45 protein-coding genes and 1 riboswitch (2 of these 46 running past the window's edge) are annotated in these 57671 nt (G+C 72.7%); of the genes, 18 read left to right on the top strand and 27 right to left on the bottom strand.

Annotated features, from left to right (window positions below):
* Positions 1-1244 carry the 5' portion of an acetolactate synthase large subunit gene (locus ACZ6TV_RS04170; protein WP_465295192.1) on the bottom strand. The gene continues 619 nt to the left of window position 1, outside the view, so only the first 1244 of its 1863 coding nucleotides appear in the window; its start codon is at positions 1242-1244; the stop codon falls past the left edge of the window.
* A gap of 225 nt (positions 1245-1469) precedes the next feature.
* Between ACZ6TV_RS04170 and ilvD the strand changes: the two genes are divergently transcribed.
* Positions 1470-3314, top strand: coding sequence for a dihydroxy-acid dehydratase (ilvD, locus tag ACZ6TV_RS04165; RefSeq protein WP_465295190.1), 1845 nt, complete (start codon positions 1470-1472; stop codon positions 3312-3314).
* A 77-nt stretch (positions 3315-3391) separates the two neighbouring features.
* Positions 3392-3480: riboswitch (ZMP/ZTP riboswitch) on the top strand.
* A 23-nt stretch (positions 3481-3503) separates the two neighbouring features.
* The gene (locus ACZ6TV_RS04160) at positions 3504-4766 is read left to right on the top strand and encodes a serine hydroxymethyltransferase (protein WP_465295188.1); all 1263 of its coding nucleotides are present in this window, start codon (positions 3504-3506) and stop codon (positions 4764-4766) included.
* 83 nt (positions 4767-4849) lie between these two features.
* On the opposite strand, the gene ACZ6TV_RS04155 is transcribed toward ACZ6TV_RS04160, so the two are convergent.
* On the bottom strand, positions 4850-10120 hold the full coding sequence (locus tag ACZ6TV_RS04155; RefSeq protein WP_465295186.1) for a hypothetical protein: 5271 nt from the start codon (positions 10118-10120) through the stop codon (positions 4850-4852).
* Positions 10121-10311: 191 nt separating this feature from the next.
* On the opposite strand from ACZ6TV_RS04155, the gene ACZ6TV_RS04150 reads away from it, so the two are divergent.
* Positions 10312-10674 (top strand): PH domain-containing protein, encoded by a 363-nt coding sequence (locus ACZ6TV_RS04150; protein ID WP_465295184.1) that lies wholly within the window; start codon positions 10312-10314, stop codon positions 10672-10674.
* 109 nt (positions 10675-10783) lie between these two features.
* On the opposite strand, the gene ACZ6TV_RS04145 is transcribed toward ACZ6TV_RS04150, so the two are convergent.
* Complete coding sequence (locus ACZ6TV_RS04145) at positions 10784-12007, bottom strand: hypothetical protein (protein WP_465295182.1); 1224 nt, start codon at positions 12005-12007, stop codon at positions 10784-10786.
* Positions 12004-12495 (bottom strand): SigE family RNA polymerase sigma factor, encoded by a 492-nt coding sequence (locus tag ACZ6TV_RS04140; protein WP_465295180.1) that lies wholly within the window; start codon positions 12493-12495, stop codon positions 12004-12006. Before ACZ6TV_RS04140 ends, ACZ6TV_RS04145 begins: the two co-directional genes overlap by 4 nt.
* A 78-nt stretch (positions 12496-12573) precedes the next feature.
* Here ACZ6TV_RS04140 and ACZ6TV_RS04135 point away from each other — a divergent pair, with 78 nt between their 5' ends.
* Together ACZ6TV_RS04135 and ACZ6TV_RS04130 are read left to right on the top strand one after the other, a co-directional pair.
* Positions 12574-13764: a PQQ-dependent sugar dehydrogenase gene (locus ACZ6TV_RS04135; RefSeq protein ID WP_465296099.1), complete on the top strand. Its 1191-nt coding sequence runs from the start codon at positions 12574-12576 to the stop codon at positions 13762-13764.
* A gap of 62 nt (positions 13765-13826) precedes the next feature.
* Positions 13827-15440 (top strand): metallophosphoesterase family protein, encoded by a 1614-nt coding sequence (locus ACZ6TV_RS04130; protein WP_465296097.1) that lies wholly within the window; start codon positions 13827-13829, stop codon positions 15438-15440.
* Here ACZ6TV_RS04130 and gatB read toward each other — a convergent pair.
* Positions 15421-16914 carry an Asp-tRNA(Asn)/Glu-tRNA(Gln) amidotransferase subunit GatB gene (gene gatB, locus ACZ6TV_RS04125; RefSeq protein ID WP_465295178.1) on the bottom strand — a complete coding sequence of 498 codons (1494 nt, stop codon included), beginning with the start codon at positions 16912-16914 and terminating at the stop codon, positions 15421-15423. The genes ACZ6TV_RS04130 and gatB overlap by 20 nt on opposite strands.
* A 77-nt stretch (positions 16915-16991) precedes the next feature.
* Here gatB and ACZ6TV_RS04120 point away from each other — a divergent pair, with 77 nt between their 5' ends.
* Positions 16992-17168 carry a DUF4236 domain-containing protein gene (locus ACZ6TV_RS04120; RefSeq protein WP_081971544.1) on the top strand — a complete coding sequence of 59 codons (177 nt, stop codon included), beginning with the start codon at positions 16992-16994 and terminating at the stop codon, positions 17166-17168.
* Positions 17169-17214: 46 nt separating this feature from the next.
* On the opposite strand, the gene gatA is transcribed toward ACZ6TV_RS04120, so the two are convergent.
* The 9 genes from gatA to ACZ6TV_RS04075 form a co-directional block, all read right to left on the bottom strand.
* Positions 17215-18690 carry an Asp-tRNA(Asn)/Glu-tRNA(Gln) amidotransferase subunit GatA gene (gatA, locus tag ACZ6TV_RS04115; RefSeq protein WP_465295175.1) on the bottom strand — a complete coding sequence of 492 codons (1476 nt, stop codon included), beginning with the start codon at positions 18688-18690 and terminating at the stop codon, positions 17215-17217.
* 3 nt (positions 18691-18693) lie between these two features.
* Positions 18694-18993, bottom strand: coding sequence for an Asp-tRNA(Asn)/Glu-tRNA(Gln) amidotransferase subunit GatC (gene gatC / locus ACZ6TV_RS04110; protein WP_203846342.1), 300 nt, complete (start codon positions 18991-18993; stop codon positions 18694-18696).
* Between the two features lie 82 nt (positions 18994-19075).
* Entirely contained in the window at positions 19076-21085 is a 2010-nt protein-coding gene (locus tag ACZ6TV_RS04105) for a putative bifunctional diguanylate cyclase/phosphodiesterase (RefSeq protein ID WP_465295172.1), read from the bottom strand.
* A 1223-nt stretch (positions 21086-22308) separates the two neighbouring features.
* Positions 22309-24492, bottom strand: coding sequence for an NAD-dependent DNA ligase LigA (ligA, locus tag ACZ6TV_RS04100; protein ID WP_465295170.1), 2184 nt, complete (start codon positions 24490-24492; stop codon positions 22309-22311).
* A 33-nt stretch (positions 24493-24525) separates the two neighbouring features.
* On the bottom strand, positions 24526-25476 hold the full coding sequence (locus ACZ6TV_RS04095; RefSeq protein WP_465295168.1) for a uroporphyrinogen decarboxylase/cobalamine-independent methonine synthase family protein: 951 nt from the start codon (positions 25474-25476) through the stop codon (positions 24526-24528).
* Positions 25473-26543: a tRNA 2-thiouridine(34) synthase MnmA gene (mnmA, locus tag ACZ6TV_RS04090; RefSeq protein ID WP_465295166.1), complete on the bottom strand. Its 1071-nt coding sequence runs from the start codon at positions 26541-26543 to the stop codon at positions 25473-25475. Before mnmA ends, ACZ6TV_RS04095 begins: the two co-directional genes overlap by 4 nt.
* 150 nt (positions 26544-26693) lie before the next feature.
* On the bottom strand, positions 26694-27863 hold the full coding sequence (locus ACZ6TV_RS04085) for a cysteine desulfurase family protein (protein ID WP_465295164.1): 1170 nt from the start codon (positions 27861-27863) through the stop codon (positions 26694-26696).
* Between the two features lie 29 nt (positions 27864-27892).
* Positions 27893-28525, bottom strand: a complete 633-nt coding sequence (locus ACZ6TV_RS04080) for a class F sortase (protein ID WP_465295162.1) — start codon at positions 28523-28525, stop codon at positions 27893-27895.
* On the bottom strand, positions 28525-29331 hold the full coding sequence (locus tag ACZ6TV_RS04075; RefSeq protein WP_465295160.1) for a DUF4397 domain-containing protein: 807 nt from the start codon (positions 29329-29331) through the stop codon (positions 28525-28527). The genes ACZ6TV_RS04080 and ACZ6TV_RS04075 overlap by 1 nt, the downstream gene beginning before the upstream one ends.
* A gap of 173 nt (positions 29332-29504) precedes the next feature.
* On the opposite strand from ACZ6TV_RS04075, the gene ACZ6TV_RS04070 reads away from it, so the two are divergent.
* Positions 29505-30125 (top strand): RNA polymerase sigma factor, encoded by a 621-nt coding sequence (locus ACZ6TV_RS04070; protein ID WP_465295158.1) that lies wholly within the window; start codon positions 29505-29507, stop codon positions 30123-30125.
* Positions 30079-30915, top strand: coding sequence for an anti-sigma factor (locus tag ACZ6TV_RS04065; protein WP_465295156.1), 837 nt, complete (start codon positions 30079-30081; stop codon positions 30913-30915). Before ACZ6TV_RS04070 ends, ACZ6TV_RS04065 begins: the two co-directional genes overlap by 47 nt.
* Positions 30916-30997: 82 nt before the next feature.
* Here ACZ6TV_RS04065 and ACZ6TV_RS04060 read toward each other — a convergent pair whose 3' ends face one another.
* From ACZ6TV_RS04060 to ACZ6TV_RS04050, 3 genes are all read right to left on the bottom strand, one after another.
* On the bottom strand, positions 30998-31948 hold the full coding sequence (locus ACZ6TV_RS04060; RefSeq protein WP_465295154.1) for an electron transfer flavoprotein subunit alpha/FixB family protein: 951 nt from the start codon (positions 31946-31948) through the stop codon (positions 30998-31000).
* Positions 31949-31962: 14 nt separating this feature from the next.
* On the bottom strand, positions 31963-32742 hold the full coding sequence (locus ACZ6TV_RS04055; protein WP_465295152.1) for an electron transfer flavoprotein subunit beta/FixA family protein: 780 nt from the start codon (positions 32740-32742) through the stop codon (positions 31963-31965).
* A gap of 373 nt (positions 32743-33115) precedes the next feature.
* Complete coding sequence (locus ACZ6TV_RS04050) at positions 33116-35641, bottom strand: ABC transporter permease (protein WP_465295150.1); 2526 nt, start codon at positions 35639-35641, stop codon at positions 33116-33118.
* A 50-nt stretch (positions 35642-35691) separates the two neighbouring features.
* On the opposite strand from ACZ6TV_RS04050, the gene ACZ6TV_RS04045 reads away from it, so the two are divergent.
* Genes ACZ6TV_RS04045 through ACZ6TV_RS04035 form a run of 3 tightly spaced genes read left to right on the top strand, consistent with a single transcriptional unit; the run spans position 35692 to position 36752 of the window.
* Positions 35692-36057 carry a YidH family protein gene (locus ACZ6TV_RS04045; RefSeq protein WP_465295148.1) on the top strand — a complete coding sequence of 122 codons (366 nt, stop codon included), beginning with the start codon at positions 35692-35694 and terminating at the stop codon, positions 36055-36057.
* Positions 36054-36368 (top strand): DUF202 domain-containing protein, encoded by a 315-nt coding sequence (locus tag ACZ6TV_RS04040; protein WP_465295146.1) that lies wholly within the window; start codon positions 36054-36056, stop codon positions 36366-36368. Before ACZ6TV_RS04045 ends, ACZ6TV_RS04040 begins: the two co-directional genes overlap by 4 nt.
* 27 nt (positions 36369-36395) lie before the next feature.
* A complete protein-coding gene (locus ACZ6TV_RS04035) occupies positions 36396-36752 on the top strand; it encodes a PLD nuclease N-terminal domain-containing protein (protein ID WP_465295144.1) in 357 nt (118 codons plus the stop codon).
* Here ACZ6TV_RS04035 and ACZ6TV_RS04030 read toward each other — a convergent pair.
* Complete coding sequence (locus ACZ6TV_RS04030; protein WP_465295142.1) at positions 36730-37686, bottom strand: diacylglycerol/lipid kinase family protein; 957 nt, start codon at positions 37684-37686, stop codon at positions 36730-36732. The genes ACZ6TV_RS04035 and ACZ6TV_RS04030 overlap by 23 nt on opposite strands.
* The gene (locus ACZ6TV_RS04025) at positions 37683-38498 is read right to left on the bottom strand and encodes a DUF1206 domain-containing protein (protein WP_465295140.1); all 816 of its coding nucleotides are present in this window, start codon (positions 38496-38498) and stop codon (positions 37683-37685) included. Before ACZ6TV_RS04025 ends, ACZ6TV_RS04030 begins: the two co-directional genes overlap by 4 nt.
* Positions 38499-38534: 36 nt before the next feature.
* On the opposite strand from ACZ6TV_RS04025, the gene ACZ6TV_RS04020 reads away from it, so the two are divergent.
* Genes ACZ6TV_RS04020 through ACZ6TV_RS04010 form a run of 3 tightly spaced genes read left to right on the top strand, consistent with a single transcriptional unit; the run spans position 38535 to position 42220 of the window.
* Positions 38535-39980, top strand: a complete 1446-nt coding sequence (locus ACZ6TV_RS04020) for a phosphatase PAP2 family protein (protein ID WP_465295138.1) — start codon at positions 38535-38537, stop codon at positions 39978-39980.
* Entirely contained in the window at positions 39977-41488 is a 1512-nt protein-coding gene (locus tag ACZ6TV_RS04015) for a phospholipase D family protein (protein WP_465295136.1), read from the top strand. Before ACZ6TV_RS04020 ends, ACZ6TV_RS04015 begins: the two co-directional genes overlap by 4 nt.
* 51 nt (positions 41489-41539) lie before the next feature.
* The gene (locus tag ACZ6TV_RS04010) at positions 41540-42220 is read left to right on the top strand and encodes a phosphonatase-like hydrolase (protein WP_465295134.1); all 681 of its coding nucleotides are present in this window, start codon (positions 41540-41542) and stop codon (positions 42218-42220) included.
* Positions 42221-43506: 1286 nt separating this feature from the next.
* On the opposite strand, the gene ACZ6TV_RS04005 is transcribed toward ACZ6TV_RS04010, so the two are convergent.
* Genes ACZ6TV_RS04005 through ACZ6TV_RS03990 form a run of 4 tightly spaced genes read right to left on the bottom strand, consistent with a single transcriptional unit; the run spans position 43507 to position 49811 of the window.
* Positions 43507-45129 (bottom strand): acetolactate synthase, encoded by a 1623-nt coding sequence (locus ACZ6TV_RS04005; protein ID WP_465295132.1) that lies wholly within the window; start codon positions 45127-45129, stop codon positions 43507-43509.
* Between the two features lie 39 nt (positions 45130-45168).
* Positions 45169-47343 (bottom strand): Hsp70 family protein, encoded by a 2175-nt coding sequence (locus tag ACZ6TV_RS04000; RefSeq protein ID WP_465295130.1) that lies wholly within the window; start codon positions 47341-47343, stop codon positions 45169-45171.
* Between the two features lie 33 nt (positions 47344-47376).
* Positions 47377-49323: an Hsp70 family protein gene (locus ACZ6TV_RS03995; protein WP_465295128.1), complete on the bottom strand. Its 1947-nt coding sequence runs from the start codon at positions 49321-49323 to the stop codon at positions 47377-47379.
* Between the two features lie 17 nt (positions 49324-49340).
* Complete coding sequence (locus tag ACZ6TV_RS03990; protein WP_465295126.1) at positions 49341-49811, bottom strand: DUF6232 family protein; 471 nt, start codon at positions 49809-49811, stop codon at positions 49341-49343.
* A 62-nt stretch (positions 49812-49873) separates the two neighbouring features.
* On the opposite strand from ACZ6TV_RS03990, the gene ACZ6TV_RS03985 reads away from it, so the two are divergent.
* On the top strand, positions 49874-50647 hold the full coding sequence (locus tag ACZ6TV_RS03985; protein WP_465295124.1) for an enoyl-CoA hydratase/isomerase family protein: 774 nt from the start codon (positions 49874-49876) through the stop codon (positions 50645-50647).
* On the opposite strand, the gene ACZ6TV_RS03980 is transcribed toward ACZ6TV_RS03985, so the two are convergent.
* From ACZ6TV_RS03980 to ACZ6TV_RS03970, 3 genes are read right to left on the bottom strand one after another with little or no spacing between them, the layout of a single operon-like run.
* Positions 50644-51609, bottom strand: a complete 966-nt coding sequence (locus ACZ6TV_RS03980; RefSeq protein ID WP_465295122.1) for a hypothetical protein — start codon at positions 51607-51609, stop codon at positions 50644-50646. The two genes, ACZ6TV_RS03985 and ACZ6TV_RS03980, sit on opposite strands and share 4 nt — an antisense overlap.
* Complete coding sequence (locus ACZ6TV_RS03975; RefSeq protein WP_465295120.1) at positions 51591-52610, bottom strand: transporter substrate-binding domain-containing protein; 1020 nt, start codon at positions 52608-52610, stop codon at positions 51591-51593. The genes ACZ6TV_RS03980 and ACZ6TV_RS03975 overlap by 19 nt, the downstream gene beginning before the upstream one ends.
* Before the next feature lie 18 nt (positions 52611-52628).
* A complete protein-coding gene (locus tag ACZ6TV_RS03970; protein ID WP_465295118.1) occupies positions 52629-53459 on the bottom strand; it encodes an ABC transporter ATP-binding protein in 831 nt (276 codons plus the stop codon).
* 31 nt (positions 53460-53490) lie between these two features.
* Here ACZ6TV_RS03970 and ACZ6TV_RS03965 point away from each other — a divergent pair, with 31 nt between their 5' ends.
* Both ACZ6TV_RS03965 and ACZ6TV_RS03960 read left to right on the top strand, forming a co-directional pair.
* Complete coding sequence (locus tag ACZ6TV_RS03965; RefSeq protein ID WP_465295116.1) at positions 53491-54516, top strand: ABC transporter ATP-binding protein; 1026 nt, start codon at positions 53491-53493, stop codon at positions 54514-54516.
* Positions 54517-54684: 168 nt separating this feature from the next.
* Positions 54685-55686, top strand: coding sequence for an ABC transporter permease subunit (locus ACZ6TV_RS03960; protein ID WP_465295114.1), 1002 nt, complete (start codon positions 54685-54687; stop codon positions 55684-55686).
* A gap of 120 nt (positions 55687-55806) precedes the next feature.
* Here ACZ6TV_RS03960 and ACZ6TV_RS03955 read toward each other — a convergent pair whose 3' ends face one another.
* Positions 55807-56979: an ROK family transcriptional regulator gene (locus ACZ6TV_RS03955; RefSeq protein WP_465295112.1), complete on the bottom strand. Its 1173-nt coding sequence runs from the start codon at positions 56977-56979 to the stop codon at positions 55807-55809.
* 184 nt (positions 56980-57163) lie between these two features.
* On the opposite strand from ACZ6TV_RS03955, the gene ACZ6TV_RS03950 reads away from it, so the two are divergent.
* A protein-coding gene (locus tag ACZ6TV_RS03950; protein WP_465295110.1) for a glycoside hydrolase family 3 protein crosses the window boundary here: on the top strand, positions 57164-57671 show its 5' portion. 944 nt of this gene lie beyond the right edge of the window; 508 of the gene's 1452 nt are visible here — the first part of the coding sequence; the start codon lies at positions 57164-57166; its stop codon lies beyond the right edge, outside the window.

The raw sequence follows: 57671 nt of genomic DNA, 5'->3' as shown, positions 1-57671 counted from the left end.
ATGACGTACTGGGGGGCCAGGGTCCCGTCGGACGGCTCCTCGTAGCCGAGCGGATACCGGCCGCGGATGTCGTCGAGCGTCGCCCACCAGTCGGTGAGCGCCGTCTTGTGCCCGGCGGTGTACTCCGCGGTGACGGCGCCGATCAGCTCCTCGATGACGTGCTTGGCGTCGCCGACGATCGGCACGTCCGCGACCCGGTTCTTGCCGATCTCGGCCGGGTCGATGTCCGCGTGGATGATCTGCGCGTGCGGCGCGAAGGTGCTCAGGTCGCCGGTGACCCGGTCGTCGAAGCGGGCGCCGAGGGTGATCAGCAGGTCGGCCTTCTGCAGCGAGTACACCGCGCCGACGCTGCCGTGCATGCCGGGCATGCCCAGGTGCTGCGGGTGCGAGTCGGGGAAGGCGCCACGGGCCATCAGCGTCGTGACGACCGGAGCGCCGGTCAGCTCGGCGAGCTTGCGCAGCGCCTCGGCCGCGTGGGCCTTGATGACCCCGCCGCCGACATACAGCACGGGCCGCTTCGCGGCGGCGATCAGCCGGGCCGCCTCACGGATCTGCTTGCCGTGCGGGTGCATCGTCGGGTGGTAGCCGGGCAGGTCCAGCGTCGGCGGCCACTTGAACGTCGTCTGCTTCTGCAGCACGTCCTTCGGGATGTCGACGAGGACCGGGCCGGGCCGGCCGGTCGAGGCGAGGTGGAACGCCTCGGCCAGGATGCGCGGCAGCTCCTCGCCGGTCTTCACCAGGTAGTTGTGCTTGGTGATCGGCAGGGTGATGCCGGCGATGTCGGCTTCCTGGAACGCGTCGGTGCCGATCGAGGCCGAGGCGACCTGGCCGGTGATCGCGACCATCGCGACGGAGTCCATGTACGCGTCGGCGATCGGCGTGACCAGGTTGGTCGCGCCCGGCCCGGAGGTCGCCATGCAGACGCCGACCTTGCCGGTGGCCTGCGCGTAGCCGGTCGCGGCGTGGCCGGCGCCCTGCTCGTGGCGGACCAGGATGTGCCGGACGGACTCGGAGTCGAACAGCGGGTCGTACGCGGGGAGGATCGCGCCGCCCGGGATGCCGAAGACGACGTCCGCGCCGAGGGCCTCGAGCGACCGCACCAGCACCTGAGCACCGGTCAGAAGTTCCGGCTTCTTCTCTACGGGCGCCTTCTCCGACCGGTCGGCGGCCGGCGGCGTCGCCGGGGCGGCGGGGGCGGCCGGGTGCGCTCGGTGGGCGAGGACTTCAGGCGTGGGTCTCGTCATCGCATTTCGCACTTTCGCTCGAAGGTGTCTTGGTCGCGGCTGGACTGGCTTGGACATGAAAAAACCCCTCCGTGCGATGCACGAGGGGCTAGCGCGCTGACGGCAGGCGTCGGCGCGCTAGATGATAAGTACTCGCTGCGACCTCGACGACATGTGCCCACTCTCGCGCATCTCACCGCCCGAGTCAACCGGTCCCACGATCTGGAACGTGTCAGACTCACAAGTATGCCCGAGCTGCGGTCCAAAACCTCCACTTCTGGTCGCAACATGGCCGGCGCACGCGCCCTGTGGCGCGCCACCGGCATGACCGACGCAGATTTCGGTAAGCCAATCGTCGCCATCGCCAACAGTTTCACGCAGTTCGTGCCGGGCCATGTCCACCTGCGCAACCTCGGGATCATCGTCGCGGACGCGGTCGCCGAGGCCGGTGGGGTCGCCAAGGAGTTCAACACCATCGCCGTCGACGACGGCATCGCCATGGGCCACGGCGGGATGCTGTATTCGCTGCCCAGCCGCGAGCTCATCGCCGACGCCGTCGAGTACATGGTGCAGGCGCACTGCGCCGACGCCCTCGTGTGCATCTCCAACTGCGACAAGATCACGCCCGGCATGCTGCTCGCCGCGCTACGCCTCAACATCCCCACCGTCTTCGTCTCCGGCGGCCCCATGGAAGCCGGCAAGACCGTCGCGATCGAGGGCGTCGTGCACGCCAAGCTCGACCTCATCGACGCGATGATCGCCTCCGCCAACGAGGCGGTCACCGACGAGCAGCTCGGCCAGATCGAGCGCTCCGCCTGCCCCACGTGCGGCTCGTGCTCCGGCATGTTCACCGCCAACTCGATGAACTGCCTCACCGAGGCGATCGGCCTCGCGCTGCCCGGCAACGGCTCGACCCTCGCCACGCACAGCGCCCGCAAGGCCCTCTTCGAGCGGGCCGGCACGCTGATCGTCGACCTGTGCAAGCAGTATTACGAGGGCGATGACGCGTCGGTACTGCCGCGGGCCATCGCGACCCGGGAGGCGTTCGAGAACGCGGTCGCCCTCGACGTGGCCATGGGCGGCTCGACCAACACGGTGCTGCACCTGCTGGCCGCCGCCCGCGAGGCCGAGGTCGACTTCAGCGTCGCCGACATCGACGGCATCTCCCGCCGGGTGCCGTGCCTGTCGAAGGTCGCGCCGAACAGCCCGAAATACCACATGGAGGACGTCCACCGCGCCGGTGGCATCCCCGCCATCCTCGGCGAGCTCAACCGCGCGGGCCTGCTTCGGGACGGGGTCCGCAGCGTCCACTCGCCCGACCTGTCCAGCTGGCTGGCCGAATGGGACATCCGTTCCGGGAACGCCTCCGAAACCGCGGTCGAGCTGTTCCACGCCGCGCCCGGCGGGGTCCGCACCGTCGAGCCGTTCTCCACGTCCAACCGCTGGGCGACCCTGGACACCGACGCCGCCGAGGGCTGCATCCGCTCCAAGGAGCACGCGTACAGCGCCGACGGCGGCCTGGCGATCCTCTTCGGCAACATCGCCCCGGACGGCTGCGTCGTGAAGACCGCCGGCGTCCCCGAGGAGAACCTGGTCTTCAACGGCACCGCGCGGGTCTTCGAGTCGCAGGAGTCGGCGGTCGACGGCATCCTCGCCAAGGAGGTCACCGCCGGTGACGTCGTGGTCATCCGGTACGAGGGGCCGAAGGGCGGGCCGGGCATGCAGGAGATGCTCTACCCGACGTCGTTCCTGAAGGGCCGCGGCCTGGGGCGCGCGTGCGCGCTGATCACCGACGGCCGGTTCTCCGGCGGCACGTCGGGCCTGTCCATCGGGCACATCTCGCCCGAGGCGGCCGGCGGCGGGCTCATCGCCCTCGTCGAGGACGGCGACCGGATCGAGATCGACATCCCCAACCGTTCGATCGTCCTCGCGGTCGACGACGACGTGCTGACCGCGCGCCGCGTCGCCCAGGAGAAGCGCGAGCGGCCGTACACGCCGCTGGACCGGCAGCGACCCGTCTCGGCGGCGCTGCGCGCGTACGCGTCGATGGCCACCGCGGCCAGCGACGGCGCCTACCGCAAGGTGCCGTAGGTCTCCGCACCCGTTCGTCGCTCCCGGGCCAGTTCCTCCGAATTGGCCCGGGAGTTTTTTCTGTCGTCGACTAGCATCGCTGGTACTGCGACTGGCGCACATCAAGGTGGAACCGACCACCGGGGAGCTTCCCGCATCGCTGGCACCGCGCGCCTGGGTGCCACGGTCACCCGTATGGGAGGAAGCCCCATGCATGTTCCCGCCCTGCCGTCGATCACCTCGGCCGACCCGGACCTCGCGGACCTGATCCAGCGCGAGGCGTCCCGCCAGCACGACACGCTGCGGATGATCGCCTCGGAGAACTACGTCTCCCAGGCCGTCCTCGAGGCGACCGGCACCGTCCTGACCAACAAGTACTCCGAGGGCTACCCGGGCAAGCGGTACTACGAGGGCCAGCGCTTCATCGACCCGATCGAGGAGCTGGCGATCGCCCGCGCCAAGTCGGTCTTCGGCGTCGAGCACGCCAACGTGCAGCCCTACTCCGGCTCCCCCGCGAACCTCGCCGTGTACATGGCGCTCGCCGCGCCCGGCGACACCGTCATGGGCATGGCGCTGCCGATGGGCGGCCACCTCACCCACGGCTGGTCCGTCTCGGCGACCGGCGCCTGGTTCAGGCCCGTGCAGTACACCGTGCGCCGCTCCGACGGCCTGATCGACTTCGACGAGGTGCGCGACATCGCGCTCCGCGAACGCCCGAAGCTGATCTTCTCCGGCGGAACCGCCCTCCCCCGCACCATCGACTTCGCGCGCTTCGCGGAGATCGCCCGCGAGGTGGACGCCGTTCTCGTGGCCGACATCGCGCACATCGCCGGGCTGATCGCGGGCGGCGCGCACCCCTCGCCCGTCGGGCACGCCCCGGTCATCACGACCACCACGCACAAGACGCTCCGCGGCCCGCGCGGCGCCATGCTGCTCACCTCCGCCGAGTACGCGCGCGCCGTCGACAAGGCCGTGTTCCCGGGCCTGCAGGGCGGCCCGCACAACCACACCACCGCGGGCATCGCGGTCGCGCTGCGCGAGGCGTCGTTGCCGTCGTTCAGCGTGTACGCCCACCAGATCGTCGCCAACGCCCGCGCACTGGCGACCGCGCTGCTGGAGCGCGGCTTCGACCTGGTGTCCGGCGGCACCGACAACCACCTCATCCTGATCGACCTCACCGGCAAGAACATCGGCGGCAAGCCCGCCGCCCGCGCCCTCGACCGGGCCGGCATCGAGACGAACTACAACACCGTGCCGTACGACACCCGCAAGCCCTTCGACCCGTCGGGCCTGCGGATCGGCACGCCCGCCCTCACCACCCGCGGCCTCACCGAGGCCCAGATGCCGCAGGTCGCCGACTGGATCTCCCGCGCCGTCGACGCCGCCGGCAAGGACGACGAGGCGGCCCTGGACGTGATCGCCGCCGAGGTACGGGAGCTGCTGTCCGCGTACCCGATGCCCGGCTGGCACTGACCCCGCACACCGACGAGGGACGGATCCGGGTGCCGGGTCCGTCCCTCGGGGGTGTTCTGGCTTTGCCTACTTGCGGCCTTTGCTTACTTGCGGCGGAGGAAGCGGCGGGGGCGCTGGTCCGGGTTCTTGGGCTCCTCGTCGAGGTTGAGCTCCAACGGCGCCACGTCGTCGTCGAACAGCATGTCCCGCGCCCGCTGCCGCTGCCCGGGCACCGCCGCACCCCGGTCCTGCTCACCGCGCCCGAATCCGGCACCTTGGTCGCCGCGGCCTCGCCCGGTGCCTTGGTCATCGCGGCCGAATCCGGTGCCTTGGTCGCCGCCCCCGAATCCGGCGGCCTGGTCGCCGCGGCCTCGCCCGGTCCGCCGCTCGCCGGTGTCGGCGGGCTCGCTGCCTGCCTGGTCGCCGCGGCTCCCCCAGCCGTCGCGCCCGTTGCTCCCGCGGTCACCGCTGATCCGGTCGCTGCCACTCCTGTCGCTGGCGCCTCGGTCGCTGCCGCTCCAGTCGTTGCCGGCCCGGTCGCCGCCGCTCCTGTCGCTGCCGCCCCCGTCGCTGCCGCCCCAGTCGCTGGAGCCCCGGTCGCTGCCGCTCCAGTCGTTGCTGCTCCGGTCGCTGCTGGCCCAGTCGCCACTGGTCCGGTCGCCAGTGCTCCAGTCGTTGCCGGTCCGGTCGCTGGTGCTCCGGTCGCCGATGGACAGGCCTCTGCCGGCCAGATCGTTGCCGGTTCGGTCGCTGCCTACCAAGTCGCTGGTCCGGTCGCCGGTCCGGTCGCCGGTCGCGCCGCTGGTGTCGTCGTCGGCCCAGCGGGCCGCGATGCTGTCGCTCGCCGACCAGTTGCCGACGGCAGCGGGCTCAGCGGGGCGCGTGCCGAAGGCGGGCCGGCGCTCCGAGGTGAACTCGCCGCTCGGGTCACGTTCGAACCCGGACGTCGGGTCCGTCGCCCACGACGGCCGACCGGACCCGGCCGGCTGCTCGGACGCCCCCTGCCGCCGCGAGGAGCCTCGATCCCGCCCGTTGGCCTCCGCCGCCCAGTCGTCCGCGGCGGCGGCCTGGCCGGCCGCGGCCGGCGCCGGGTCGGCGGCCTTGCCCTTCTTCGCCTTGCCCGACTTGGAACGTCCCCACAGAGAACGCTTCTTCTCGGGCGCGGGCTGCTGCTCCGCCGGCTCCTCCTGGACGCCGCCGGACGCCGGGGGCGCCGACTCCGAATCCCACCAGGCGGTCCCGTCGTCCGCGGGAGCCGCGCCCCAGGCACCTGTCTGGTCCCCCGCCTCACCGCCCTGCCCACCGCGCACACCCGAGGCAGGTGGCGGACCGTCGCCGGCGAACGGGTCCTGCCCACGCTCGCCCCGCATGCCGTCCGCCCGCGCCGTGTCCTCACCCGATCCGTCGAACCGCCCCTGATCCGCCCGCGCGGAGTCCGGCCACGACGACCCGGCCCGAGGGTTCCGCGTCAGCTCAGGCCGAGCCGGCGGCTCCGGCTCGAACCTCGACCGCGCCGAACCCACCCCCGACCCCGCGGACGGCGCTTCGGACCGCGATGAGTTGAAAGGGGCATCCGGCCGCGAGGGGGTGAAAGAGACATCCGGTCGCGAGGATGTAAAGGAGGCATCCGGTCGCGAGGACGTGAACGGTATCTCCGGTCGCGAGGGGGCGGCGGGAATGACGGGATCGCTGGAGCCCGGCGCGGCGGACACCGGCCAGGCACCGGACGGCCCGTCGGAACCCGAACCCGCGAACGCCGCACCACCGGCCCGGAGCCCCTCGTCCGAGCCCCGGAACGCCGGGCCACCGGCCCGGGAACCATCGGAAGCACCCGGGAACGCCGGGTCGCCGAACCGCGAACCGTCGGACGCGCTCGGGAACGCCGGGCCACCGAACTGGGAACCGTCGGCCGAGTCCCTGAACGCGGGACCGCCGGACCGGGAACCGTCGGAAGCACCCGGGAACGCCGGGTCGCCGAACCGCGAACCCTCGGCGGAAGTGGCCGCGAAGCCCGAGTCGCCGAACCGCGGGTCTTCGTCGAACGCGCCCTGGGAGTCCGAGTCGCCGGGGCGTGGGCTGCCGGGCAGAGGTGGGAATGTGGAGCTGTCGAACCGTGAGCTGTCCGAAGAGCCCGGGAAGGCCGAGCCGCCGGTCTGGGGAGCGCCCGAGGTGGGGCTGCCCGAGGTCGGGATCGACGACGTGGGGATCCCCGAGGTCGGCACGCCGGAGGTGGGGATGCTGGACGTCGGGATGCTGGAGACCGGGTTGTCCGCCGGGTTGTGGCCGGACGCACCCGACTGCTGGCGGTCGCGGCGGCGCATGGAGCGGGCCTCGGGGTCGCTTTCCCAGGAGCGGCGCAGCTCGAGAGGCTCGGCGATGAGCTCGGGCTTGTCGCCGTCGAACAGGCTCCCGGTCCACGCGGGGCGCTCTGCCGGGCGACGCTCGGGGCGGCCCCCCGGTCCGGTGCTGAACCGTCCCGTCCCCGCCTGGCCAGGCCCGGTGCGATCCGATGACCGGCCCTGATCCGCCGCGCCGCCGCCCAGGTCCGACGACCGCTCCCACGCCGCAGGCCGAGCACGGTCCGCCGCCCGGTCACGGTCGGCCGCCCGGTCACGGTCCGCCGCACGATCCCACGCCGCAGGTCGGTCACGGTCCGACGAGAGGTCACGGTCCGACGAGAGGTCACGGTCCGACGAGAGGTCACGGTCCGACGAGAGGTCACGGTCCGACGAGAGGTCGCCGAAGGTGGACGCGGGGTCCTGGTCCGCCGACGTCCTCGGCTCCGACGACCAGGAACGGTCCGACGACGTGTCGGACGCTGACGACCAGGAGCGGTCAGGCGAGGGGTCAGCAGCTGACGACCAGGAGCGGTCCGACGACGTGTCGGACGTTGACGACCAGGGGCGGTCCGGCGAGGCGCTGGAGTCCGAGGTCCAGGGGCGGTCCGCGAAGCCGAGGTCGGAGCGGCTGTCGAGCGTGCCGGACCTGCTGCTGGATGCCGCCGGGTCGAGCCGGTCGGGCGGCGTGGAGCGGTCGGACGAGGACGGCGAGCCGCCGAACGGCGTTGACGGGCGGCCCTGGGACGGCGGGGCGGGCGCGTCGAAGCGGGTCCGCGGCGAGGTGGGCTCGGGTGCCGGTGACTGGACGGTGCGCGGGGGCGGCGGTGGGATGAAGCCGTCCGGAGGGTTCATCGAGAAGTCGAACTGGTCGGGGTTGCTGGCCAGCTGGTCGAACTCCGACATGAGCGACGCGAACCGGTCGGGCGGCGACTCCTGCGCACCCTCATCGCCCGAAGCACCCGCAGCGCCCGAAGCACTCGCTGCACCCGCCATGGACCCGAACGCCGAAGCGGACCCCGACCGTGGCAGCGACGACGCGGGCGCCGGCCATTCGGGCGGCGACGACGCCGGCCGAGATGAAGACGAAGACGGCGCCGGCTCTGAAGACGGGGACTGCGACCAGGACGGCTCTGACGGAAGCGACGAAGACGCCCGCGACCACGAAGGCTCGGACGGCGACGGCTCAGCAGACCGGGACTGCGACCACGACGGCTCGGAAGCCGACGGCTCGGCAGACGAGGACTGCGACCACGACGGCTCTGACGGGGGTGGCGAGGCCGCGAACGGGTCCTCGGCCCTCTGGTCTTCAGGGTCGGCGCGGCGCCGGCCGGCCCGCCTGGGCGTGTCCTGCGACGACACCGGCAGATCGTCGTCGTCCGAGGAGGACCAGCTCCGGCTGGAGGGAACCGGCTCGCTGCCGAACGCCGCGTGGTCGTCGTCCGAGGAGCCGGGACGGTCGTCGCGGCCCGCGGACCACGGACGCCGCGGACCGGCACCGCCGGCCGCGTCCGCGGAGGAGGACGAAGAGGACCACCGGCTGCGCGAGGCACCGGACCCACCGGCGAGATCGTCGTCCGAGGACCACGGACGCCGGGAACCCGCGCCCTCGTCCTCGTCGTCGGACCAGCGGCCGCGGGAGGCGGAGGACCCCTCCGAGGACCAGGGACGCTCGCCGCCGGAGTCGGCGGACGGGTGGTCCTCGTCGGCGGCCCAGGCGGCCAGCTTGTTGGCCGACTCGCTGTCCCAGGAGCCGACCAGCTCGCGGGTGGTGCGGGACTCCCACGAGTCGTTGACCGGGGCGACCGGGTCGGGGTCGGGCGCCGGGTCGGTGGAGCGGGACGAGCGGCCGAAACGGTCATGCACGGAGCCGGCCTCCTCGAAGTCGCCGGCCCGGCGGTCGTCGTCGACCTGGGGTGCGGTGCCGGCGGAAGCGGTGGAGCGGCCGAAGCGGCCGCGGGTGAGGCGGCCGCGGAGTGAGGCGGGCTCGGGGTCGCCCGCGCCGGCGGCCGCGGCGAAGGCGGCGTCGGCGACGGTCGGGGCGGCGGTGACGGTGGGGTGGGCGCCGGTGCTCCAGCGGGCGAAGGAGCGGGCCAGCGGCGACGGCTCGGGCAGCTTGTTGCCGGAGGCGATCACCAGGAGGCGCTCCATGACGGAGAGCTCCACCCGATAGGGCTCGGCGGCGAGCCAGCGGCCCGCGGCGTCGACCATCTCGTGGGCGTGCACGAGGTGGAGGTGCTCGCCGGGGGCGACGGAGATGACGAGGTCCTCGCTGACGTCGCCGCGGGAGGGCGCGACGACGAGATAGCCGCGGACGGCGCCGCCGACCTTGCCGAGCTGCTCGCGCCAGGTGTGCACCTCGGCGGCGAGGCCGTCGACGTCCTCGGAGCCGGGGACGAAGAGGCGGCCGCCGCGCAGGACCTGGCCGGAGGCGTCCATGGAGAACTCGCCGTGCGGCCAGACGGTCGGCAGGAACAGGGCGACGCGACGCCCGGCGACGACGAGGTGGGTGCAGCCGCCCTCGCCGAGGGCGAAGAACCGGGCCGACGGCAGCGCCTCGAGCTCCTTGAGCCGGGGCAGGTGGTCGTCGGGCTTGCCCCACCAGCGGCGGCCGCTGACGGCCTCGTCGATGGCGGCGCGGGTCAGCCGGCGGGCGTCGAGCATCAGCGCGGACAGGAACGCGCCGATGAGCGGCACGTCGAAGGCGAGGTTGACGCCGATGAACTTGAGCAGGCCGAGGATGTCGGTCCAGCCGGTCGGCAGCCAGGCGCGGGTGGCGGCGCCCCAGGCGACCGCGCCGGCGATGGCGGCCATGATGGCGAAGAGTGGGAAACCACGCAGTGTGAGCACCAACACACCGATGAGCGACAGGACCGCCGCGACGCTCCAGATGGGGCTGAAGTCCGTGATGCCCCAGCCGGCGACGGCGAGCGCGAGCAGGCCGGCAACGACGAGCAGGGCGCCCGCGAGCACGCCGGTCGGGCGTACGCCGACCCGGCGGCTGCTCTTGACGCCCGCGTGCCACGAGTTGCCGGTCAAATCCGGGCCTCCAAGCAGCCGCGATCACCGGCACGCCGACTTGTCGCGATCTCGTCGAACACGGCACCGAGCGTAACCCCGGGCGCCGCGCCGGGCGAGAGGCGCCCGACCCGATCCTGCTCCCCCACCGCGCCAGTATGCCCCGACCCACCGACAAGAAGCAGTTCCACGAAAGGTGCGAGACTTGTCGGGTGACCACCCGCACCAAGCGTCCCGCCGTCCGGTTCCGCCGCAGCGCGTCGCTCGCCGTGGCGGCCGGCATCGCCACCATCGGCGCGATCCCGCTGCTGGCCGAGAGCCTCTGGTTCCTGTTCATCCTGCCGGTGCCGATCGCGCTCGCGGTGTGGGCGTGGCGGGCCGGCACCGACGTCGACGAGGACGGCTTCACGGTGCGCGCGCTGCTCGGCAGCCGCCGGGTGCCGTGGCAGGCCGTCGACGGGCTGGTCAGCCAGGACGGCTCCGTCCAGGCCCGGCTGGCCAACGGTCACTTCGTCAAGCTGGACGCGGTCCGCCCGGACGACCTCGAGCGCATCACGGCACTGACCGGTCAGTAGCCGTCCCGCAGCACGTCGATCAGCGGCACGCCCGGACGACCTCGAGCGCATCACGGCACTGACCGGTCAGTAGCCGTCCCGCAGCACGTCGATCAGCGGCACGCCCGGGCTACCAGTTCGACACGAGCTGCTCCCCGAACAGCTGCGGCACCTCCTCCAGCAGCCACGTCGTGCCGATCTCCGCGCCGGCGGCGTCCTTGACGACGACCGGCCCGCCGCGGGTCCGCACGACGGCGGTGCCGTCCTGCAGCGGCACCGTCTGCGTGCCGATCTCCGCTCGGACGGTCACCTCGGCTGCGCCGGGTCTCGTGGAGACGATCAGGACCAGGTCGCTGAGCCGGCCGCCGTCCGGGACCCTGACGGCGAACAGCTCCGGATCGTTGCTGACGGTCGTCGACATCAGTCTCCGGCCGTCGACCGGTACCGGTGCGAAGTCCGTGACGACTGTCGTCTTGCCGACGGCTTCGGACGCGAGCACGACCGCGACCGAATCGTCGGGGAGCTGGGCGGTGGAGAGCGTCCACGAGACCCCGCCGACCCTCCCCGCCCAACGCAGCAGGACCGACCCGTGCTGGATCCCGGCGGCCGCGATCAGGTCCGTCGAGTCGCCGCCGTCGCCGTCGTTGATCCCGACCGCCGGCGCGTCGGAGCGGACCACGCCGTCGCCGCAGGTGACCCGCCACCGCTCCGGCAGTTCGCGGGTCGTCCGGACGACCCAGCTGCCGTCCGGCACCTCGGCCCACCTGCGTTGGACGGTGTTCTCCAGGCTGACGGAGACGCCGGTGGACGCCTCGATCGTGCAGGCCGCCGGCGCGAGCCCGATGACCACCGGCACCGCGGTGCTGGTGACGCTGACCAGCGGCGCCAGCCGGCCGGCGGTCGCGGCGCCGACGAGCTGGTCGGCGGAGCCCTGGATCGGGACGTCGCCGTGGTACAGCGTCGCGGTGTCCTCGTCGTACCGCACGTACACGAGGAACCGGCGGCCCTCCACGTCGCCGAGGAACAGGATCTTGACCCCGCCGGGGACCGCCGCCCGCACGGCGCGCTCCAGGTCCCGGTCGCCGGCGAGGGATCCGCGGGTCGGCGAGTCGAGCAGCGCCAGGGTCCACTTCGGCAGCGGCGGGTAGGGCCGGGGCACGTCGGGGTCGGCCGTCTGCTGCAGGGCCGGGATCAGGCCCGCGGCGACCGCGACGGCGGCGAGCAGCGCGGCGGGCCGGGCCCAGCGCCGCCGCCGGCGCCGCAGCAGGCGCCCCATCGGGTCGGGGCGGGGCACGACCGGCTCGGCCGCGTCCCGGAAGGCGGCCCGCAGGGCCTGTTCGAGGTCGATGCTCACGATGCCCTCCTGGACAGCATTTCCGCGCCGAGGACGTCCCGCAGGCGGGCGAGCCCGCGCGACGCCTGGCTCTTCACCGATCCGGCCGAGATCCCCAGCAGCGCGGCCGTCTCGGTCTCCGTCAGGTCCTCCCAGTACCGCAGCACCAGCACCGCCCGCATCCGCGCGGGGAGCCGGTCGAGCGCCGCCAGCAGCGTCCGCCGCTGGAGGATCCGGTCGGTGGGGTCGGCGCCGGGCAGGTCTGGCGGGTCGCCGGTCAGCACCTCCGCGTTGCGCAGCCGCCGCCAGATGCTCGTCCGCTGGTTGATCATGGCGCGGCGCACGTACGCCAGGGGCTCGTCGACCCGGTCCCAGTGCCGCATGACCTTGAGCAGGCTGCTCTGCAGCAGGTCCTCGGCGGCGTGCCGGCTGCCGGTCAGCAGGTACGCGGTGCGCAACAGGTCGCCGTACCGGACCTCGACGAAGTCCTGGAACTCACCGGCTGCCATATGGCTCCTCTGCACAAGGTCGGTTCGGCCGTCACCGGGGCAGACGCCGACCCACTGACAAAGGTTGAAAGGAAGATGATGTCGGGCAACGCTAGTCTTGGCCGGGTGAACGCCCGGACGTACGCAAAGAGCCTGACGGCGGCCGCCGTGGCGATGGTGACCCTCGCGGGCTGCGCGTTCGGGCCGCCGCCGCCCGACGAGCTGGGCTCGCCGCCGAAGATGTCGCCGTATCCGAGCGCGTCCACCTCCGGCGGCAGCCAGGAGGAGGGCCAGGCCCAGGTCGCCACGAAGACCCTGGCCAAGGGCCTTGCCGTGCCGTGGGGCATCGCGTTCCTGCCGGACGGCACCGCGCTGGTCACCGAGCGTGACAGCAAGAAGATCCTGAAGGTCGGCAAGGAGGCCACCGCCGACGGCCTGGCCGTGTCGACCGCGCAGACGGTCGACGAGGTGGTGCCGGGCGGCGAGGGCGGCCTCATGGGCATCGCGGTGTCCCCGTCGTACGACACGGACCAGACCGTGTTCATCTACTACACCGCCAAGGACGACAACCGGGTCGCGAAGCTCGTGCTGGGCTCGCCGCCGACCCCGATCCTGACGGGCATCCCCAAGTCGTCGATCCACAACGGCGGTCAGATCCACTTCGGGCCCGACGGTTTCCTGTACGTGTCGACCGGCGACGCGTCGAAGCCGGAGAGCGCGCCCGACCTCAACAGCCTCGGCGGGAAGATCCTGCGGATCCAGGCCGACGGGAAACCGGCCCCCGGTAACCCGTACGGAACCGCCGTGTACAGCTCCGGACATCGCAACGTGCAAGGCTTCGCGTGGGACAAGAACAAGCGGATGTATGCCGTGGAGTTCGGTTCGGGCGAATGGGACGAGATCAACGTGATCGAGGCGGGCAAGAACTACGGCTGGCCGACGTACGAGGGCAAGGGCGGCGACCCGAAGTTCGTCGACCCCGTCCAGGTGTGGAAGACGTCCGAGGCGTCGTGCTCCGGTCTGGCCGCCGTCGAGACCTTCCTCATCACCTCGTGCCTCAAGGGCCAGCGGCTGTACGTGATGCAGCTCACTGATCAGGGCGGGCTGCTCGGTGCGCCGAACGCGCTGCTGAAGGACACCCACGGCCGGTTCCGCGCGGCGGTGGCGGCGCCGGACAACAGCATCTGGGTCTCCACCTCGAACAAGGACGGCCGGGGCACCCCGAAGGCCGACGACGACAAGCTGCTGCAGATCGTGATCAGCAACGTGGGCGGGGCCGGCAAGAGTTGACCTCACCGTTCCACCGGCGGGCCGCCGTGGCCGCCCGCCGGATCCAGCGCCGGGCGATCGTCATGGCCGCCGGTCGCCGCCACCCGTCCCGCGCCGCGAGCACGGGCTGGCGCCGCCCGTTCCGCGCGGAGAGCAAGGGCTGGCGGCGCACCCGGCGGGTGCTGCACGGCATCCTGCTCGGCGTCGTCGCGATCGTCGGCATGCTCATCGGCGTCCAGCTCGGCGGCCACACGACCCAGGACATCGGCCCGTTCCAGGCGCAGCTGTCGCTGACGCCGTCGCTGCACGGCGACACGTCGGTGGAGATCCCGCCGCTGGGCTCCCTGGAGCTGGACAGCCACGACGGCCCGGCCCACCTGCAGATCCGCCTCGAGTCCCTGGACGAGGCCCGGACCAGGGCGGTCGTCGCCGGCGGCGGCAACCTGGAGCAGGTCAGCCACGACGCCGTCGACCAGCTCAACCTCGGCGTGCGCCGGCTGGCGCTGCAGACCGCGGGCTCCGGGCTGCTCGGCGCCATGATCCTCGTCGGACTGGTGTTCCGGACGCGGCGCGACACGGCGATCGGCGGCCTGGTGGTCGTCGCGGTGCTCGCCTCCGTCGGCGGCGCGACCGCGCTGACGTTCAAGCCGGCCGCGATCCAGGAGCCGACCTACCGCGGGCTGCTGGTCAACGCGCCCGCCATCATCGGCGACGCCCGCCGGATCACCGACCGCTACGAGGAGTACCGGGCGCAGCTGCAGAAGATCGTCCTGAACGTGTCCAAGCTGTACGGCACGATCTCCGCGCTGCCGGTGTACGAGCCGGACACCAGCGCGACGAAGGTCCTGCACATCTCGGACATGCACCTCAACCCGGCGGCGTGGGGCGTGGTGCGGACCGTCGCGGACCAGTTCGACGTCGACATCGTCGCCGACACCGGCGACATCAACGACTGGGGCAGCGAGCCGGAGTCCTCCTACGTCGGGGAGATCAGCAAGCTGCGGGTGCCGTACCTGTACGTCCGCGGCAACCACGACTCGGCGGTCACCGCCGCCGCGGTCGCGAAGCAGCCCAACGCGATCGTGCTCGACAACTCGATCGCCACCGTCGACGGGCTGACGTTCGCCGGGATCGGCGACCCGCGCTTCACCCCGGACAAGTCCACCGACGCCACCAACGAGCAGCAGCACGCGGCCGTCGTCACGTCCGGTGAGCTGCTCGCCGAGAAGATCCTGACCAGCCCGAAACCGGTCGACGTCGCGCTCGTCCACGACCCCGTGGCCGCGCAGCCGCTCGCCGGGATCTGCCCGCTGGTCCTGGCCGGGCACCGGCACGCCCGCTCGGTCAGCCGGCTCGACCCGAGCATCCCCGTCGTGCTGCCGTCCGGCGGACCTTCGCCGGCGGTACAGCAGCCGGAGCGGACCCTGCTGATGGTCGAGGGATCCACGGGCGGTGCCGGCCTGCGCGGGCTGGAGAGCGCCAAGCCGCTGCCGCTCGCGCTGTCCATCCTGTACTTCGACAAGGAGCGGCACCTGACGGCGTACGACGACATCCAGGTCGGCGGGACGGGCCTCACCGAGGTGTCGCTCCAGCGGCACATCGTGGCCCCCGACAAGGCGGCGCCGGCACCGTCGCTGTCCGCGGTGCCGACGCCGTCGTCGTCCGTTACGCCATCGCCTACGACAAGCGGGCGATGACCAGCTCGCGGACCGTCTTCGCGTCCGCCTTGCCGCCGGTGGCCTTCATGACCGCGCCGACGAGCGCGCCGGCCGCGGCGACCTTGCCGTCGCGGACCTTGGCGGCGATGTCGGGGTTGGCCGCGATCGCCTCGTCGACGGCCTTGGTCAGCGCGCCCTCGTCGGACACGACCTCCAGGCCGCGGGAGGCGACGACGTCGGCGGGTGCGCCCTCGCCGGCGATGACGCCCTCGAGCACGACCCGTGCGAGCTTGTCGTTGATCTTGCCCGCGTCGACGAGCCCCTGCAGCTGCGCCACCGCCTGCGGGCTGACGCCGAGGGCGTCGAGCTCGGTGTCGGTCTCGTTGGCGTGCCGGGCGAGCTCCCCGAGCCACCACTTGCGTGCGGCCGCGGCGGTGGTACCGGCGGCGACGGTGGCCTCGATGAGCTCCCAGGCGCCGGCGTTGAGCACCGACTGCATGTCGAGGTCGGAGAAGCCCCACTCGGCCTGCTGGCGCTGGCGGCGGACCCGCGGCAGCTCCGGCAGCGCCGCCTTGAGCTCGGCGACCCACTCCGCGGACGGGGCGAGCGGCACGAGGTCCGGCTCCGGGAAGTAGCGGTAGTCGGTCGCCGTCTCCTTGCTGCGGCCCGACGTGGTCTCGCCGGTGTTCTCGTGGAAGTGCCGGGTCTCCTGGGTGATCGTCCCGCCGTCGGTGAGCACACCCGACTGGCGGATGATCTCGGAGCGGACGGCGCGTTCGACGCTGCGCAGCGAGTTGACGTTCTTCGTCTCGGTCCGGGTGCCCCACTCCGCGCCCGGCAGGTTCAGCGACGTGTTGACGTCGCAGCGCATCGAGCCCTGCTCCATCCGTACATCGGAGACCCCCAGCGACCGGATGACGTCGCGCAGCTCCGTGACATACGCCTTGGCGATCTGCGGCGCCCGCGCGCCGGTCCCCGGCACGGGCTTCGTCACGATCTCCACCAGCGGGATGCCGGCCCGGTTGTAGTCCACAAGGGACTCGGTGGCGCCGTGGATGCGGCCGGTGGCGCCGCCGACGTGCAGCGACTTGCCGGTGTCCTCCTCCAGGTGCACCCGCTCGATGCCGATGCGCACCAGCTCGCCGTCCACGTCGACGTCGAGGTAGCCGTCGACGCACAGCGGCTCGTCGTACTGGCTGATCTGGAAGTTCTTCGGCATGTCCGGGTAGAAGTAGTTCTTGCGGGCGAAGCGGCCCCACGGCGCGATCGAGCAGTTGAGCGCGAGCCCGATGCGGATGGTGGCCTCGATCGCGGCGCGGTTGGCGACCGGCAGGGCACCGGGCAGGCCGAGGCAGACCGGGCAGACCTGCGTGTTGGGCTCGGCGCCGAACTCGGTCGGGCAGCCGCAGAACATCTTGGTGTTGGTGCCGAGCTCGACGTGCGTCTCCAGGCCGATGACCGGCTCGAAGCGGGCCACCGCCTCGTCATACGACAGCTGGGTCACGGTGCTCATCTAACGCCTACTTTCAGCCTCTGGTGTATCCACGCGCGGCATTGGGTATCAACCATCCACCTGGAGAGGAGAACGCCATGCCGGTGCAGTTTCGGAAGAGCAAGAAGTTCGGCCCGTTCATTTTCCACTTCACCCAGGACGGCTTCTCGTCCTGGAGCTTCAAGCTGGGCCCCTGGTCGTGGAACTCGCGGAGCAAGAAGAACCGCGTCGACCTTCCCGGTCCGTTCTCGTGGCGCCAGGGCAGCCGGGGCTGACCCTTCGAAAAGGGGCGGCTCGTGGTGAGCCGCCCCTTCGCGGTGCCTAGAGCGCGGGCGGGGTGAGCGGCGGCAGCGCCGACTCGAGAGCCGCGGCGACCCGGTACATCCGGTCGTCGGCCATCGTCGGCGCCATGATCTGCAGGCCCACCGGCAGCCCCTCGGAGAGGCCGGCCGGGACCGAGATCGCCGGGCCGCCGTAGAGGTTCGACGGGATCGTGTACAGGTCCGCGAGATACATCTGGTAGGGATCCGACGTGCGCGACCCGAGCGGGAACGCCACGAACGGCGTGGTCGGCGCCACCAGCACGTCCGCCTTCTCGAAGGCCTGCTGGAAGTCCCTGGTGATCAGGGTCCGCACCTTCTGCGCCTGCCCGTAGTAGGCGTCGTAGTAGCCGGCGGACAGGGCGTAGGTGCCCAGGATGATCCGCCGCTTGACCTCCGGGCCGAACCCTTCCTCGCGGGTCAGCTGCATGACCTCTTCGAGGGAGCGGTTGCCGTCGTCGCCGCTGCGCAGGCCGAACCGGACCCCGTCGAAGCGGGCCAGGTTGGACGAGCACTCGCTCGGCGCGATCAGGTAATACGCCGGCAGCGCGAACTTGAAGTTGGGGCACGACACCTCGACGACCTCGGCGCCGAGCTTCACCAGCGCGTCGACCGACTCGCGGTACGCGGCGGCGACGCCGGGCTCGGCACCGTCGCCGGCGAACTCCTTGACCAGGCCGAGCCGGACCCCGCTGAGGTCACCGGTGGCGCCGAGACGGGCCGCGGCGACGACGTCGGGCACCGGCTGCGGGATCGACGTGGAGTCCCGGGGGTCGTGCCCGCCGATGACCGCGTGCAGCAGCGCCGCGTCCTCGACGGTCCGCGCGCACGGGCCCGGCGTGTCCAGCGAGCTGGAGAACGCCACCAGGCCGTAGCGGGAGGTGCCGCCGTAGGTCGGCTTCGCGCCGACGGTGCCGGTGACGGCGGCCGGCTGGCGGATCGAGCCACCGGTGTCGGTGCCGATCGCCAGGGGCGCCTCGTAGGCGGCGACCGCCGCGGCCGAGCCACCGCCGGAGCCGCCGGGGATCCTGCTGGTGTCCCACGGGTTGTACGTGGGGCCGTACGCCGAATACTCGGTGGACGAGCCCATCGCGAACTCGTCCATGTTGGTCTTGCCCAGCATGACGAGACCGGCCTCGCGCAGCCGCGTGGTGATCGTCGCGTCATACGGCGGGCGCCAGCCCTCCAGGATCTTCGACCCCGCGGTCGTCGGCACGCCCTTGGTGGTGATCACGTCCTTGACGGCGATCGGCACGCCCGCGAGGGGGCCGGCCTCGTCGCCCCTGGCCCGCGCGTCGTCGATCTTCCGCGCGTCGGCGAGGGCGCCCTCGCGGTCGACGTGCAGGAACGCGTGGATTTTGTCCTCGACCGCGGCGATGCGGTCCAGGTGGGCGGTGGCGACCTCGACCGCGGACAGCTCCTTCGCGGCGAGCTTGCGGCCGAGCTCGGCCGCGGTCAGCTTGGTGACGTCAGACATGACTCAGGCCTCCTCGTCCAGGATCCGCGGAACGCGGAAGCGGTTGTCCTCGGCGTCGGGCGCACCGGACAGCGCCTCGTCGCGCGTCAGCCCCGGCACGACGACGTCGTCGCGGAACACGTTGGTCAGCGGGACGGAGTGCGACGTCGGCGGCACGTCAACCGCGGCGACCTCGCCCACCTGGGCGACGGCCTGCAGGATCACGTCGAGCTGCCCGGCGAAGGTGTCGAGCTCGTCATCGGTGACTGCAAGCCGCGCGAGGCGCGCGAGATGCGCCACCTCTTCGCGGGAAATGGTGGCCATGGGTGCGATGCTCCTTCAACAGTCGGCTCGTCGCAGTCTATTTCGTCGCCACCGGGGGCTGTGCGCGCGGCCTTTTATTCGCTCATTTGCTGTGCGCGACCGTGGCCCGGCGGTGCCGGGTCAGCCAGTCGAGCAGCCGCGCCGGTGGCATCGGGCGGGCGAAGTACCAGCCCTGGGCCAGGTCGCAGCCGGCCTCCACCAGCATCCGCCAGGTGCGCTCGTCCTCGACGCCCTCGGCCACCACCCGCAGCCCGAGGGCTCTGGCCAGGTCGATCATCGACCGTACGATCGCCGCGTCGTCGGCGTCCGTGGCCGCCCCCAGCACGAACGACCGGTCGATCTTCACCTCTTTGAGCGGCAGCCGGCGCAGGTGCAGCATCGAGCTGTACCCGGTGCCGAAGTCGTCCAGCGCGATCGCGATGCCGAGCCGCTCCAGCCTGGCCAGGGTGGCGAGGACCCGCCGCGGGTCGGCCATCAGCGCGCTCTCGGTGATCTCCAGCTCCAGCCGGTCCGGCTCGATCCCCGTCCGCCGCAGCTTCGCCTCGATCCGGTCGGCGATCTCCCCGGTGTGCAGGTCGCGGACGCTCACGTTGACCGCGACCCGGACCCGCCCGCCCGCATCGCCCCAGGCCACCAGCTGGTCGAGCACGTCGTCGATCACCCGGAACGTCAGCAGCCGCATCACCGCGCTGTGCTCGGCGACCTTGATGAGCTCCTCCGGGTCGATGAGCCCCCGCTGCGGGTGCTGCCACCGCAGCAGCGCCTCCAGCCCGACGACCTCGCCGGTCGCCAGCTCGACCTGCGGCTGGTAGTACAGCTCGATGCTCTCGTCCCGCTCCGCCTCCAGCGCCTTGCGCAGGTCGGCCAGCAGGCTCAGCCGCTCCGGGGAGTTGTGGTCGGCCTCGGGCGCGTAGACCGCGAGGTTGTCGCCGCGCCCCTTCGCGTCGTACATCGCGACGTCGGCGTGCTGCATCAGCTCCTCGAAGCCGGTGCCGTGCTCCGGATACACCGCCACCCCCACCGACCCGCCGACGTCGATCGGCAGCCCGTCCAGCAGCACCGGCTCCCGCAGCGCCTCCATGATCCGCTCGGCGTGCGCCCTGGCCTCGGCGACGTCCCGCAGGTGCGGCACCACGATCGCGAACTCGTCACCGCCGAGCCGCCCGACCTCCGCACCCGCCCTGCCCTTCAGCCGCGCCGCCACCTCGACCAGCAGCCGGTCCCCGACCCTGTGCCCGAGCGAGTCGTTGACCTGCTTGAACCCGTCGAGGTCCAGCAGCAGCAGCGCCAGCCGCCGCGCGGCCTGCTGGTTCGCCGCCCGCTCCGCGTGCTCCTGCAACCGCCCTTCGACCGCCCGCTCCAGGCCCTTACGGTTCGCCAGCCCGGTCAGCGGATCCCGCCGCGCCGCCATCGCCCGCTGCGCCGACAGGGAGGTCATCCTGCGCACGGCGTACAACGTCACCAGCGCCAACGGGATGATCAGCACGTCGACCCTCGCGGCCGCCACCAGCCCGGGCGCTGACAGCAGCAGCGCCCCGGTGGCCAGCGCGTCCGTCTTCACCGCCCGCACGAACCTCGCCCGCCACCCCTGCGCGAACCGCAGCCACACCGCGGTCGACACCAGCAGGTTGTTGGCCACGAACCACGCGACCGCCGCCACCACGACCCAGCCGACGTGCTGCGACCTCCTGACGATCAGATCCGCCACGGCGAACGACACGAAATACTGCGCCGCGTTGAACGCCGCCCGCCACAGCGCGTGCCGCAACCGGCCGGCCGTGATCGCCACCGCCGCCAGCTGCACCAGCACCGCGGGCGCGAACCCGAACGCCAGCAGAATCGCGAACGTGAAACACACCGACGGCAGCGTGACGATCACGTCGTCCCGGTCGACCTGCACGAACGGCCTGGTGTCGGCGACCACCGCGCACGCGGCGAGCATCCAGAACGCCGCCGGCAGGCTCGCCGGAAACCCGTCACGCAGCCCGGCGACGAGCAGCACCACCCCCGCCGCCACCACCACCGCGACGTACGCGAAGAACCGATGAGCATGCCGTGGCGGCGCGACATTGCGCAGCGCGCTCTGCTCCATCCACTCCCCCGCTCGGGTGCCATCGACAACTCCGTCGAGACGCCCTGCGAGCCTGCACCCTGAACAGGCGCCGAAACCGGAAAGGATGCTGAATCGATGCACAAATCGCCCGCCGTTCGCCCGTCCGAGCGACCCTCTCAGCCCCACATTCCCACTCCGTGACGACCCCCCGACCTTCCGTGACCCACCCTTCCGCGGCGCGTCCGGCAGGAGCGCGGCAGGTGCGGTCCGCTGAAGGGCGGCGGCGTCCGGCAGAAACGCCGGCCGGAGCCCCGGCGTCGGTCGAAGCGTCCGTCAGCCGGGACGGCTCAGACATCGGCGGATCCGGACGGGCCCTTCACAGAACACCAGCAGGAGCGCCGGCCGGGAGCGCAGCAGGAACACCGACTCGACTCCGAGAAGTCTCAGCATGGCCGCGCCGGATCAGGCCCGGCGAAGGCGAACGATGGGCTGGAAACGTCGGCGAGCCCTGGCGGACCGCCGTTCAACCCCGTCAGCCGGACGGCAACGGAGAATCAACTGAGCCCTTCGCCTGACACCGGCGGGAGCGCCGGCTGGAAGCGCAGCAGGAGCGCCGATCGAACCCCCCGGCGGAGCCCTTGCGGGAACGCGCCAGATCGGGCCCGCTGAAGGCGAGCGCGGATCGGGACGTCGGCAAGTCCCAGCGCGCCGCCGTCCAGCACAGCAGCCCAAGGCAATAGAGAGTCAACTGAGCCCTCCGCCGAACACCAGCAGAAGCCCCGACCTGGAGCACAGCAGCAACGCCGGCCCAGACCCCGGCGGAGACGCCGCAGGGCCGCGTCGGCTGAGGCCTCAGCCGGGCCGTTGATCGAAAAGACAACAGGGACGCCGGCTGGAACCCCAGCCGAAGCACCCTGCCACGTCGACTGAAGCCCCGCTGCGACATTGGCCGAAAAGCATGACCGGACGCCAAATGTGACCCCGGCTGGGCCCAGCAGGGTCGTGCCAGCTCAGGCCTGCCCGAGGCGAGCGCCGGCTGGGGACCTCGGCCGCGGGCACGGACAGAGGCGTCAGCTGGACATTGCCCGGCGTCGGCCGAAACCTCAGCCGGGACCTCGGACTGGACTCCAACCGGCGGCGTCGGCCGGGACTTCACACGGGACCTCGGACCGGACACCAGACCGGACCCCAGACGGCGGCGCCGACAGAAACCTCAGCCGGACCCTCAGCCGGCAGTGTCGGCCGGGACCGCAGCCAGGGCTTCAGCCGGCGGTGTCGGCGGGAGCCTCGGCGGGGGTGTCGGGCACGGGATCGGTCGGGGCGGCTGCGGGCGCGAGGGCGGTCGGAGCCGCGGAGTCGGGTGCCGGGGTGTCGGTGGGCTGGGCCAGGGCGCGGGCGGCGTCCGGGCCTTCGGTGAGGAGGGTTTCGAAAGCGGCCTCGTCGAGGATGGGGACCTTCAGGGTCGCGGCCTTGTCGGCCTTGGAGCCCGGGGACTCGCCGACGACCACGAAGTGGGTCTTCTTCGACACGGAGCCGGAGACCTTGCCGCCGCGGGAGGTGATGGCTTCCGTGGCCTGGTCGCGGGAGAAGCGGTCCAGGGAGCCGGTGACCACGACCGTGATGCCGTCGAGGGGGCGGGGGCCGGAGGTGACCTGGTCCTCGACCATGCGGACGCCGGCGGCGGACCAGCGGTCGACGACCTCGCGGTGCCAGTCGACGGTGAACCAGTCGTGGACGGCGCGGGCGATGGTGGGGCCGACGCCCTCGACGGCGGCGAGCTCCTCGGGGGTGGCGGTGGCGATGGTCTGCAGGGAGCCGATCGAGCCGGCCAGGGCCTGGGCGGCGGTGGGGCCGACGTGGCGGATCGAGAGGGCGACGATGACGCGCCAGAGGCGGCGCTCCTTGACCTCCTGGAGGTTGGCGAGCAGCTGGTGGGCGGTGCTGCTGAGGGAGCCGTCCTTGTTGACGAAGAAGGGGGCCTTGGCGAGCTTGTCGGCGTCGATGTCGAAGAGGTCGGCCTCGTTGACGATGACGGACTCGAGCAGGGCGGCGGCGGACTTCCAGCCGAGGGCCTCGATGTCCAGGGCGTTGCGGCCGGCGAGGGCGAAGAGGCGCTCGCGGAGCTGGGCCGGGCAGGTGCGGGCGTTGGGGCAGCGGATGTCGACGTCGCTGTCCTTCTCCGGGGCGAGGGACGTGCCGCAGGACGGGCAGTCGGCAGGCATGACGAAGGCGACCTCGGTGCCGTCGCGGCGGTCGGCGACCGGGCCGAGGACCTCGGGGATGACGTCGCCGGCGCGGCGGATGACGACGGTGTCGCCGATGAGGACGCCCTTGCGGACGACCTCCTGCGCGTTGTGCAGGGTGGCCTGGGCGACCTTGACGCCGCCGACGGAGACGGGCTCCATCACGGCGAACGGGGTGACGCGGCCGGTGCGGCCGACGTTGACCTCGATGCCGAGGAGCTTGGTCATCGCCTCCTCGGGCGGATATTTGAAGGCGATCGCCCAGCGGGGTGCCTTGCTGGTGGAGCCGAGCCGGCGCTGGATGGAGACCTGGTCGACCTTGACGACGACGCCGTCGATCTCGTGCTCGATGGCGTGGCGGCGGGCGCCGTAGTCGGCGATGTAGGAGCGGACGCCGTCGAGGTCGTCGAAGACCTTCCAGCGGGGCGAGGTCGGCAGCCCCCAGGCGTGCATCAGCTCATAGGACTCGGACTGGCTCGCGGGATTGAACCCCTCGCGCGCGCCGAAGCCGTGGACCAGCATCCGCATCGGGCGGGACGCGGTGATCCGCGGGTCCTTCTGGCGGAGGCTGCCGCTGGCCGCGTTGCGCGGGTTGGCGAACGGGTCCTCCCCGGCGGCGACCTGGGCGGCGTTGACCTCCTCGAAGCCGGCGAGGGTGAAGAACACCTCACCGCGGACCTCCAGCAGGTCGGGCACGTCGGTGCCGGTGAGCTCCTCGGGGATGCCGGCGATGGTGCGCACGTTGAGCGTGACGTCCTCGCCGGTGCGGCCGTCGCCACGGGTGGCGGCGCGGACCAGGCGCCCCCGCTCATAGGTGAGGTTGATGGCGAGGCCGTCGATCTTCAGCTCGCACAGATAGCGCGGGGCGCTGCCGGCGTCGCGCTCGATGCGCTGCGCCCAGGCGGCAAGGGCGTCGTCGTTGAGCGCGTTGTCGAGGCTGAGCATGCGCTCGGCGTGCTCGACGGCGGCGAAGTCGGTGGAGAACGTGCCGCCGACGCGCTGACTGGGCGAGTCGGGGGTGACCAGGGCCGGGAACTCCGCCTCGATCGCCTCGAGCTCGCGCATGAGCCGGTCATAGATCGAGTCGTCGACGGCCGGCGACTGCAGGATGTAATACCGATACTGGTGCTCGTCCAGCTCGCGGGACAGCTCGGCGTGCCGCTCACGTGCTTCGAGGGTGGGCTCGGTCCCCGCATCGCTCATGCCCCCGAACTTACCGCCCGGGTACGACAGAAATCAGAGATCGTCGGTGAGCCGCCGCCCGGCGTCGCGCACCGCACGCAGCGCGGGCAGCGGCGGGCCGGACAGTCCGCACGGCGGGGTGACCACCACCTGGACCGCGAGCGAGCTGAGCGGGAAGCCCAGCTTGCGCCACAGGTCCCGCACGGTCGAGGCGGGCGACGGCCCGGAGACGCCGGCGAAGAGCCCCATGCCGCCGTCGATCTGCTCGCCGAGCGCGTCGAGGTCGGAGAGCAGCGACAGGTCCATCGCGACGGCGAGCGCCCCGGCGGTGCGCAGCAGCGACAGCGGCACGTCCGGCGCGCAGCAGTGCACGACGACCGGCCCGTCGGCCGCCGAGATCACGGAGGCCAGCGCGGCGTGCGCGACGGGGACGGGGACGGAGCGCAGGGTGGCGTACCCGCTCTCCGAGGGCACCCGTCCGGCCAGCACCGCGGGCAGGGACGGCTCGTCGACCTGCAGCAGGATCGTGGCGTGCGGCAGCCGGGCCCGCACCTGCGCGACGTGCGCGCGGACGCCGTCGGCGAGCGAGGCCGCGAGGTCGCGGCTGGCGCCGTGGTCGCGCAGGACCGCACCGCCGATCGGCAGCTGCAGCGACGCGGCCAGGGTCCACGGCCCGGGGACCTGGATCTTGAACAGGCCGGTGAAGTCGGCGGCCTGTTCGGTCATGGTGTCGAGGTCGCGCTCCAGGAAGTCCAGCGCGACCCGCAGGTCGTGGCCGGGCCGGGAGGCGACGCGCCAGCGTCCCGCGTACAGCTCGACCGGCAGCTCGGTCAGCAGCGCCCCGCCCCTGCCGATCATGTCGGCGCCGGCGCCGCGACCGGGCAGCTCCGGCAGGTGCGGCAGGTCGGGCAGCTCGCCGAGCACGATCCGCTGCGCTTCGGCGATGTCGGTGCCGGGCATCGAGCCGATCCCGGTGGCGGACCCCACCGGCCAGGGAAATGTCATGAAGTTTCCGAAATCGTCGCGGAGCCGAGCACGATGTCGCCGTCGGGCGACGGCTGGTAGCACACGATCGCCTGACCGGCGGCGACGCCGCGGGCGGGCGAGGACAGGGCGGCGGTCAGCGAGGCGCCGTCGACGCGGACCGACGCCGGGAAGACGGACCCGTGCGCCCGCAGCTGGACGGTGCAGTCGACGGCGGCGGAGGGGGCGTGCCAGATCGGCCGCGTGCCCACCACCGTGGAGACGTCGAGCATGGCGCCCGGGCCAACGGTGACGGTGTTGGTGGCGGGCGTGATCGACAGCACGTAGCGCGGGTTGCGGTCCGGCGCCGAGACGCGCAGGTCGAGCCCCCGGCGCTGGCCCACCGTGTAGGCGAACGCGCCCTCGTGCCGCCCGATGACGGCACCGGTGGTGGCCTCCACGATGTCGCCGGGCTGCGAGCCGATCCGGTCCGCGAGGAACTTGCGGGTGTCCCCGTCGGCGATGAAGCAGATGTCGTGGCTGTCCGGCTTGTCGGCCACCGCGAGCCCTCGTTCGAGCGCCTCCGCGCGGACCCGGGTCTTCGTCGAGTCGCCGAGGGGGAACATCGCCCGCGACAGCTGCGCGGCGGTCAGCACCGCCAGGACATAGGACTGGTCCTTCGCGTCGTCGACGCTGCGCCGCAGCAGCCCGTCCGCGCCCAGCCTGGCGTGGTGCCCGGTGACGACCGCGTCGAACCCGAGGGCCACCGCCCGGTCCAGCACCGCCTCGAACTTGATCTTCTCGTTGCACCGCAGGCACGGGTTCGGCGTGCGGCCGGCCGCGTACTCGGCGACGAAGTCGTCGACGACGGAGTCGTGGAACTGCTCGGCCATGTCCCAGACGTAGAACGGGATGCCGATCACGTCGGCGGCGCGCCGCGCGTCGCGGGCGTCCTCCAGGGTGCAGCAGCCGCGGGCGCCGCTGCGATAGGTCTGCGGGTTGCGCGCCAGGGCGAGGTGGACCCCGGTCACGTCGTGACCGGCCTCGGCCGCCCGCGCGGCCGCGACCGCCGAGTCGACCCCACCTGACATCGCCGCAAGCACTCTCACGAGAAGAAGCCTACCCAGAGCGAGACGAAGCCCACCGGCAAGGCAAAGCCCACAGCGAGACGAAGCCCACCGGCAAGGCGAAGCCCACAGCAAGGCGAAGCCCACCGGCAGGACGAGGCCCACCCTAGAGGCGGCAAGACGAGGCCCACCCTAGAGGCGGGACTTGACCGCCCCCGCCCGCCGGGCCCGCTCGACCGCGCCGGGCAGCGCCGCGACCAGCGCGTCGACGTCGGCGACGGTCGAGGTGTGCCCGAGCGTGAAACGCAGCGACGAGCGCGCCTCGGCGTCACCGGCGCCCATCGCGATCAGTACGTGCGACGGCTGCGCGACACCGGCCGAGCAGGCGGAGCCGGTCGAGCACGCGATGCCCTGGGCGTCGAGCAGCAGCAGCAACGCGTCGCCCTCGCAGCCCGGGAACGAGAAGTGCGCGTTGCCCGGCAGGCGGTCCACCGGGTCGCCGTTGAGGATCGCGCCGGGCACGGCGTCGCGGACGCGGGCGACGAGGTCGTCGCGCAGCCGCCCGATCCGCTCGGCGGTCTCGCGCTGGGTCTTGACCGACAGCTCGACCGCCACGGCGAGCGCGACGATGCCGGGCACGTCGAGGGTGCCGGACCGCACGTCGCGCTCCTGGCCGCCGCCGTGCAGCAGCGGGGTGCAGGCGACCTCGCGGCCGAGCAGGAGCGCGCCGACGCCGATCGGGCCGCCGAGCTTGTGCCCGCTGACGGTGAGCGCGGCCGCGCCGCTGGCGGCGAAGTCGACCGGGATCTGCCCGACGGCCTGGACCGCGTCGGTGTGGAACGGCACACCCGACGCCGCGGCGGCCGCCGCGAGCTCCGCGACGGGCTGGATGGTGCCGACCTCGTTGTTGGCCCACATGACGGTGGCCACGGCCACGTCGTCACCGTCGAGCGCGGCGGCGAGGTCAGCCGGGTCCACCCGGCCCGACGGCGAGACGGGCAGCCAGGTGACCGAGGCGCCCTCGTGCTGCTCCAGCCAGGTGACGGCGTCGAGCACCGCGTGATGCTCCACCGAGCTGGCCACGATCCGGTTGCGCCGCGGGTCGGCGGCCCGCCGCGCCCAGAAGATGCCCTTGGTAGCGAGGTTGTCGCTTTCGGTGCCGCCACCGGTGAAGATCACCTCGGACGGCCTGGCGGCGAGCGCGGCGGCGATCTGCTCGCGCGACTCCTCCACCCGGCGACGGGCCTGGCGGCCGGGTGCGTGCAGCGACGAGGCGTTGCCGACTGCACGCGCCGCAGCGACGAAGGCGTCGAGCGCCTCCGGGAGCATCGGCGTGGTGGCGGCATGGTCGAGGTACGACATCGGGCCCAAGCCTAACGGCCGTCCACTCCTTACCGCTGCGCCGGTTGCGCGGTGATCACCACGTTGTCCCGGTAGTGCCGGGTCTTCGCGTCGAAAGGGCCACCGCACGTGATCAGGGTGAGCCGCGGCGCGCCGTCCCGTGCGAAGTATCGCTCCAGCGGAACGGCGGTCTTGGCGAAGATCTCCCGCGCCACGACCGTGAACTTCCGCACCGCACCGTCACTGCCGGTGACCGTCACCGTATCGCCCGGACCCAATTCGCGCAGTCTGAAAAACGCGCCCCTGCCCTGCTCCGCACTGTCGACGTGCCCGGCGATGACGATCGATCCGGCGGTCGCCTCCAGGCCGGGGCCGAACCGGTACCAGCCGACCTCGTCGATGCTCGGCGGGACCGCGAAGTCGCCCGTCGCGGAGTCGATGCCGACCGCGTCGACCCGGGCGGTCAGCCTGAGCTTCTCGATCGCCAGCCGCGCCGGCGCGACGGTGGCGGCCGCGCCGGGCAGCGCCCCCGCCTGCACGGGAACCCCGCCGGAAGCGGCCGGCGCGGAGGAGGCGGCGAGCGCCGAGGCGGTCGCGCCGCCGACGCTCGGCGCCGGATCGTCCGCGCACCCGGCGAGGGTGAGCAGGACGACCACGGCGCCGAGCACGGATCTGCGGTGCATCAGGCGCGGACCCGCCGCCGCACGGCCACGGCCCCACCGGCGAGCGCGACGACACCGGCGGCGGCGAGGGCGTACAGACCCCACGGCGCGGGCTGGTCGAGCAGGCCGCCCGTGCCGCTCGGCACGCCACCCGGCGCCGAGTGCAGGCCCTCGATCTTCTGCGCGACCACGCCGAGCGTCTTGTCCGTGGCGGAGCCGACCGCGTAGACGATGGTCGAGGTGCCCTCGGCGAGGTTCAGGCTCGCCGCGGGGATCGCGACGGTGGTGGTACCGGCGAGCACGACATCGGCGCTGACCGTCCCGGCGGCGATGTCGGCCTTGGCCTCGTTGGGGTTCGTGAGGTTCTTGAACACGGGCTGGCCGCCGGCGCGCACGTCGACCGCGGGCGCCGCCGCCGTGTGCCGCACGACGAGGCGTGCCTTGCCGGCCGCGACCTTGCTCACGTCGTTGACGAACGGCGTCAGGGTGGGCTTGCCGTCGGCCGTCAGGTGCGCGACCAGCGTGATGTTGGCGTCGGCGGGCACCGCGGCCTGGTCGACCTTGATGATCGGGCTGGTCACCGGATCACCCGGCTTGACGATCACGATGTCGTACTTGCCGGCGGGCAGGTCCAGCGGACCCGCGACCGTGGACGGCTGGAAGTTGTTCAGGGTCTTGGCGCCGTTGACGTAGACGTCGACGGGCTGGCCGGGGATGCCGTGCACGACCGACACCTTCGACGGCCCGGCCGCGTGCGCCGGGGTCGCGAAGAAAGCCGTGGAAGCGGCCACGACGAAGACCGCGGCAATCATCCTGCGAAGACGCATCTGGAGATCTCCCTGTCGAGAAGGACGATGACGGCCAGGGTTTCGCCGCCCGTACCGGCGCCGGATGCGACGAGTGGAAATGGCCACGAAGTGCATCCAGCGGCCCCTTCCGCGCCGAACACGTAGGCGGAAGTCCCCGGTGAGATGCGATAGCTTCAGGACGTGCCTGTGCGATGGCGGCAACCACGGTGAGCTCGACGAGCGTCGAGCATTCGACCGACGGCGACGACGGCTTCGCGGACCTGTTCCGCGCCGGTGACGAGCGTGCGCTGCGACAGGCGTATGAGCGCTACGGACCGGCGGTGTTCCATCTCGCCGCGCGCGGTCTGGCGAGCACGACCGACGCCGAGGACGTCACGCAGGCCACGTTCGTCGCCGCGTGGCTCGGCCGGGAGAGCTTCGACCCGTCCCGCGGGTCGATGCTCGGCTGGCTGCTCGGCATCGCCCGGCGCAAGGTCGTCGACCAGATCCGCGCCACCGCCCGCGACGACCGGATCACCGACTCGGTCCGCCGGCTCGCCCCCGCCGACCAGGTCGAGGCGCCCCCGGACCGGGTCGTCGACCGGCTCGTCGTCGCCGACGAGATGGCCCAGCTGCCCGGCGAGCAGCGGCGGGTGCTGGAGCTGGCGTTCTACGACGACCTGACACACCCGCAGATCGCGGCGGTGACGGGGCTGCCGCTGGGCACGGTGAAGAGCCACCTGCGGCGCGGGATGGCGAGACTACGCAGTCGATGGGAGGTGGACGGTGTCACATTTGGAGCCCGAGCGGCTGGTGCTTCTGGCCCTCGGTGAGGAGACCCTCGACCAGCACGAGACCGGCCACCTCGACACGTGCGTGCGGTGCCGCTCCGAGGTGGCGGAGCTGCGCGACGTGGCCGGCCTCGGCCGGCAGACCCAGCGGCTGCGCGACCTGCCGCCCCCGCCCGAGCACGTCTGGCAGCGGATCCGCGCGGAGCTGGCGGCGACCGACCGGGCCACGCCCCCGCCGCCGGTGACCCTGCACACCGATCCGCCTCCTGTCGCCGCGTCGGCGGGTGTACGGCCACGGCCCGCACCGTCCGTCGACGAGTTGTCGCGGCGGCGGGCGGCCCGGCCGCGCGGACACGGCTGGGGCGTCACCGCCGCCGTCGCCGCCGCGGCGGCCGTCGTGGCCGCGGTCGCCGCCACCGCCGGCACGGCGCTGGTCCTGCGGGACGAGCCGGCGCCGGCCCCCGTCGCGGCCTGCTCCGCCGGCGCGCCCAGGGTGTCCCTCGAAGCGCTGCCCGGCGCACCGGCCGGGGCGGGCGGGTATGCGTGCCTCGTCAGCGTCGGCGGGGAGCGGAAGCTGGTCGTACACGCGGAGGGCATGCCGGCGCAGGCCGACGGCGACTACGAGGCGTGGCTGCTGGACTCCACCAGCCTGCAGGGCCCCGGCCTGCGGATGCAGGCGCTCGGCGTGATGGGCGCGAAGACCGACCAGGAGCTGACCGTGCCCGGCAACCTCGACCTGAGCAGGTTCAACATCGTCGACATCTCCGCCGAGCCGCACGACGGCGACGCCACCCACTCCGGCAAGAGCCTGCTCCGCGGCACCCTGCCGTAGGCGGCGGGGCACACGACGGCGAAGGCCGCCCACCGGGGGTCGGTGGGCGGCCTTTCGCATCCGTTTCGCGCTTGCGCAGGCGCTACTTGCGCTTGCGGATCTCCTCGGCGGCCTGCGGCACGACCTTGAACAGGTCGCCCACGACGCCGAAGTCGGCGAGCTCGAAGATCGGCGCCTCGGGGTCCTTGTTGACCGCGACGATCGTCTTCGACGTCTGCATGCCGGCCCGGTGCTGGATCGCGCCGGAGATGCCGAGCGCGACGTACAGCTGCGGCGACACCGTCTTGCCGGTCTGCCCGACCTGGAACTGGTGCGGGTAGAAGCCCGAGTCGACCGCCGCGCGGGACGCGCCGACCGCGGCGCCGAGCAGGTCGGCGAGCTCCTCGACCAGCTTGAAGTTGTCCGCGCTGCCGACGCCGCGGCCGCCGGAGACGACGATCGACGCCTCGGCCAGCTCGGGGCGGGCGCCCTTCGCCTCGACCTTGCGCTCGACGACCTTCGCCAGCTTGTCCTTGTCGGTGAGCGCGACCTCGACCTGCTCGACCGACGGGGTGGCCGGCGCCGGGGACGGCGTGAGCGAGTTGGGCCGGACGGTGACGATCGGCAGGCCCTTGCTGACCTTCGACTTCACGATCGTGGAGCCGGCGAAGACGACCTGCGTGCCGACGCCCTCGGCGTCCAGGGCGACGACGTCGGTGAGCAGCCCGTTGTCGAGCTTGACGGCGACCCGGCCGGCGATCTCCTTGCCCTCCTGGCTGGAGGCGATGAGGACCGCGGCGGGCGACACCCGCTGGATCAGCGACGCGAGGACGGTGGCCTTGCCGGCCACGAGATACCCGTCGAGGTCCTCGCTCTCGGCGGCGTAGATCTTCGAGGCGCCGAACTCGCCGAGCTTGTCGGCGACCGCCGAGGCGGAGCCGCCCAGGACGACCGCGGAGGCGTCGCCCAGCGTGCGGGCGAGGGTCAGCATCTCGAGGGTGACCTTCTTGACGGCGCCCTGGGAGGCCTCGACGACGACCAGTACTTCAGCCATGGTTTCGAACTCCCTTAGACGAACTTCTCGGAGGCCAGGTATTCGACGAGCTTGCTGCCGCCGTCGTCACCCGCGTCGATCTTGTTGCCGGCCTGGCGGGGCGGGCGCTTGTTGTGCTCCACGACGGTGCTCGTCGCGCCGTCGAAGCCGACCTCGCCGGCGGCGATGCCCAGGTCGCCCAGCGACAGGGTCTGCAGCGGCTTCTTCTTGGCGGCCATGATGCCCTTGAACGACGGGTAGCGCGGGTCGTTGATCGTGTCCCACACGCTGACCAGAGCGGGGGTCGAGGCGGTGACGACCTCGTAGCCCTCGTCGGTCTGCCGCTCGATCGTGAGCGAGGTGCCGTCGACGGTGACCTTGCGGGCGCCGGTCAGCGCCGCGATGCCGAGCCGCTCGGCGATCATGTGCGGCATCACCTGAACCCGGCCGTCGGTCGACTCCGCGCCGCAGATGACCAGGTCGGCCTCCTGCAGGGCGATGGCGGCCGCGAGGACCTTCGAGGTGGCGACGGCGCACGAGCCGTGCAACGCGTCGTCGACGACGTGGACGGCGGAGTCCGGGCCCATCGACAGGGCCTTGCGGATCGACTCCGTGGCACGGTCGGGTCCGACGGTCAGCACGACCACCTCGCCGCCGTGTGCCTCCTGGAGGCGCAGCGCCTCCTCGATGGCGTATTCGTCCATCTCGTTGATGACGTTGCTGGCTGACGCGCGGTCGACGGTGTTGTCGTCACTGCGCAGGTTGCGGTCCGCGCCGGAGTCCGGCACCTGCTTGACGAGTACGACGATCTTCATCGTGGTCCGAGGTCCTCCTGCTTGACAGTCGCCGCGCCGTCGCGGCTGACTTGCGCCCCACGTTACGGCCCGACCCGCTCGACAACGGGTTCGCCTCTCGAATGTTACTCAGGAGTAGGTTCGGAAGGGCGGTGAAAAGTGTCACGAGACGGTTCACCCTGAAGCCGGGGGTGGGGGAAATGTCACAGAAAACCGCGCTTATCGAGCCGGCCCGCGAGCTCTCCGCGGCGGTCGCTCAGCACGCTGCGGAAAAGGTCACACACCGGCCCTGCGAGGCGCCGGAGGAGCACTGGTGCACCTGCGGTCACCCCCGCGAGCGCTGCGTGTCCGAGCTCATCCGGTCGCTGTGGCACATGCCGGTCTGACCGGCGGATCAGTCGTCCGCCATCACCGCGGCGACCTCCGTGCGCGCCGCCCGCCGGGCCGGCAGCAGCGCGGCGACCGCACCGGCGACGGCGGCCAGGACGACGTAGAGCAGCAGCTGCCCGTACGGCACGACGGGGTGCCCGTGGCCGAACTGCCGGATCAGCCCGACCGACGCGGACACGCCGACGAGCACGCCGAACCCGACGCCGACCACCGCGCCGACGAACGCCATCAGCATCGCCTCGAGCACCAGCATCCCGCGCAGCTGACCGCGGGACAGCCCGAGCGCCCGCAGCAGCGCCGACTCCCGGGTGCGCTCCAGCACCGACAGGGCGAGGGTGTTGGCGATCCCGGTCAGCCCGATGACGATCGACATGCCCAGCAGCGCCGAGAAGACGCCGAGCTGCTCGTCGAGGGAGCCGGTGATCCGGGCCCGCCACTCCGCCTGGCTGCTGACCTGGGTGAGCGGCGCCTCCTTCAGCGACGCGTCGACCGCGGCCCGCGAGTCGACCGGCGCGACCCCCTCGGCGGCCTTGACCAGCACCTGGTCGGGATCGCCGGCCCCGAACACGGTCGCATAGTCGCTCCAGTCCAGCAGCGCCTTGCCCTCGGTCGGCGCGTCGTCGTAGAGCGCGGCGACGGTCAGGGTCAGCGTGCGGACCGTGACCTGCTCGCCGACGCGGACCCCGAGCTCGTCGGCGAAGAAGCGGTTGAGGGCGACCGTGCCCTGCTTGAGCGCGCCGGCGGACCCGGCGGTGATCTCGGGGCGCAGGACGGTGTCCAGGGCGCCCGGCTCCATGGTCCAGATCTCGGTGTACCGGCCACCGACGTCGCCGTCACGGCTGCGGGCGGCGGCGACCGCGGCCAGCTCGCGATGGGTGCGCAGGGTCGCGGTCACCCCGAGGGGCACCTTCCGGCTCTGGCCGGCCGGGGTGTAGACGCCGCTGATGATGTAGTCGACGGAGAAGTTCTCGTCGAGCTCCTGCTCGGCCTGCTCCCGCGCGGTCGCCAGCAGCACGCTGAAGACGCTCATCAGCGCCAGGCCGACCATGAGGGCGCTGGTGGTGGCCGCGACCCGCTTGGGGTTGCGCAGGGCGTTGGTGACCGCGAGCCGGCCGGCGGCGCCGAACACCTTCGCCGGCACCCAGCCCGCCCATGCCGTGAGCCGCGACACGATCAGCGGCGCGGCGATCACGATGCCGGTGAAGACCCCGATCGCGCCGAGGAACACGATCGGCACGCCGGTGAACCCCGGCACCGTGGTGCCGTACAGCATGAGCAGCCCACCGGTCACGGCCGGGATCGCGGCGACGACGATCCGCAGCAGCCGCCGCCCGGCCGCGACCTCCGACACCGCGGTGGTGCGCAGCGCGGCGATCGGCGGGATGCGGCTCGCGGTGGCCGCCGGCAGCAGCGACGCGACCACCGTGAAGAGCGTGCCGGCGAGGACCCCGACCAGCACGGTGGTGGGGGTGACGATCAGCCGGTCGACGCGGACCCCGCTGCCGACGGTGTTGCGGCCGATGAGCAGGCCCTCGCCGACGACGGTGCTGACGAGCAGGCCACCGAGCGACGCGACGACGCCGACGACGACCGCCTCCAGGATCACCGAGCCGAACAGCTGCCCCTTGGAGGCGCCGACGCAGCGCAGCAGCGCCAGCTCCCGGATCCGCTGGGCGACCAGGATCGCGAAGGTGTTGTAGATGACGAAGACCGACACCGCCAGGGCGATCAGGCCGAAGCCGAAGATCACGACCAGGAAGCCGTCGACGTACTTGGCGGCGGCCTGCGCGTACTCCTCGCGCATCTGCGCGCCCGTGGTCACCCAGGCCCGGCCGCCGAGCGCCGAGGAGAGCCGGCCGGCGAGCTGCTCCTGCGACAGGCCCGGCTGCCCGGACACGACGACCTGCGCGTAGCCGTCGGCGCCGGTGAGCGTGCGCATGTCGGCCGGGGTGAGCGCGGCGACCGTGAAGCCCGCGAAGCGCTTGTTGGCGCCGAGGTCCATGATGCCGACGAGGGTCAGCGCGACCGGTTTCTGGTCCGGGCCGACCACCGACACCTGCTCACCGACCGTGAAGCCGTAGATCTCGGCGGTGGTGTCGTCGACCGCGATCTCGCCGGCCCGCTGCGGCTGCCGGCCGGTGCCGATGTCATACATCGACAGGTGCTCGTCGCCGGGGGTCGACAGCGCCCAGCCGATCCTGCCGAGATACGAGATGAGCCGCCCGTTCCTGTCGAGCATCGGCAGCCGCTCGGCCATCCTGCCGTCGGCGTGCGTCACCCCCGGCACGGCCCTGACCTCGTCGAGGATGCCGGCGTCGAAGCGCTGCCCGGTCTCGCTGAAGCCGGAGGAGCCCACGGAGGCGTCGACGTTCTTCGCGGCGCGCGCGAGATCGTCGTAGAAGGCCGCCTTGGCCGTATCGCCATAGACCAGGGTGCCGGCGAGGAAGCCGACACCGATCATGATGGCCGTAGCGGTCAGCAGCAGCCGTAGCTTGTGAGCACGGAGCCCGGCCAGAGTTGTTCGCAGCATCGGGCGCGACTGTACCCAGTACCACTGACAGGAGTCTGAGAATGGTGTCGATGTGGGCCGTCATCCGGCGATGGTTCGACCCCGCCGAGGTGCGCTCGGTCGGCACGACCCCCGACTACCGCTTCTCGCTCGCCAACGAGCGCACGTTCCTCGCCTGGCTGCGCACCGCCCTCGCCCTGGTCGGCGGCGGGCTGGCGATCGCGCAGTTCCTGCCCGGGCACCGGCTGCGGGTGGTGATCGCGGTGTCGCTCTTCGCGCTCGGCGGCCTGGTCGCCGTCCGCTCGGTCGACCACTGGGCCCGCAGCGAACGGGCGATGCGGCTGGGTGAGGCGCTGCCGCCGTCGCGCTTCCCCGCGATCCTGGCCCTGATCGTCGCGGTGGGCGCGGTCGCCCTGCTGGTGGCGACGTTCCTGTGACCGTCCCCGTCCGCCCGTCCGAGGACGGTCCCCCCGGCGCGCAGCTGGAGCGCACCATGCTCTCGTGGCGGCGCACCAGCGTGTCGTTCACCGCGGTGGCGCTGCTCCTGGCGCGGCTCGCCGCGCTCGAGGCACCCGGCCCGGTCGCGGTCGTCGCGGTGGCCGCCGTCGGGCTCACCTGGGCCGGCGCGATTCACCTGATCAGGATGAGAATTGCCGGGCTCACCCGCCCGGTGCGCCGCACGCTGCCCCTCGTCGTCACGCTCATCCTCCTGTACAGCGTGACGGGCACCCTCTTGCTGGTGTCATAGGGCGCTTCACTGCGTCATGATGGCGCCATGGGACGTGCACTGCCCTTTCTCATCGTGCTGGTCGCGACGCTGGTCGCGTTGATCGACTGCCTGTCCACGGACCGCGACGACGTCCGGGGGCTGCCGAAGGTCGTCTGGTGTCTCGTCATCCTGCTGCTCCCCGTCGTCGGCGTGGTCGCCTGGTTCTTCGCGGGCCGTCCGCTCGCGACCGAGCAGCACGCCGGGCTCGCCGCTCAGGGCGGCACGCGGCGCAGGCCGACGAAGCCGGTCGCACCCGACGACGACCCGGACTTCCTGCGCAACCTCGACACCAACCAGTCGCGCCGGGACGCCGAGCTCCTGCGCAGCTGGGAGGAGGACCTCAAGCGTCGCGAGGACGAGTAGCCTCCGCGCCGTGCCCGGGCTCACCGCCGGGCACGCAGAGCAGGAGCGCGGCGGGTGAGATCCGGGCGACGAGCGTCCGCGAGGGCGCGACGACGTCGCCGTCGAGCTCGCGGGCCTGCTCGCGGTCGGTGTGGACCTCGACCTTCCTCGCCCGGAAGGTCTCCAGCTGCGCGGTTCCGCCGCGGCGCATGACGACGCCCCAGCCGAGGCGCACCCAGTCGGTGATGTCCCGGGGCGTCAGGACTGCCACGTCCAGCCAGCCGTCGTCCGGCTCGGCGTCCGGGAAGAGCGGGATCCCGCCCTGGAGGCGGCCCACGTTGGCGACGAGCACGCTGCGGGCCCGGCGGCGGATCCAGCGGCCGCCGTCCAGGCGGATCCGCATCAGGACCCGCTTGCGGTGCAGCTTCTTCATCCCCGCCGCGACGTAGGCGAGCCAGCCGAACCGGCGCTTCGCCGTGTCGGGGGTCGCCTCGAGCATCTCCGCGTCGAAGCCCATCCCGGCCATGACCGTGAACGTGCCGGGGTGCCCGGTGCTGGTGTCGGCGCCGTCCACGACGCCGACGTCGATGCGGCGGCGGTCGCCGTGCAGCGCCACCTCGACCGCGGCCCGCACGTCGCGGGTGACGCCGAGGTTCGTGGCGAGCAGGTTGCCCGTGCCGGACGGGACGAGGGCCAGGGCGACGTCGGTGCCGGCGAGGACGGACGCGACCGCCATGACGGTGCCGTCACCGCCGCAGACCAGCGCCACGTCGACGCCCGCCTCGACCGCCTGCACCGCCATGCCGCAGCCGGGGTCCTCCGGGGTGGTGGTGAGCCAGAGGGGCTCGGGCCTGCCCGCCTCGGCGAACAGGCCGCAGATCTCCTTGCGGCGCTCGTCCAGGTCGATGACCTTGGACGGGTTGACGATCACCGCCGCGGTGCGGGTGTCGGTCACGTCCCTACCTTGCGGAAGCGGGCCTGGAAAAAACAGTAGACGCCGAACGCCGCGACGCCGAGGGCGACAGCGAGCAGGAGGAACTTGCCGAAGGGCTGGGCCACCAGCGTGTGCAGGGCGGCGTCGAGCCCGCGGGACTTGCCGGGGTCGTTGGTGATCGCCGCCTGCAGCAGCAGGACGCCGACGATCCCGAACGCGACGCCCTTGGCGATGTAGCCGATCTGCCCGGCCCTGGTCGCGGTCTTGCGGGTCTTCGGGTCCGCCGTGCCGAAGTTCAGTTTCCGCGCGAACTTGCGCTTCCACCCGTACCAGAGCATCCCGACACCGAACCCGAGGACGCCCAGGCCGATCAGCCCGACGAGCCAGGCACCGGCCGGCTTGGCCATGATCCCGGTGGTGACCTCCTGCTGCTGGTCGGCGCTGGAGGACGGCGTGCCCATGATGACCTTGCCGGCGGTCCAGGCGAGGGCGCCGTAGATCACGACGCGGGCGCCGGAGGCGACCCGCTCCCAGATCCGCTCCTTGCCCCGCACGTCGCGGTGCCCCCAGATCGCCAGGGCGACCTGCCACAGGGCGAGTGCCACCAGGCAGATCAGCACGAACCAGAGCAACACCTTGCCGAACGGCTGCTCCGCGAGCTTCTGGAAGGCACCGGACTGGTCACCCTCCTGGCCGCCCTCACCGAAGGCGATCTGCGCCGCCACCCAGGCGAGCGCGAGGTGCAGCAGGCCGTACCCGATGAACCCGACCTTGGTCAGGTTCTTGAACAGGTCGCTCTGCGTGGCGCGGTGTGCTGTATCGGCGGGCGTCATGTTCTCGTTCTCCCCCGACTGGGCATGCTGGCAAACGTGAGGACCCAGAGAACCGCGCTTTGGCGCATGGCCGGCTTCGGCGCGGCCGCGCTGCTGTTCAGCCTGTTGATCATTGCGGTACGGGTGCGCTGGCTGCCGCTGGAGTCGGTGGACCGGGGCATCGCCGAGTCGCTCAACGCGGCCGTCGCGCCGAGTGACTTCCTGGTGACGCTGATGGGCGGCATCAGCCGGCTCGGCAGTTTCGGCGTCATGGCGTGGCTCGTCGTGATCGGCACCACCCTCGTCGTCGTCCGGAAGCAGTACAAGCTGGCCGGCTTCCTCGTGGCGACCACCGTCGGCGGTCTCATCCTCGACCCGACGCTCAAGCTGGCCGTCGGCCGGCTGCGTCCCGTCGTCGAGCAGCCCGTCGCGCACGGCGGCGGCAACAGCTTCCCGAGCGGCCATTCGCTCAACTCGCTGATCTGCTACACGGCGCTGCTGCTGGTGTTCCTGCCGGCGCTGCGCCCCCGCTGGCGCAGGGCGGCGGTGATCGGCGTCGCCGCGCTCGTCGCGCTGGTCGGCTTCAGCCGGCTGGCGCTGGGCGTGCACTTCCTGTCCGACGTGATCGGCGGCTGGTCGCTCGGCATCGCGTGGCTCGGGCTGTGCGCCACCGCGTTCGAGCTGCTGCGGTACCACGAAGGCCTGCGCGTCACCGAGCCGCTCGAAGAGGGCCTGGAGCCCGAGGCGGCCGACGACCTGCGCCCCACCGAGCCGCACGAGCACCGGCCCGGCACCGCCCGCGCCTTCGCGCTCGGCGCCGTCGCCTGGGTCTTCACGTTCGGCGCGCTGGTCGTGGTCGGGCTGCCGCTGGCGCGGTACCGCGACGGCAACGGCAACGTGCTGTGGGACTCGACGATCCCGCACTGGTTCGCCGCGCACCGCAGCGACCTGCTGGGCCATGTCAGCATCGTCGGCAGCGAGGTCGGCAACACCCACGCGATCCTCGCGATCGGCCTGGTCATCGGCGCGGTGTCCCTCGCGGCGATCCGCCGCTGGCGCCCGGTGATCTTCCTGCTGACGGTCATGTTCGGCGAGCTGACGCTCTTCCTCGCCAGCGCCGCGATCGTCGACCGGGCCCGCCCCGACGTGGAGAACATGGACGGGCCCATGCCGACGTCGAGCTTCCCCTCCGGCCACGTCGCCGCCACGATCCTCATCTGGGCGACCGCCGCCGTGCTCATCATGCCGAGGACCCGCGCCTGGTGGCGCTGGGCGTTCCTGGCCCTGGCCGTGGCGATGCCGCTGTGGGTCGCGGTGTCCCGCATGTACCGCGGGATGCACCACCCGACCGACATCGTGGGTAGCATGCTGCTCTCGGCGCTGTGGCTCACCGCCGTGTACTGGCTGGTCAAACCCAACTGCGACCTGGCCGAGCAGCCGTGCGCCGAGGACGCGCCGGAGCCGGTCGGCGACCTCTCCTCCACGGCGGGTGCGGCGCGATGAAACAGGACTGGTTCCTCACGGAAGAGGAGCGGGGCAACCCGCACACCAGGATCTCGGCGTGGACCGACGGCAACGCCGTGCGGCCGCTGATCGACGGCAAGGCGTACTTCGCCGAACTCTACGCCGCGGTCGAACGCATGGAACGCGGCGACCTGCTGCTGTTCACCGACTGGCGCGGCGACGCGAGCCAGCGGGTCAGCAAGAACGGCCCGACCATAGGGGACGTCCTGTGCGACGCGGCCCGCCGCGGCGTGCGCGTCAAGGGCCTGCTGTGGCGCTCGCACTGGAACGCGCTGCAGTTCAGCGCCGCGGAGAACCGGCGCTTCGCCCGCAAGATCGAAGCCGCGGGCGGCGAGTGCCTGCGCGACATGCGGGTCCGCGTCGGCGGCTCGCACCACCAGAAGCTCGTCGTGCTGCGCCACCCCGGCCGCCCCGAGCTGGACCGGGCGTACGTCGGCGGCATCGACCTCTGCCACGGCCGCCGCGACACGACCGAGCACGAGGGCGACCCGCAGCCCGTGCCGATCACGCCGAAGTACGGCAAGCGGCCACCCTGGCACGACGTGCAGCTGGAGCTGCGCGGGCCGGTGGTCGGCCAGGTCGAGGCCACCTTCCGCGAGCGGTGGGAGGACCCGTCGGCGCTGTCACGCAACCCGCTGCACTGGTTCCAGGGCAAGGTCGAGGACGAGAACCTGGACCCCGACCGGCTCCCGCCGCAGCTGCCCGACCCCCCGCCGGCCGGTGACCTCAGTGTGCAGCTGCTGCGGACGTACCCGTACCGCCGCGGCGGCTACCCGTTCGCGCCCCAGGGCGAGTTCAGCGTGGCCCGCGGCTACGGCAAGGCGGTCCGGCGCGCGCGGCGGCTGATCTACCTGGAGGACCAGTACCTCTGGTCGCCGAAGGTCGCCAGCTGCTTCGCCGACGCGCTGCGCGAACACCCCGACCTGCACCTCGTGGCCGTCGTCCCCCGGCACCCGGACCGCCCCGACAAGTTCGGGAGCATGCCGCAGCTGTACGGCCGTGAGCGCGCCCTCACCATGCTCCGCGAGGCGGGCGGCGACCGGCTGCACGTCTTCAGCCCCGAGAACGCCAACGGCACACCCATCTACGTGCACGCCAAGGTCTGCGTCGTCGACGACACGTGGGTCACCACCGGCTCCGACAACGTGTCGCTGCGCTCCTGGACACACGACTCCGAGCTCACCTGCGCCGTCCTCGACCCCGCCGGCGGCTACGCCCGGGACCTCCGCGAACGGCTCTGCCGGGAACACCTCGAGCTCGACGAGCTCCCGGAAGGCCCGATCGAGGAGATCTTCGACGCCTCCGCCAAGGCGCTGCAGGCCTGGCACGACAGCGGCAAGATCGGCCCCCGCCCCGCCGGCCGCCTCCTGCCGTACCGCCCGCCCCGGGTACGCGGGGGTACCGTGACCTGGGCACGTGTGGTGTACAACACCATCCACGACCCGGACGGCAGGCCAAGGCAGCTGCGCCGGGAGGGTACCTTCTGAACGTTTTGCGCCGTTCACCAACCCGTCTTGTCGGCGTGCTCATATTGGGCGATGACAGCGTGGCAGCTCGCCTGCATCGACATGGCGGGGACGACGGTGCGGGACGACGGCCTGGTCGAGCAGGCCTTCACGGTCGCCTTCGCGGGTGAGGGCATCGCGCCCGGCACCCCGCAGCACGACCGCATGCTCGCCGTCGTGCGCAAGACGATGGGCCAGAGCCGCATCGAGGTCTTCCGCCTGCTGCTCGACGGCGACGAGCAGCGGGCCCAGGCCGCCAACGAGACCTTCGAGGAGGCTTACGGCCTGCTCGTCGACGAAGGCGCCGTCCTGCCCATCCCCGGCGCGCTCGAGGCCATCAAGACCCTGCGCACCGCGGGCATCAAGGTCGCCCTGACCACGGGCTTCGCCCGCGCCACCCAGGAAGCCATCATGGACGCCCTCGGCTGGTGGGGCCAGGTCGACCTGGTCCTCTCCCCCGCCGACGCGGGCCGCGGCCGGCCCTTCCCCGACTTCATGCTGGTCGCCGCTTTGAAGCTGGGCGTCGAGGACGTCCGCCGCATGGTCGTCGTCGGCGACACCCCGCTGGACCTGATCGCCGGCCGCCGCGCCGGCGCCGGCCTCCTCGTCGGCGTCCTCACCGGCGCCGGCGACCGCCAGGCACTGCAGTCCTCAGGGGCGGACGAGGTCATCGGCTCGATCGGCTCCCTCCCCCGCCTCCTGGGCCTCGAATAGCCTGTGCCAGCTGCAGCGGCTGGGCTTGCTGCGGCGGCAAGCCGCCGCGGCGGGGGATTCTCACCCCGCACCCCCAATGCGCCGTGAGCGGCGCACAGCCGCGCGTGCCGCGCCGGCTGGGATCCGCTCACGCGGCATCCCGGTGGCCGGCCACGGCGGCGTGCATCCCCATGATCCGGAAGAGATTTCGTCGCCCTGACGACCAGAAGTCTTCCGGATCACGGCAACCAGGCCCGTCCGGCGGCCGTCCGGCGTGATCCCCATGATCCGGAAGACCTTGTGCAGTCAGAGGTGCGCGAAGTCTTCCGGATCACCGGCGCGGACCCACGCGCGCCGCGATTCGACCTTGCTGTGCCGACCGGGGCAACCCCTTGCTGTGCCGACCGGGAGCGGCCACGCCGTCGCGCTCGGCCGGCCGTGCCCTGAAGACCGAGCGACCGCGAATGAGCTGGAGTTGCCGCGCGGACGAGCAACCTCGCGGGGACGATTCGGCGACTGGGCGACCGCGACCTGGAGACCAAAGGCAGCACCGCCGTGGACGGGCGACCGCGGCACAGCAGCGTCGCAACTGTGCCCGCGCGACGACGGCGGTGTCGGTGGCGTGGCTCGCGACTGCGACCGCCCGACCTCACGACTGCGCCCGACCGTGACCTGGCCGACCAGGACAGCATCGCCGTGGACGGGCGACCGCGCTGTAGAGGCGTCGCAACCGGGCCCGCGTCACCGCGCCTGGGCGACCGCGGCGCGCGGCGACCGGGTCGCGAGCGGTTCGGACGCCGCCCACCACGCGCGAGCTTGCGCTGGTGGCTGGGCTGCGGCGGACGGGCCTCTGGCGACGGCTCACCGGCAGACCGCCCGAGCCGCGGCTCGCTCTTAGCCGCCGGGTGACGCTCTGGCGCACTGGGCGTGAGCGCCCGGACGGGAGTGGGCGCCCCCGGCCCCGGTGCCGGGCGGCCCGGACGGACCCGGGCAGCCACCCGGGCGGACCGGTGGTGGGCAACCGGACGCTCCGGTGGTGGACGCCCGGGCAGCCACCCGGACGCGTGGTAGTGGGCACCCGGACGAGCTTGTGGTGCCCGCTCAGGCGGGCCGTTGCAGCAGCCTGGACAGTCCTGTGGTGGGGGTCCGGACGGCCCGGTGGACGCTCCGGCAGCCACCCGAGCGGGCCGGTGATGGGCGCCCGGACAATCCGGCGCCCAGGCGGGCCGGTGATGGGCGCCCAGGTGGCCCGTGGCAGCTGCCCGGACGGACCTGCGGGGGGGCGTCCGGGCAGCCGGTTGGCGGAGTTATGCGAGGTTGGACGAGCGCGGGTAGGCGTCCTCCGGGTCGGTGAGCACGTTGACCAGATACGGCACGCCAGACGCGAACGCCCGCTCGAACGCGGCGGACAGGTCGCCTGGCTTCTCGACCGTCTCGCCGGCGCCGCCGAGGGCCTTGACGACGTCGTCGTAGCGGAGGCCGGGCTGCAGGTCGGCGGCGACGTCGTAGCCGTAGATGTTGCGCATGGGGTGCTTCTCCAGGCCCCAGATGCCGTTGTTGCCGACCACGATCACGACCGGGAGCTGCTGGCGGGCCAGGGACTCGACGTCCATGAGCGAGAAGCCGGCCGCGCCGTCGCCCATGAGGACGCAGATCTGGCGGTCCGGGTAGGTCACCCGGGCGCCCATCGCGTAGCCCATGCCGGTGCCGAGGCAGCCATACGGTCCCGGGTCCAGCCACGTGCCGGGCTGCGACGGCTCGAGGTACTTGCCGGCGTAGGAGACGAAGTCGCCGCCGTCGCCGATCGTGACCGCGTCCTCGGCGAGGACCTTGCGCAGCTCGCCGTAGACGCGGCCGGGCTTGATCGGGTCGGTGTCGGCCTCCAGGGCCTGCTGCTCGCGTGCCCGGCCGGCGTCCTCCGCGGCCCGCAGCGCCTCGATCCACTCCTCGTGGTCGGCGACGAGGCCGGAGTAGGACGCGAACGCGGCCAGGATCGTCCGGAGGTCGCCGGACGGGGCGGCCGCGGGGGTGACGTGGCCGGCCCGCTGCGACGGCGCGTCGGTGACGTGCACGACCTGCGCGCCGCCGAAGTCGCCGAAGCCCAGCCGGAAGTCCAGCGGGGTGCCGACGACGGCGATCACGTCCGCGCCGCCGAACGCCGCCTTGCGTGCCCGGGAGAACGCCAGCGCGTGCGACGGCGGCAGCGTGCCGCGGCCCATGCCGTTGGCGAACACGGGCACGCGCAGCGCCTCGGCGGCCTCCCGCAGTGCCGCGGTGGCGTGCCCGGCCCACACGTCGGAGCCGGCGATGATGACGGGGCGCTGCGCGGCGGCGAGCAGCTGGGCCGCCCGGGCGACCTCCTCGGGGTCCGCCTCGACCGGCGCCACAGCCGGCGCGGGGCTCGCCTCGACGCCGTCGGCCTGCGAGAACACCACCTCCAGCGGCAGGTCGACGAAGACCGGGCCGCGGTGCGGCGTCAGCGCGGCGAGCGCGGCGGCCTGCATGCGGGCATACACCTCGTCGGTGGCGAGGATGGTCTCCGCGTGCTTGGTGACCGCGCGGACGATCGGCAGGTGGTCCATCTCCTGCAGGCTGCCCGAGCCCCAGCGGAACTGCGGCGCCCGCCCGCCGATCACGACCACCGGCGCGCCGTTGAACGAGGCGCTGGTCAGACCCGAGACGCCGTTGGTGACGCCGGGGCCGGCGGTCAGCACGGCCAGGCCGGGGCGGCGCTGGAGCTTGGCGACGGCCTCGGCGGCGAAGACGGCGGACTGCTCGTGCCGCACGTCGACGATCCGCACGCCGGTCTTGTGGGCGGCGTCATACAGCGGGAAGACGTGGGCGCCGGAGAGCGTGAACAGCTCCTCGACCCCGAAGCCCCGCAATGCCGCGAGGGCCAGGTCCCCGCCGTGCCCGTCGATCTGCGTCATGCACCCTCCTCGATCAGCCTTGACCGATGCGAATGTTACTCACTTTTCACGGCTCGTGGAGACGAACCACTTGTCGGCGGGCGGCGGCCAGCGGTCGGCGGTCAGGTAGAACGAGACATATCCGGCCACGACCGGCGTCGCGATCAGCAGGACGAGCACCAGCAGGGTGAGCATCGCCCGGGCGAACGGCCCCCGCCTCGGCGCCTGCCGCGGCCGCCGCTCGTCACCGCGCGGTGCGGACCGCTGCTGCGCCGGGGCCTGGCGGACCGGGCCGCCGTATTCGTCGTAGCGGGTCGCGGGCTCGGCCGGCGCCCTGCCGCCCGACACGAAGATCTGCCCCGCCGCCCTGTTCGGCGGCGCGGACACCGGCGGCGCCGACATCGGCTGGTTGTACGTGGCCGGCGGGCCCGACATGGGCTGGTTGTAGGTCGCCGGCGGACCGGACATCGGCTGGTTGTAGTTCGGCGGGGCGGAAGCCGGCTGGTTGTAGCCCTGCTGCCCATAGTTGGCCGGCGGCGCCGACGCGGGCCGGTTGTAGCTGGCCGGCGGGGCGGACATCGGCTGGTTGGTGTTGGCGGGCGGCCCCGACGCGGGCTGACCATAGCCCGCCGGGGGCACCGACACCGGCGGCCCGTAGTTGACCTGCTGACCGGCGGCGGGCACGCCATAGCCACCCTGCGTGCCGGTGGCCTGGCCGCCGGCATAGTTGCCGGGCGGCGCCGACGCCGGATAGGCCGGATACCCACCGGCCGCGCCACCGGGCGGCGACGAGACCGGCGGCGCCGACATCGGCACCCCCGACATCGGCGCGGCCGGCTCAGCGGCGAACGTGCCCGCCTCGGGCCACAACGGCGCATCCGCACCCTGAGCCCCCGGACCGCCCCGCTGCCCCGCACCGGACGGAGCCGCACCGACCTGCCCACCGCCGGGCCCACCACCGAACTGCCCACCCGCCGCAGGCCCACCCGCCGCAGGCCCACCCGCCGCAGGCCCGCCCGCCGGAGGCCCGGCCGCCGTGGCCGCGCCGAACTGGGCCGGGGCGCCGGACGCCGGCCTCGGAGGCTGCCAGTCGAAGCCCGGCACCTGCGGAATCACGCCCGTCGCCGGGCCCGGGGCGGGCGCCGCCGTGGCCTGGATCTCCGTCGAGCCGGTGAGCATGCTGCCTTCGGCGACCACCAGCTCGGGCTGCTCGATCACCACCGGGGCGGTGCCCAGCGCGCGGTGCAGCAGCGTGCCGACCAGCGGCATGCGGCTGGACCCGCCGACCAGGAACACGCCCGCGATGCTGCCCTCGCTCAGCTGGGCCCATCGCATGACGCCCTGCGTGACGCGGACGGTCTGCTCCAGCAGCGGCTGCGCGAGGCGCTCCAGCTCGTCGCGGGTGAGGTGCACGTCGATGTTGAGCAGCGGCACCGTCAGGTCGGACGCGGGCTGGCGGGACAGCCGCTCCTTGGCCACCCGGGCGTCGTCGAAGAGCAGCCGCCGGGCCCGCCGGTCCTCGACCGTCTGCGGGCTCATCAGCCGCTGCCACTCCTGCGGGGCCTGCGGCTCGCAGATCGAGGCGATGTGCGCCACGATCGCGTTGTCGACGTCGATGCCGCCGATGTCGTCGCGGCCGTCGACCGCGAGGACCTCGAAGCCGCCCTGGGTGCGGGCGACGACGCTGGCGTCGAACGTGCCGGCGCCGAAGTCGTGGACGACGACGACCGAGCCGACGGGCACGTCCTTGCCGAGCACCTGGGTGAAGTAGGCGGCGGCCGCGACCGGCTCTGGCACCAGCCGCACCTGGCCGAGGCCGGCGGCCGCGGCGGCGTCGGAGACGGCGAGCCGGCGGGTCGCGCCCCACGAGGCCGGGAACGTCACCGTCACCTCGGACGCGACGTCGCCGACGGTGCGCGTCCACTCGTCGCGGACCCGCCGCAGGACGGTGGCGACGAGGTCGTTGACGGGGATCTCCCGGTCGCCGAGCAGCACCGTGCCCTCGTCGATGCGGCGCTTCGGGTTGGGCTCGAAACGGGCGGGCTCCAGCCTGGCGCTGTGCACGGCGTCGCGGCCGACGATGACGGTCCCGCCGGGCTCGGCATAGACGGCGGAGGGCAGCAGCGGCGAGCCGTCGAACAGCAGCGCGCGTGACCGGCCGTCCGGCCACCGCACGACGGCGACGGTGTTGGAGGTGCCGAAGTCGACACCGAGCCGGATCCCTGGCGTTGGCATGCCCCGAAGTCTAGGCGCCGGATGCGACGAAAATTACGCCTCGGTGCTCCCGGCCGCGGGCGCGGGAGACGACGGCCGCAGCGGGCGGACCCAGTCCCGCGCGCTGGGCAGCAGGAGCAGCAGCGCCGATCCCAGATACGCCCCGGTGACCGCCAGCCACGCCGGCTGCCCCGACTCCGCGGCCGTGTACGCGCCACCCCCGGCGAGCAGGGCACACAGCGCGATCGGATACCACAGGTGGCCGTTGCTGCCCCTGCGCAGCCGCCGCGCGCCGTGCGTGTACAGGATCGCGAACGCGAGCGAGCCCAGCCCGGAGTACACGAAGACCTGCAGGCCCTGCCCGGTCAGCTCCTGCGAGTCGGACGCCTGGTACACGACCAGGATCAGCACGACCAGGGCGGTGGAGATGTACATCAGCACGCCGTACAGGGTCAGGAAGCCCGCGGGCCAGCGGATCGCCCCGGGCGCGATCCTGCGCTGCGGCGGCGGCACGGGTGGCATGACGTACTGCGGGACGTAGACCACCTGCGGCGGGGGCGGCTGGTAGTAGACGGGCCGCGGCGGTGGATACGCCTGCCGCGGCGGCATCCGGGGTACGACCGGCGCCGGGCTGAACGGCACGGCACCGGGCGAGACCGGCGCCTGCCCACCCGACACCGGCGCGACACCGGGCATCCCGGCCGCGGGCGACACCGGCGGCGCGACCGGCGACCCGGGCGGCGTGACGGGTGGCGCGACAGATGACCGGGGCGGCGCGAGGGGCGACCCGGGCGGCGTCACCGGGGAGAGCGGCGAGACGGGCGCCACGACGGAGGCCACCGGCGTTCCGGCCGGCACGACGGGCAGCGCGGGTGCGGCCGCGGCGGGCTCTGGTCGTCCACGCGGAGTGCCGGCGGAAGCGGGCGCCGGCAGGGCCTTGGGCTTGTCGACCCGTGCGCCGACCAGGACGCTGCCCTCGGCGACCACCATCTCCGGCTGCTCGATCGTCACCGGCGGCCTGCCGAACGCGCGGTGCAGCTCGGTGGCGACCAGTGGGATCTGGCTCGCGCCGCCGACCAGGAAGATCCCCGCGACCCGCTCGGGCGTGACCCGCGACAGCCGGACGGTCTCGGTCAGCACCCGGACGGACCGCTCGACGAGGGGGCGCGCCGCCGCGTCGAACTCCTCGCGGGTGAGCTGCACGTCGACGTCGAGCAGCGGGACCAGGACCGTGACCGACGAGGTGCGCGACAGCCGCTCCTTCGCCTCGCGGACCTCCTCGCGCAGCGTCCGCGCGGCCCGTGCCTCCTCGACCGTCCCGGGGGTGATCAGCCGCTGCCAGCGATCCGGCGGCAGGGTGCGGCCGATCATCGCCAGGACCACCTCGTCGAAGTCGAGGCCGCCGAGGTCGTCCCGCCCGTCGACGGCGAGGACCTCGAAGCCCTCGGCGGTGCGGGCGACGACGCTGCCGTCGAAGGTGCCGGCGCCCAGGTCGTAGACCACCACGGCCGAGCCGACGGGGACCATGTGGCGCAGGACCCGCACGAAGTAGGTCGCCGCCGCGACCGGCTCGGGGACGAGCGTCGCCTCCGGCAGCTGCGCCGCGCGCACCGCGGCGGACAGCGCCTTGCGCCGGGTGGACGCCCAGTTGGCGGGGTGGGTGACGGTGACCGACGCGGGCGGTCCGCCGGCGGTGCGGGTGAACTCGGCGCGCACCCGCTGGAAGACGGCGACGAGCAGGTCGTGGACGGGCACCTCGCGCTCGCCGAGCAGCACGTGACCGTCGTCGATGCGGCGCTTCGGGTTGGGCTCGAAGCTCGCCGGGGCACGGCGGGCGCTGTGCAGCGCGTCGCGGCCGACGACGAGCTCGCCGTCCTCCCAGAACGTCGCGGACGGCAGCAGCGGCGTGCCGTCGAAGAGCAGCGGGCGGGCCCGGCCGTCGGGCCAGCGGGCCACGGCGACGGTGTGCGACGTGCCGAAGTCCACGCCCAGGGCCACCATGCCCGGAATCCTAAGGGTTACGCGGACTGCTCGACCGCCCGCTGCAGCGCCCGATAGATCTGCCCGAATTTCGGCGCGTCCGTGGTCGAGTAGATCATCGACTCGCCGGACCGGGTGCGGACCCAGATCTCGTGCACGCCCCGGCCGTGGTCGTGCGCCCGGTCGAGCAGGTCGAGCAGCCCTTCGACGCTGAACGCCACGATCCCGCCGATGACGATGATCCCCAGGATGCCGCCCGCGATGTACATCGTGGAGTCCGGCCCGTTGAAGTCGATCCGCCGCGCGGCCGTCCCGGCGGCGATCAGCAGGCCGATGATCAGCACCACCGCGCCGCCCCTGGTCGCCAGCATGTACACCCCCTGCGCCAGCCGCCCCGATCGCTGGTGCCAGATGTAGTTCAACGTCTCCAGCGGATACCACGCGGCATGGACCTGCACACCGTCGGAGCTGATGTGCACCTCGTGGTCGCGGTAGAAGGTGGTCGCCATGGCACATCTGACGGTACGCCGGAATACGCTGCGGGCAACGACAACGACGTTGAGGAGACACAGTGGGCGACAGCAGGCTGGTCCGGCTGGAGATCGAAGATGGTATCGGCACGATCCGGCTGGAGCGGCCGCCGGTCAACGCGCTGAACATCCGGATCCAGGAGGAGCTGCGCGAGGCCGCCGCGGCCGCGACGAGCGACCCCGAAGTGCGGGCCGTCATCCTGTACGGGGGAGAGAAGGTCTTCGCGGCCGGCGTCGACATCAAGGAGATGGCCGGGATGGGCTACTCCGAGATGGCCGCCAGGGGCCCTGTGCTCACCGCGGCCTTCGACGCCGTCGCGCGGATCCCGAAGCCGGTCGTGGCCGCCGTCAACGGGTATGCGCTGGGCGGCGGCTGCGAGCTCGCCCTGACCGCCGACTGGCGCGTCGCCGCCGAGGACGCGACCCTGGGCCAGCCGGAGATCACTCTCGGCGTCATCCCCGGCGCCGGCGGCACGCAGCGCCTGGCGCGGCTGCTCGGCCCGGCCCGCGCCAAGGACCTGATCATGACCGGTCGCTTCGTGAAGGCGCCGGAGGCGCTCGCCATCGGCCTGGTCGACAAGGTCGTCCCGGCCGCCGAGGTGTACGCCGCGGCGAAGGCGATGGTCGCGCCGTTCGTCCACGGCCCGGCACTCGCGCTGCGCGCCGCGAAGCTCGCCGTCGACCGCGGCCTGGACATGGATCTGGCCTCCGGCCTGGCGTTGGAGAGCGAGCTCTTCGCGGCGCTGTTCGGCACCGCCGACAAGGCCGAGGGCATGGCGGCGTTCGTCGAGAAGCGCAAGCCCGACTTCGCCTAGCGACGGCCCTCGCAGCGGGGGTCGACCGGGGCGGGCCTGCGGGTCGGCGCGATCCAGGTCAGGGCGGTCTGCTCGACCGACCAGCCGTGCGCGTCGACCCTGCTGGCCGGCGGGCGCTCCAGCGTGTCGCAGAGGACCTTCGCCTGGATCCGCTCGTTGAGCACGAACCGGACGGTGCCGCCGGTGTCCAGCAGCGTCGTCATCCGGTCGTCGACGGTGATCACCGAGCCGACCAGCAGGCCGTCGTCGGTGTCGACGGCGACGGTCGGCAGGATCGGGGCGCGCAGGAACACGACACCGACGAGGAACGGCGCCGCGAACGCCGCGACCACCGCCGGCCAGTGCGTCACCGGCCTGGCCGCCCACGCCGGCACCGGGCCCGTCAGCAGCGGCGTCACCAGCGGCGGCAGCGCCAGCAGCACGAACGTGACCGGCTCGCCCTCCCGCAGCGCCGAGACGATCGCCGGGCCGAGGAACGCGTACAGCAGCACCGCCGCCGCGAACGGCAGCACCACCCCGGTCGCGGCCACCGCGGGACCCGCCGCGGCGCCGGCCCGCTGCCGCACGACCAGGCCCAGGATCGACAGGGCGACCATGACCAGCAGCGGCAGGAACCGCAGCTGCCAGGTGAGCGCGCCGATCACCAGCGCGACGACGACCACCCAGTCGGGGATCCGCCGGGCGGCCGCGGCCAGCCGCGACGTCGCCGCCGCGGCGGGGTCGCTGAGCTCCAGCAGCGCGCCGAGGACCCGGGTCAGCAGCAGCGTCGCCGGGAACACCCACAGCAGCGCGATGACCAGCGTGCTGAGCAGCCCCAGCGGGCTCACGTACTGCACGAACAGCAGCATCGTCTGGACGTTCTGCCGGCTCAGGTACCACAGCCGCAGCACCAGCAGGACGATCGGGAACGCGGGCAGCAACGGCAGCAGCCACTGCCGGTCGCCTACCTCTCCCACGGCCACTGGCGGACGTCCACCTTCGGCAGCTCGGGCTGGTGGTCGATCGCCACCTGCTGGTTGGGGCTGAACTTCTGCTCGCTGCGCAGGTACCTGTCGTACGCCTGCTCCCACCGGCGGTCGGTGGGGTCGTGGGCGGACCGGTACAGGTACAGGTTCACCAGCGTCTGCAGCGCCTCGTTGTCGCCGCAGTTGACGCCCCACCGCTCGTCGCCGGTGAGCCCGACGTCGTGGTGCGTGAGGGTCTGGCCGCCGTCCTCGGCGACGAACCCGGCCAGGATCGCCGCGTCGGTGGTGACGGCGTCGAACTCCCCCGCCTTCAGCCCGGCGACGCAGGCGCTGATCTCGTTCTTGCCGGACAGGGTCACGCCGGCGTTTCTCGCGACCTCGCTGGACGTCGATGTGGCCAGGGTGCAGACCCGCTCGCCACGCAGGTCCTCCAGGCTGCTGACCGGTTTGTGCGCCTTGAGCGTGACCACCGACTGCTGGGTGCTCAGGTACGGCCCGGCGAAGCGCACCCCCGGCTGCTCGGCCCGCTCCTTGGTGATGCTGAAGCTGGCCACGACCAGGTCGACGGTGACGAACCTGCCGTCGCCCGAGCGGGCCTGCATCCTGGCCCGGTCCTCGGTCTCGATCGACAGGAAGCGGACCTGGTCGGGGCGGAACCCGAGGTCGCCGGCGATGAGGTAGGCGATGTCGATGTCGAACCCGGCGTACTCGCCGGTCGTCCTGTCGCGCAGGCTCACGCCCGGGGTGTCGTCCTTGACCCCGATCAGCAGCTCGCCGCGCCCGCCGATCGCGCGCTGCCGCAGGTCCGCCTCGGACGGCGGGCCGACGTCGATGACCACGACGACCGCCACGACGATGACGGCGACGAGCACCACGATCCACGCGACCAGCCGCGCGACCCTGGTGCGGCGGACCGGTGGGGGGTCGGGGTCGGGGACGGGAGCGGGACCGGGGTCGGGGTCGGGGTCGGGGTCGGGGTCGACGATGGGATCGGCCACCGTCTAAATATATCGAAGCTAGACCGCCTGTGCGTGGTACCGACCGTCCACGATCGACAGTCGCAGCGGCAGCCCGAACGCCGCGGAGAGATTCTCCGCCGTCACCGTGTCGCGCAGCAGGCCCTGCGCCACGACGCCGCCGTCGCGCATCAGCAGCGCGTGCGTGAACTCCGGCGGGATCTCCTCGACGTGGTGCGTGACCAGCACGATCGCCGGCGAGTCCGGGTCCGCGGCCAGCTCCGACAGCCGCCGCACGAGGTCCTCGCGGGCGCCGAGGTCCAGGCCCGCCGTCGGCTCGTCGAGCAGCAGCAGCTCCGGGTCGACCATGAGCGACCGGGCGATCTGGACCCGCTTGCGCTCCCCCTCCGACAGCGTGCCGTAGAGCCGGTCGGCGAGCGCGCCGACGCCGAACTGCTCCAGCAGCGCCTGCGCCCGGGCCTCGTCCATGCGGTCGTACCGCTCGGTGAAGCGCCCGACGACCGCCCACGAGGCGGTGACGACGACGTCACGGACGGTCTCGTCGGGCGGCAGCTGCAGCCCGGCGGAGGAGAACCCGAGCCGGGTCTTCAGCTCGTTGATGTTGGTGCGGCCGAGCTTCTCCCCCAGGACGGTCACCGTGCCGCGGGTCGGATACAGCCTGGCCCCGGCGAGATTCAGCAGGGTGGTCTTGCCGGCGCCGTTGGGGCCGAGCACCACCCAGCGCTCGTCGAGCTCGACCTGCCAGCTCACCGACCGGATGAGGTCGGAGCGGTTGCGGGTCACCGTGGCTTTGTCGACCGCGATGACAAGGTCATCAGACACGGCCCAATCCAACCACGCCCGCCAACCGCAAAAGGCCCGGCCCCCCATGCACGGCACGAAAGCCGTATCGTGCGCGGGGATGAGTGCCGTACTGGAAATCGCCGGTCTGGTGAAGACCTACCAGACGCTGTTCGGCAAGCCCCGGGTCGCGCTGGACCACCTGGACATGGAGGTCCACCAGGGCCAGATCCATGGATTCCTCGGACCCAACGGCTCCGGCAAGAGCACCACGCTCAAGACGCTGCTCGGGCTGCTGCGGGCCGAGTCCGGCCACATGCGCATCCTCGGCCAGACGGTCCCCAGGATGCTGCCGCAGGTGGTCGGACGGGTGGGCGCGATCGTCGAGGCGCCGGCCTTCTTCGGCAACTTCACCGGCCACAAGACGCTGAGCCTGCTGGCGAAGGCGGGTGGCGTGCCGCGGCAGCGCGTCGACATCGTCCTGGACCAGGTCGGTCTCGCCAACCGCGCCGAGGACCCCGTCAAGTCCTACTCGCTGGGCATGAAGCAGCGCCTCGCGGTGGCCTCGGCCCTGCTGAAGGACCCCGAGCTGCTGATCCTCGACGAGCCGAGCAACGGCCTCGACCCCGCCGGCATCCGGGAGATGCGTGACCTGCTGCGCGAGCAGGCCGACCGCGGCACGACCGTGGTCATCTCCAGCCACATCCTCGCCGAGATCCAGCAGATCTGCGACTCGGTCACGATCATCTCCCGCGGCCGCCGGGTCGCCGCCGGGCCCGTGTCGGAGGTGCTCGCCGCCAACGACCGCGGCACCTACCGGGTCCGGGTCGACGACGTGCCCACGGCCGCGCAGATCCTCGCCGACGCCGGCGCGCAGGTCACCGTCTCCGGCGACCAGATCATCGTGCACGACCTCGCCGACCCGGCCTGGATCTCGCGGGCGCTCGGCGTCAACGACCTGTGGGTCCGCGAGCTGGCCCCGGTCCAGCAGCTGGAGGACGCGTTCCTCACGCTGACCGGCGGCGGCCCGCGCCGCGGCCAGTTCCGCCCCGTCGACAACTCCGACTGGCCGGACGACGGCCGTCCAGTCCCGGAGGTCCCGATCGACGTCACCGGGCAGATCATCGAGAACGGACGGCAGGCATGAGCGGCCAGCGGAGCGTCTTGGGCCGCTCATCATGTGACAGCAATGGCTCAGGCCGACGCCGGAGCGCAGCGGAGGTGGCGGCATGAGCGGCCAGCGGAGCGTCTTGGGCCGCTCATCATGTGACAGCAATAGCTCAGGCCGACGCCGGAGCGCAGCGGAGGTGGCGGCATGAGCCAGCTGCTGCGGGCCGAGTGGGCCCGGCTGTTCAGCCGCCGGGTCACGCTGGTGACCCTCGTGCTCATCGCGACGCTGCTCGCGTTCCTGACCTTCGGGTTCTCGCTCACCCGCAGCAGCCCGACGCCGGAGGAGTACCGCACCGCGACCGACCGGGCCGCGTCCGCCGCGGCGATCTACGACGAGAACGTGGCCCTCTGTGAGGACGTGCAGAGCGGGGTGCGGACCGGTCCGGCCGGCATCAAGTTCCCCCGCAACTGCGACTACGGGCCGCGGCCGACCGCGGACTCGATGCTCGACTACGGCTTCTCGTTCAGCCGCCAGTGGCCGGAGCTGTTCACGACCGCGGCCATCGTGCTGACGGTGGCAGGGTTCGTGCTCGGCGCGTCGTTCGTGGGCGTGGAGTGGAGCTCCGGCGGCATGCTCAACCTGCTGCTCTGGGCCCCCCGCCGCGGCGCGGTCCTGGCCAGCAAGCTGATCGCCGCGTGCGCCGGGATGGCGCTGGTGTCCGTGGTGTACCTCGCGGTGTGGACGGGCGCGTTCGTCGCCGTGGCCGCGGGCAACGACACGGTCAGCTCGATGGGGCTGGCCGACTGGTCCTCGCTGCTGATCACCGGCGTCCGGGTGATCCTGCTGACGATGGCCGGCACGGCGCTGGGCTTCGCGATCTCCTCGATCGGGCGGCACACGTCGACGGCGCTCGGCGTCGGCATCGCGTACCTGGTGATCTACGAGCTCGGCGCGATCATCATCTTCGGGCTGATCGGCGGCACCGACTACTCGGAGAAGTACCGGCTGTCCAGCTACGTGTCCGCGTGGATGAACAAGTCCTACACGTTCCAGGGCACGTCCGGGTACTGCACGGAGACCGGCTGCGTCGCGCCCACGGAGACCTTCCAGGGCAGCTGGCAGCAGGCGGGCCTGGTCATCGGCCTGGTCGTGGCGGTCGTGCTGGCCGGCGCCTTCGCCTCGATGCGCCGCCGCGACACCAACTGACGGCTCCCGAGGGGCGATGCCGCTGAACGGCGTCGCCCCGAGCGTCCCAGCGGCCTCCCGCCGGACCGCCTCGCGTCGTGCGGGCGGCCGGCGGTCTCGCCGGTCAGGCCGTGTCACCGGTCAGGCCGTGTCGCCGAAGACCTCTTCGCGGACGGCGTCGAGGCCGGTGAGGATGGCGCCGTTGAGGACGGGCTCGCTCTTCACCTCGGTGGCGACGACCCGCGGCGACACCACGGCGATCGCGGCGACCTCGTGCTGCACCCGCTGCGCGAGGTCCGCACCCCCGGCCTGACCGATCTCACCGGCGAGGACCACCAGCTCGGGGTCGAGCACCAGGCCCACCGACGCCACGCCGAGCGAGATCCGCCGGGCCAGCTCGTCGAGGAACGGGCTGCCGGCGGTACCGGCGGCGATGGCGGCCCTGATCGCGTCACCCGCACCGGCGGCCTTGAACCCGTGGGACTTGGCGACCGTCTTCACCGCCGCGGCGTCGGTGAGCATGCGGAAGCCGCTCTTCGCCCGGCGGGTCGCGTCGCGGCTCACCTGCGTGCCGGCGACGGGCAGGTAGCCGATCTCACCGGCCGCGCCGACGCTGCCACGGTGCAGCCGGCCGCCCAGCACGACGGCGGTGCCGACGCCGCGGTCCAGCCACACGAGCACGAAGTCCTTCGCCCCGAGCGCGGCGCCGCTGTGCTGCTCGGCGATGGCCGCGAGGTTCACGTCGTTCTCGAACGCGACGGGCCGGCCGAGGTCCTCGCGCAGCGCCGTGAGCAGCCCCCGGTGCCAGCGGGGCAGGTCCCAGGCGAACGTGATCTCGCCGCTCTTCGGGTCGACCAGGCCCGGCGTGCCGAGCACGATCCTGCGGATGCGGTCGATCGGGGCCCCGGCCTCACCGGCGGCCTCGACCACGGCGGCGTGGACGACCTTGACCGGGTCGTCCCCCTCGCCGATGGAGACGTCGGTGCGGCCGACGATTTTGCCCGTGATGTCCGCCACGCCCGCCACGACGTGCTGCGGTCCGGCGTCGACACCGACGACGTACGCGGTCGCGGGGACCACGGCGTACATCTGTGCGTTGGGTCCCCGGCCGCCGGCCTGCTCGCCGACGCGGGCGACGAGCCCGCGCTCCTCCAGGCGCTCGACCAGCTGCGACGCGGTTACCTTGGACAGCCCGGTCAGCTCGCCGAGCTGCGCCCGGGTCAGTGGCCCCTTGCTCAGCAGCAGCTCCAGGGCGGCGCGGTCGTTCAGGGCACGCAGCAGGCGGGGGGTGCCTGGAAGACGAGCAGAACTCATGGTGACGAACACCCCTAGTATTTAAGAAACTTTCCTATTAGATTGCCTCGGGCAACCTATACCGGAAAGCGTACGGTCACACTACCCACACGGCCTACGCACATCCGGTCAAGATGCTCTTACGATCGTGGATAGCGCATCAGACGAGTGTTCCGCACTGGTCCGCGCGAAGGGGGACAACACCGTGGCGAACGATCCAGGACTCCGCCGGCTGGCGCTGGGCACGCTGCTCGGCGCGTTCCCGGGCGCCCAGGCCCCGAGCTGGGCCGTCGACCTGCTCGGCGAGGGCATGGCCGGGCATCTGCTGTTCGGGTACAACATCGTGGACCGCGACCAGGTCGCCGCGCTCACCGGCCAGCTGCACTCCGCCCGCGACGGCGTGCTCATCGCCATCGACGAGGAGGGCGGCGACGTCACCCGCCTGGCGCACCGCCTCGGCAGCCCGTATCCGGGCAACGCCGCGCTCGGCGCGCTCGGCGACCCGGCGATCACGCGCAGGGTGTACCGGACGATCGGGGCGGAACTGGACCAGCTGGGGCTGAACCTCAACCTGGCCCCCACGGTCGACGTCAACACCGCCGACGACAACCCGATCATCGGCACCCGCAGCTTCGGCGCCGACCCGCACCTCGTCGCCGCGCACACCGCCGCCGCCGTGCTCGGCCTGCAGAGCGCCCGCGTGGCCGCCTGCG

Source organism: Dactylosporangium sp. NPDC051087 (assembly GCF_055586325.1).
Note: the sequence above shows the minus strand (reverse complement) of the source record. Positions and strands in the feature narration are given on the sequence as shown.

Bases quoted from the DNA above. Each gene is read 5' to 3' on its own strand.
- ilvD (WP_465295190.1), top strand. From the start codon at position 1,470: ATGCCCGAGCTGCGGTCCAAAACCTCCACTTCTGGTCGCAACATGGCC.
- ACZ6TV_RS04160 (WP_465295188.1), top strand. From the start codon at position 3,504: ATGCATGTTCCCGCCCTGCCGTCGATCACCTCGGCCGACCCGGACCTC.
- ACZ6TV_RS04140 (WP_465295180.1), bottom strand. From the start codon at position 12,495: ATGGCAGCCGGTGAGTTCCAGGACTTCGTCGAGGTCCGGTACGGCGAC.
- ACZ6TV_RS04135 (WP_465296099.1), top strand. From the start codon at position 12,574: ATGTCGGGCAACGCTAGTCTTGGCCGGGTGAACGCCCGGACGTACGCA.
- ACZ6TV_RS04130 (WP_465296097.1), top strand. From the start codon at position 13,827: ATGGCCGCCGGTCGCCGCCACCCGTCCCGCGCCGCGAGCACGGGCTGG.
- gatB (WP_465295178.1), bottom strand. From the start codon at position 16,914: ATGAGCACCGTGACCCAGCTGTCGTATGACGAGGCGGTGGCCCGCTTC.
- ACZ6TV_RS04120 (WP_081971544.1), top strand. From the start codon at position 16,992: ATGCCGGTGCAGTTTCGGAAGAGCAAGAAGTTCGGCCCGTTCATTTTC.
- gatA (WP_465295175.1), bottom strand. From the start codon at position 18,690: ATGTCTGACGTCACCAAGCTGACCGCGGCCGAGCTCGGCCGCAAGCTC.
- gatC (WP_203846342.1), bottom strand. From the start codon at position 18,993: ATGGCCACCATTTCCCGCGAAGAGGTGGCGCATCTCGCGCGCCTCGCG.
- ACZ6TV_RS04105 (WP_465295172.1), bottom strand. From the start codon at position 21,085: ATGGAGCAGAGCGCGCTGCGCAATGTCGCGCCGCCACGGCATGCTCAT.
- ligA (WP_465295170.1), bottom strand. From the start codon at position 24,492: ATGAGCGATGCGGGGACCGAGCCCACCCTCGAAGCACGTGAGCGGCAC.
- ACZ6TV_RS04095 (WP_465295168.1), bottom strand. From the start codon at position 25,476: ATGACATTTCCCTGGCCGGTGGGGTCCGCCACCGGGATCGGCTCGATG.
- ACZ6TV_RS04085 (WP_465295164.1), bottom strand. From the start codon at position 27,863: ATGTCGTACCTCGACCATGCCGCCACCACGCCGATGCTCCCGGAGGCG.
- ACZ6TV_RS04080 (WP_465295162.1), bottom strand. From the start codon at position 28,525: ATGCACCGCAGATCCGTGCTCGGCGCCGTGGTCGTCCTGCTCACCCTC.
- ACZ6TV_RS04075 (WP_465295160.1), bottom strand. From the start codon at position 29,331: ATGCGTCTTCGCAGGATGATTGCCGCGGTCTTCGTCGTGGCCGCTTCC.
- ACZ6TV_RS04070 (WP_465295158.1), top strand. From the start codon at position 29,505: ATGGCGGCAACCACGGTGAGCTCGACGAGCGTCGAGCATTCGACCGAC.
- ACZ6TV_RS04060 (WP_465295154.1), bottom strand. From the start codon at position 31,948: ATGGCTGAAGTACTGGTCGTCGTCGAGGCCTCCCAGGGCGCCGTCAAG.
- ACZ6TV_RS04055 (WP_465295152.1), bottom strand. From the start codon at position 32,742: ATGAAGATCGTCGTACTCGTCAAGCAGGTGCCGGACTCCGGCGCGGAC.
- ACZ6TV_RS04050 (WP_465295150.1), bottom strand. From the start codon at position 35,641: ATGCTGCGAACAACTCTGGCCGGGCTCCGTGCTCACAAGCTACGGCTG.
- ACZ6TV_RS04045 (WP_465295148.1), top strand. From the start codon at position 35,692: ATGTGGGCCGTCATCCGGCGATGGTTCGACCCCGCCGAGGTGCGCTCG.
- ACZ6TV_RS04035 (WP_465295144.1), top strand. From the start codon at position 36,396: ATGGGACGTGCACTGCCCTTTCTCATCGTGCTGGTCGCGACGCTGGTC.
- ACZ6TV_RS04025 (WP_465295140.1), bottom strand. From the start codon at position 38,498: ATGACGCCCGCCGATACAGCACACCGCGCCACGCAGAGCGACCTGTTC.
- ACZ6TV_RS04015 (WP_465295136.1), top strand. From the start codon at position 39,977: ATGAAACAGGACTGGTTCCTCACGGAAGAGGAGCGGGGCAACCCGCAC.
- ACZ6TV_RS04010 (WP_465295134.1), top strand. From the start codon at position 41,540: ATGACAGCGTGGCAGCTCGCCTGCATCGACATGGCGGGGACGACGGTG.
- ACZ6TV_RS04005 (WP_465295132.1), bottom strand. From the start codon at position 45,129: ATGACGCAGATCGACGGGCACGGCGGGGACCTGGCCCTCGCGGCATTG.
- ACZ6TV_RS04000 (WP_465295130.1), bottom strand. From the start codon at position 47,343: ATGCCAACGCCAGGGATCCGGCTCGGTGTCGACTTCGGCACCTCCAAC.
- ACZ6TV_RS03995 (WP_465295128.1), bottom strand. From the start codon at position 49,323: ATGGTGGCCCTGGGCGTGGACTTCGGCACGTCGCACACCGTCGCCGTG.
- ACZ6TV_RS03990 (WP_465295126.1), bottom strand. From the start codon at position 49,811: ATGGCGACCACCTTCTACCGCGACCACGAGGTGCACATCAGCTCCGAC.
- ACZ6TV_RS03970 (WP_465295118.1), bottom strand. From the start codon at position 53,459: ATGGGGGGCCGGGCCTTTTGCGGTTGGCGGGCGTGGTTGGATTGGGCC.
- ACZ6TV_RS03965 (WP_465295116.1), top strand. From the start codon at position 53,491: ATGAGTGCCGTACTGGAAATCGCCGGTCTGGTGAAGACCTACCAGACG.
- ACZ6TV_RS03960 (WP_465295114.1), top strand. From the start codon at position 54,685: ATGAGCCAGCTGCTGCGGGCCGAGTGGGCCCGGCTGTTCAGCCGCCGG.
- ACZ6TV_RS03955 (WP_465295112.1), bottom strand. From the start codon at position 56,979: ATGAGTTCTGCTCGTCTTCCAGGCACCCCCCGCCTGCTGCGTGCCCTG.